General features: G+C 60.0%; 49 protein-coding genes, 2 tRNA genes and 1 riboswitch (1 of these 52 running past the window's edge). Of the genes, 36 read left to right on the forward strand and 15 right to left on the reverse strand.

Going from position 1 to position 57,671, the window contains the following annotated elements:
- Together DU29_RS0112230 and waaA are read left to right on the forward strand one after the other, a co-directional pair.
- On the forward strand, positions 1–421 hold a 421-nt coding region (locus DU29_RS0112230; RefSeq protein WP_028621970.1), incomplete at its 5' end, for a substrate-binding domain-containing protein.
- 11 nt (positions 422–432) lie between these two features.
- Positions 433–1,704, forward strand: coding sequence for a lipid IV(A) 3-deoxy-D-manno-octulosonic acid transferase (gene waaA, locus DU29_RS0112235; RefSeq protein ID WP_028621971.1), 1,272 nt, complete (start codon positions 433–435; stop codon positions 1,702–1,704).
- A gap of 132 nt (positions 1,705–1,836) precedes the next feature.
- On the opposite strand, the gene DU29_RS0112240 is transcribed toward waaA, so the two are convergent.
- Positions 1,837–3,270, reverse strand: a complete 1,434-nt coding sequence (locus DU29_RS0112240) for a TolC family outer membrane protein (RefSeq protein WP_028621972.1) — start codon at positions 3,268–3,270, stop codon at positions 1,837–1,839.
- Between the two features lie 65 nt (positions 3,271–3,335).
- On the opposite strand from DU29_RS0112240, the gene DU29_RS1000000133520 reads away from it, so the two are divergent.
- The 3 genes from DU29_RS1000000133520 (at position 3,336) to cytX (ending at position 7,079) form a co-directional block, all read left to right on the forward strand.
- Positions 3,336–3,464 carry a hypothetical protein gene (locus DU29_RS1000000133520; RefSeq protein WP_268871180.1) on the forward strand — a complete coding sequence of 43 codons (129 nt, stop codon included), beginning with the start codon at positions 3,336–3,338 and terminating at the stop codon, positions 3,462–3,464.
- A gap of 7 nt (positions 3,465–3,471) precedes the next feature.
- Positions 3,472–3,577, forward strand: a riboswitch (TPP riboswitch).
- Between the two features lie 168 nt (positions 3,578–3,745).
- Positions 3,746–5,635, forward strand: a complete 1,890-nt coding sequence (gene thiC, locus DU29_RS0112250; protein WP_028621973.1) for a phosphomethylpyrimidine synthase ThiC — start codon at positions 3,746–3,748, stop codon at positions 5,633–5,635.
- A gap of 151 nt (positions 5,636–5,786) precedes the next feature.
- Positions 5,787–7,079 (forward strand): putative hydroxymethylpyrimidine transporter CytX, encoded by a 1,293-nt coding sequence (cytX, locus tag DU29_RS0112255; protein WP_028621974.1) that lies wholly within the window; start codon positions 5,787–5,789, stop codon positions 7,077–7,079.
- On the opposite strand, the gene DU29_RS0112260 is transcribed toward cytX, so the two are convergent.
- A complete protein-coding gene (locus DU29_RS0112260; RefSeq protein WP_028621975.1) occupies positions 7,048–7,794 on the reverse strand; it encodes an RsiV family protein in 747 nt (248 codons plus the stop codon). The genes cytX and DU29_RS0112260 overlap by 32 nt on opposite strands.
- Positions 7,795–8,008: 214 nt before the next feature.
- Between DU29_RS0112260 and DU29_RS0112265 the strand changes: the two genes are divergently transcribed.
- The 9 genes from DU29_RS0112265 to DU29_RS0112305 all read left to right on the forward strand — a co-directional run bounded on the left by DU29_RS0112265 (position 8,009) and on the right by DU29_RS0112305 (position 17,418).
- On the forward strand, positions 8,009–8,626 hold the full coding sequence (locus DU29_RS0112265; RefSeq protein ID WP_028621976.1) for an NUDIX domain-containing protein: 618 nt from the start codon (positions 8,009–8,011) through the stop codon (positions 8,624–8,626).
- A complete protein-coding gene (locus DU29_RS0112270; protein WP_028621977.1) occupies positions 8,617–9,069 on the forward strand; it encodes a DUF1249 domain-containing protein in 453 nt (150 codons plus the stop codon). The genes DU29_RS0112265 and DU29_RS0112270 overlap by 10 nt, the downstream gene beginning before the upstream one ends.
- Positions 9,070–9,165: 96 nt before the next feature.
- The gene (gene cpdA / locus DU29_RS0112275; protein WP_028621978.1) at positions 9,166–9,981 is read left to right on the forward strand and encodes a 3',5'-cyclic-AMP phosphodiesterase; all 816 of its coding nucleotides are present in this window, start codon (positions 9,166–9,168) and stop codon (positions 9,979–9,981) included.
- 186 nt (positions 9,982–10,167) lie between these two features.
- Complete coding sequence (locus DU29_RS0112280) at positions 10,168–10,776, forward strand: YqiA/YcfP family alpha/beta fold hydrolase (protein ID WP_028621979.1); 609 nt, start codon at positions 10,168–10,170, stop codon at positions 10,774–10,776.
- Positions 10,777–10,829: 53 nt separating this feature from the next.
- Complete coding sequence (gene parE, locus DU29_RS0112285) at positions 10,830–12,737, forward strand: DNA topoisomerase IV subunit B (RefSeq protein ID WP_028621980.1); 1,908 nt, start codon at positions 10,830–10,832, stop codon at positions 12,735–12,737.
- Positions 12,737–13,726, forward strand: coding sequence for an esterase-like activity of phytase family protein (locus tag DU29_RS0112290; protein ID WP_028621981.1), 990 nt, complete (start codon positions 12,737–12,739; stop codon positions 13,724–13,726). The genes parE and DU29_RS0112290 overlap by 1 nt, the downstream gene beginning before the upstream one ends.
- On the forward strand, positions 13,723–14,247 hold the full coding sequence (locus DU29_RS0112295) for a retropepsin-like aspartic protease family protein (protein WP_028621982.1): 525 nt from the start codon (positions 13,723–13,725) through the stop codon (positions 14,245–14,247). The genes DU29_RS0112290 and DU29_RS0112295 overlap by 4 nt, the downstream gene beginning before the upstream one ends.
- A gap of 7 nt (positions 14,248–14,254) precedes the next feature.
- Complete coding sequence (parC, locus tag DU29_RS0112300; RefSeq protein WP_028621983.1) at positions 14,255–16,522, forward strand: DNA topoisomerase IV subunit A; 2,268 nt, start codon at positions 14,255–14,257, stop codon at positions 16,520–16,522.
- Between the two features lie 185 nt (positions 16,523–16,707).
- The gene (locus DU29_RS0112305) at positions 16,708–17,418 is read left to right on the forward strand and encodes a PqiC family protein (protein ID WP_028621984.1); all 711 of its coding nucleotides are present in this window, start codon (positions 16,708–16,710) and stop codon (positions 17,416–17,418) included.
- Positions 17,419–17,665: 247 nt separating this feature from the next.
- Here the strand turns inward: DU29_RS0112305 and DU29_RS0112310 are convergent, their stop codons facing one another.
- Positions 17,666–19,195, reverse strand: a complete 1,530-nt coding sequence (locus DU29_RS0112310) for an AhpA/YtjB family protein (RefSeq protein ID WP_028621985.1) — start codon at positions 19,193–19,195, stop codon at positions 17,666–17,668.
- Between the two features lie 134 nt (positions 19,196–19,329).
- Here DU29_RS0112310 and serB point away from each other — a divergent pair, with 134 nt between their 5' ends.
- Positions 19,330–20,544, forward strand: coding sequence for a phosphoserine phosphatase SerB (serB, locus tag DU29_RS0112315; protein WP_028621986.1), 1,215 nt, complete (start codon positions 19,330–19,332; stop codon positions 20,542–20,544).
- A gap of 157 nt (positions 20,545–20,701) precedes the next feature.
- Here serB and DU29_RS0112320 read toward each other — a convergent pair whose 3' ends face one another.
- The 4 genes from DU29_RS0112320 to DU29_RS0112335 form a co-directional block, all read right to left on the reverse strand.
- Complete coding sequence (locus DU29_RS0112320) at positions 20,702–22,489, reverse strand: hypothetical protein (protein WP_028621987.1); 1,788 nt, start codon at positions 22,487–22,489, stop codon at positions 20,702–20,704.
- Between the two features lie 126 nt (positions 22,490–22,615).
- Positions 22,616–23,476, reverse strand: coding sequence for an archaetidylserine decarboxylase (gene asd / locus DU29_RS0112325; RefSeq protein ID WP_028621988.1), 861 nt, complete (start codon positions 23,474–23,476; stop codon positions 22,616–22,618).
- A 19-nt stretch (positions 23,477–23,495) separates the two neighbouring features.
- Positions 23,496–24,311: a rhodanese-like domain-containing protein gene (locus DU29_RS0112330; RefSeq protein ID WP_028621989.1), complete on the reverse strand. Its 816-nt coding sequence runs from the start codon at positions 24,309–24,311 to the stop codon at positions 23,496–23,498.
- Between the two features lie 42 nt (positions 24,312–24,353).
- Positions 24,354–25,892, reverse strand: a complete 1,539-nt coding sequence (locus tag DU29_RS0112335) for an HDOD domain-containing protein (RefSeq protein ID WP_028621990.1) — start codon at positions 25,890–25,892, stop codon at positions 24,354–24,356.
- 166 nt (positions 25,893–26,058) lie between these two features.
- Between DU29_RS0112335 and motA the strand changes: the two genes are divergently transcribed.
- Both motA and motB read left to right on the forward strand, forming a co-directional pair.
- Positions 26,059–26,910 (forward strand): flagellar motor stator protein MotA, encoded by an 852-nt coding sequence (gene motA, locus DU29_RS0112340; RefSeq protein ID WP_028621991.1) that lies wholly within the window; start codon positions 26,059–26,061, stop codon positions 26,908–26,910.
- Positions 26,911–26,912: 2 nt separating this feature from the next.
- Positions 26,913–27,953, forward strand: coding sequence for a flagellar motor protein MotB (gene motB / locus DU29_RS0112345; protein WP_028621992.1), 1,041 nt, complete (start codon positions 26,913–26,915; stop codon positions 27,951–27,953).
- 392 nt (positions 27,954–28,345) lie between these two features.
- Here motB and DU29_RS0112350 read toward each other — a convergent pair whose 3' ends face one another.
- The 3 genes from DU29_RS0112350 to rsgA form a co-directional block, all read right to left on the reverse strand.
- Positions 28,346–28,825: a toll/interleukin-1 receptor domain-containing protein gene (locus DU29_RS0112350; protein ID WP_028621993.1), complete on the reverse strand. Its 480-nt coding sequence runs from the start codon at positions 28,823–28,825 to the stop codon at positions 28,346–28,348.
- A complete protein-coding gene (locus tag DU29_RS0112355) occupies positions 28,825–29,784 on the reverse strand; it encodes a caspase family protein (RefSeq protein WP_028621994.1) in 960 nt (319 codons plus the stop codon). Before DU29_RS0112355 ends, DU29_RS0112350 begins: the two co-directional genes overlap by 1 nt.
- Positions 29,785–30,068: 284 nt before the next feature.
- Positions 30,069–31,100 carry a small ribosomal subunit biogenesis GTPase RsgA gene (gene rsgA / locus DU29_RS0112360; RefSeq protein WP_028621995.1) on the reverse strand — a complete coding sequence of 344 codons (1,032 nt, stop codon included), beginning with the start codon at positions 31,098–31,100 and terminating at the stop codon, positions 30,069–30,071.
- Positions 31,101–31,207: 107 nt separating this feature from the next.
- Between rsgA and orn the strand changes: the two genes are divergently transcribed.
- Together orn and DU29_RS0112370 are read left to right on the forward strand one after the other, a co-directional pair.
- Positions 31,208–31,750 (forward strand): oligoribonuclease, encoded by a 543-nt coding sequence (gene orn, locus DU29_RS0112365; RefSeq protein WP_028621996.1) that lies wholly within the window; start codon positions 31,208–31,210, stop codon positions 31,748–31,750.
- 225 nt (positions 31,751–31,975) lie between these two features.
- Complete coding sequence (locus DU29_RS0112370; protein ID WP_028621997.1) at positions 31,976–32,587, forward strand: trimeric intracellular cation channel family protein; 612 nt, start codon at positions 31,976–31,978, stop codon at positions 32,585–32,587.
- A gap of 106 nt (positions 32,588–32,693) precedes the next feature.
- Here the strand turns inward: DU29_RS0112370 and queG are convergent, their stop codons facing one another.
- Complete coding sequence (gene queG, locus DU29_RS0112375; protein ID WP_028621998.1) at positions 32,694–33,758, reverse strand: tRNA epoxyqueuosine(34) reductase QueG; 1,065 nt, start codon at positions 33,756–33,758, stop codon at positions 32,694–32,696.
- Positions 33,759–33,821: 63 nt separating this feature from the next.
- Between queG and DU29_RS0112380 the strand changes: the two genes are divergently transcribed.
- From DU29_RS0112380 to DU29_RS0112435, 12 genes are all read left to right on the forward strand, one after another.
- Positions 33,822–35,321, forward strand: coding sequence for a bifunctional ADP-dependent NAD(P)H-hydrate dehydratase/NAD(P)H-hydrate epimerase (locus DU29_RS0112380; protein ID WP_028621999.1), 1,500 nt, complete (start codon positions 33,822–33,824; stop codon positions 35,319–35,321).
- A complete protein-coding gene (gene tsaE, locus DU29_RS0112385) occupies positions 35,309–35,779 on the forward strand; it encodes a tRNA (adenosine(37)-N6)-threonylcarbamoyltransferase complex ATPase subunit type 1 TsaE (protein WP_028622000.1) in 471 nt (156 codons plus the stop codon). Before DU29_RS0112380 ends, tsaE begins: the two co-directional genes overlap by 13 nt.
- Positions 35,780–37,207 (forward strand): N-acetylmuramoyl-L-alanine amidase, encoded by a 1,428-nt coding sequence (locus DU29_RS0112390; protein ID WP_028622001.1) that lies wholly within the window; start codon positions 35,780–35,782, stop codon positions 37,205–37,207.
- Positions 37,204–39,114: a DNA mismatch repair endonuclease MutL gene (mutL, locus tag DU29_RS0112395; RefSeq protein WP_028622002.1), complete on the forward strand. Its 1,911-nt coding sequence runs from the start codon at positions 37,204–37,206 to the stop codon at positions 39,112–39,114. Before DU29_RS0112390 ends, mutL begins: the two co-directional genes overlap by 4 nt.
- Positions 39,114–40,085: a tRNA (adenosine(37)-N6)-dimethylallyltransferase MiaA gene (gene miaA, locus DU29_RS0112400; RefSeq protein ID WP_028622003.1), complete on the forward strand. Its 972-nt coding sequence runs from the start codon at positions 39,114–39,116 to the stop codon at positions 40,083–40,085. Before mutL ends, miaA begins: the two co-directional genes overlap by 1 nt.
- A 94-nt stretch (positions 40,086–40,179) precedes the next feature.
- Positions 40,180–40,440, forward strand: a complete 261-nt coding sequence (hfq, locus tag DU29_RS0112405) for an RNA chaperone Hfq (protein ID WP_007902656.1) — start codon at positions 40,180–40,182, stop codon at positions 40,438–40,440.
- Between the two features lie 12 nt (positions 40,441–40,452).
- Entirely contained in the window at positions 40,453–41,754 is a 1,302-nt protein-coding gene (hflX, locus tag DU29_RS0112410; RefSeq protein ID WP_028622004.1) for a ribosome rescue GTPase HflX, read from the forward strand.
- A gap of 96 nt (positions 41,755–41,850) precedes the next feature.
- Entirely contained in the window at positions 41,851–43,023 is a 1,173-nt protein-coding gene (gene hflK, locus DU29_RS0112415; protein WP_028622005.1) for an FtsH protease activity modulator HflK, read from the forward strand.
- Complete coding sequence (hflC, locus tag DU29_RS0112420) at positions 43,023–43,892, forward strand: protease modulator HflC (protein ID WP_028622006.1); 870 nt, start codon at positions 43,023–43,025, stop codon at positions 43,890–43,892. The genes hflK and hflC overlap by 1 nt, the downstream gene beginning before the upstream one ends.
- Before the next feature lie 311 nt (positions 43,893–44,203).
- A complete protein-coding gene (locus DU29_RS0112425; protein WP_028622007.1) occupies positions 44,204–45,391 on the forward strand; it encodes an ATP phosphoribosyltransferase regulatory subunit in 1,188 nt (395 codons plus the stop codon).
- A 55-nt stretch (positions 45,392–45,446) separates the two neighbouring features.
- A complete protein-coding gene (locus DU29_RS0112430) occupies positions 45,447–46,736 on the forward strand; it encodes an adenylosuccinate synthase (protein ID WP_028622008.1) in 1,290 nt (429 codons plus the stop codon).
- Between the two features lie 150 nt (positions 46,737–46,886).
- Positions 46,887–48,821 carry a methyl-accepting chemotaxis protein gene (locus DU29_RS0112435; protein ID WP_028622009.1) on the forward strand — a complete coding sequence of 645 codons (1,935 nt, stop codon included), beginning with the start codon at positions 46,887–46,889 and terminating at the stop codon, positions 48,819–48,821.
- Between the two features lie 85 nt (positions 48,822–48,906).
- Here DU29_RS0112435 and DU29_RS0112440 read toward each other — a convergent pair whose 3' ends face one another.
- From DU29_RS0112440 to DU29_RS0112455, 4 genes are all read right to left on the reverse strand, one after another.
- Entirely contained in the window at positions 48,907–50,472 is a 1,566-nt protein-coding gene (locus DU29_RS0112440; protein ID WP_028622010.1) for an ABC transporter permease, read from the reverse strand.
- Positions 50,472–51,482 (reverse strand): iron ABC transporter substrate-binding protein, encoded by a 1,011-nt coding sequence (locus DU29_RS0112445; RefSeq protein WP_028622011.1) that lies wholly within the window; start codon positions 51,480–51,482, stop codon positions 50,472–50,474. The genes DU29_RS0112440 and DU29_RS0112445 overlap by 1 nt, the downstream gene beginning before the upstream one ends.
- 326 nt (positions 51,483–51,808) lie before the next feature.
- Positions 51,809–51,895 (reverse strand) — tRNA-Leu (locus tag DU29_RS0112450).
- Between the two features lie 165 nt (positions 51,896–52,060).
- A tRNA-Leu gene (locus DU29_RS0112455) sits at positions 52,061–52,147 on the reverse strand.
- 224 nt (positions 52,148–52,371) lie between these two features.
- Between DU29_RS0112455 and rnr the strand changes: the two genes are divergently transcribed.
- The 5 genes from rnr to DU29_RS0112485 all read left to right on the forward strand — a co-directional run.
- Positions 52,372–55,002 (forward strand): ribonuclease R, encoded by a 2,631-nt coding sequence (gene rnr, locus DU29_RS0112460; protein WP_028622012.1) that lies wholly within the window; start codon positions 52,372–52,374, stop codon positions 55,000–55,002.
- On the forward strand, positions 54,999–55,763 hold the full coding sequence (rlmB, locus tag DU29_RS0112465; RefSeq protein ID WP_028622013.1) for a 23S rRNA (guanosine(2251)-2'-O)-methyltransferase RlmB: 765 nt from the start codon (positions 54,999–55,001) through the stop codon (positions 55,761–55,763). The genes rnr and rlmB overlap by 4 nt, the downstream gene beginning before the upstream one ends.
- Before the next feature lie 314 nt (positions 55,764–56,077).
- On the forward strand, positions 56,078–56,500 hold the full coding sequence (gene rpsF, locus DU29_RS0112475) for a 30S ribosomal protein S6 (RefSeq protein WP_003217491.1): 423 nt from the start codon (positions 56,078–56,080) through the stop codon (positions 56,498–56,500).
- 28 nt (positions 56,501–56,528) lie between these two features.
- Positions 56,529–56,759 (forward strand): 30S ribosomal protein S18, encoded by a 231-nt coding sequence (gene rpsR, locus DU29_RS0112480; RefSeq protein WP_002551829.1) that lies wholly within the window; start codon positions 56,529–56,531, stop codon positions 56,757–56,759.
- Between the two features lie 36 nt (positions 56,760–56,795).
- Positions 56,796–57,671 carry the 5' portion of a hypothetical protein gene (locus DU29_RS0112485; RefSeq protein ID WP_028622014.1) on the forward strand. Its footprint extends 18 nt past the window's final position, so only the first 876 of its 894 coding nucleotides appear in the window; its start codon is at positions 56,796–56,798; its stop codon lies off the right edge, out of view.

The following is a 57,671-nucleotide window of genomic DNA, read 5'->3' on the forward strand; positions in this document are numbered from 1 at the left end:
GGAGCGACGAGTGCTCGGCAGCGTCGAGATGGTCACAGTGTGCGGCGTGGGCCATCCGCTGGCGCAACAGCACAAGGTGGACCGTCAGCAACTGGCGCAACACCGGCAATTGCTGATGTCCACACAGTCCAGCGTCTACCCCGGCAGCGAGCCCGCCAGCCCGCAGGTATGGCGGGCTGACAGTTTTTACGTGATGGCCGAGTGGCTGGTACGTGGCCTCGGTTGGGCGTGGTTGCCACGGCACGTTGTGCAATACCCGGCGTATCAGGGGCAGATGGTCGAACTGGACAGCGAATGGACGCCGCCGGCGCTGATCGTCGAACTGGTGTGGCGCCGCGATGAGCCCTTGGGCCCGGCCGCCCGTTGGCTGGCGGAACGTTTTGCCGTGCACTTGCAGGCGATCGGTGAGAAAAGCCGATAAACTCCGCCGCCATGAATAGAACTCTCTACACCGCGCTGTTTTACCTGGGGCTGCCATTGGTAGCGATTCGGCTGTGGCTGCGAGCGCGCAAAGCTCCGGCGTACGCCAAGCGCGTCGGCGAACGGTTTTCTTTCGGCTTGCCGACGATGCAATCTGGCGGCATCTGGGTGCACGCGGTGTCCGTGGGCGAGAGCATTGCGGCCGCGCCGATGATTCGCGCCTTGCTGCAACGCTATCCGGCGCTGCCCGTTACCGTGACGTGCATGACCCCGACCGGCTCGGAGCGCATCCAGGCACTGTTCGCCAACGAGCCACGCATTCAGCATTGCTACCTGCCGTATGACTTGCCGTGCGCAGCGGCGCGGTTTCTCGATCGGGTCCAGCCGAAACTGGCAGTGATCATGGAAACCGAGCTGTGGCCCAACCATATCCATCAGTGCGCCAAGCGAGGTATTCCGGTGGCGCTGGCCAATGCGCGCTTGTCCGAACGTTCGGCCAAAGGTTATGGGCGCTTCAGAAAGCTGACCGGGCCGATGCTCGCCGAGATGAGCCTGTTTGCCGTGCAAACCGAGGCGGAGGCCCAGCGTTTCCGCCATTTGGGCGCTCGTGCGGAAACTGTCGAAGTCACCGGCTCGATCAAATTCGACCTGACCATCGACCCGCAACTGCTCGAGCGCGCCGCCGTGTTGCGCGGGCAATGGCAGGCGCAGGAGCGCCCGGTGTGGATCGCCGCGAGTACCCACGATGGCGAAGACGAAGTGGTACTGGCGGCTCATCGGCGGTTGTCGGCGGATCATCCCGATGCGTTGCTGATTCTGGTACCGCGTCATCCCGAGCGTTTCAACGCCGTGTTCGAGTTGTGCCAGCAACAGGGTTTCGCCACGGTGCGTCGATCCTCCAGCGAGGCCGTGACTGCCAGCACGTCGGTGATGCTGGGCGATACCATGGGCGAGTTGCTGTTTCTCTATGCCTTGGCTGATACAGCATTCGTCGGCGGAAGCCTTGTGGCCAACGGCGGGCATAACCTGCTGGAGCCGGCGGCACTGGCCAAACCGGTGCTGAGCGGCCCGCACCTGTTCAACTTCCTCGAAATCGCAGCGCAGTTGCGCAGCGCCGGAGCATTACAGGAAGTGGACGATGCCGAAAGCTTGGCGCTGGCGGTGCAGCGGCTGTTCGAACTGCCGCGCGATGCGCAGCGGATGGCGGAGGCGGGGTTGCAGGTGATGCGTCGTAATCAGGGCGCGTTGCAGCGATTGCTGGATGGGTTAGGGCGTTTGATCTGAAACACTGTGGCGAGGGGATTTATCCCCGTGGGCTGCGTAGCGGCCCCGAATGTTTACGACGTCTTCGCCGCCGAACGGGGCGGTGCGACGTTCGCTAAATCCCCTCGCCACAGAATGTATTCCATTCGGAGGTTAAGGCCGGGCCTTGAGTTGTTCGGCCGCAGCCTTGGCCAGATCCGGCGGGAGGAAATCCTTGTCCGGATTGTAGTCAGCCTTGAGATAACGCTTCAGGTCCTCCAGATCCCCCGGGTTCAACGTGCCGGCCGCTTGCTTCAGGCGCAGGTTGTCGAGGATGTAGTCGTAACGGGTGTTGTTGTAGTTGCGCACCGAGGTGTACAGCTGACGCTGGGCATCCAGCACGTCGACGATGTTGCGCGTCCCCACCTGATAACCGATCTCGGTCGCTTCCACCGCGCTCTGGTTGGAGATGATCGACTGTTTGCGCGCCTGCACCTGTTCCACATCGGTATTCACCGCGCGGTGCAGGTTGCGAGTGTTCTCCACCACTTGCCGACGCAGACCTTCGCGCTGTTGCTCGGTCTGATTCAAGCGCGCATAAGACTCACGCACCTGTGAGCTGGTCAGGCCGCCACTGTAGATCGGAATATTCAGCTGCAACGCCAGGGTGCGCTGCTCGACCGGGCCACCGTAAGCCTGGCCGAACGCGTTGGGGTTGCTGAAACCGAAGGAATCGTTGTCGCCCTTTTCGTAGCGCGCTACCGCATCCACGGTCGGCGCATGCCCGGCCTTGCGCTGCTTGAGGGTTTCTTCGGCGGCGCTGACGGCGTAGTTGCTGGCCAGCAGGTTGAGGTTCTGGCGGGCGGCGGTGTCGACCCACGACTTGGCGTCATTCGGCGCCGGCGGCAAAATCGGCAAGGTGTGGACGATGCCTTGGATCGAGTTGTACTGACGGTTGGTCAGGGTGATCAACGCTTCGAACGCGTCATCCACCTGACGCTGCGCGACAATCCGGTTGGCCCGCGCGGTGTCGTAGCTGGCCTGGGATTGCAGCACATCGGTCTTGTCCGACAGGCCGACGTCAAAGCGCTCGTTGGACTGATCGAGCTGACGCTTGAACGCGGCTTCTTCGGCTTTGGTCGACGCCAGGTTGTCCTGACTGCGCAGCACGTTGAAATAGCTTTCCGCGCTTTGCAGAATCAGGTTTTGCTCGGTCGCCGACAGTTGCAGCGCGGCCTGCTCGTTGACGTCCTTGGCCGCCTGATACTGGAACCAGCGATCAGCGCGAAACAGTGGCTGGGAAAGCGTTGCCTGATAAGAATTGGCGCTGCGGCTGGCCACGGCTGACGGCTGGTTGATGTCGGTGCGCACATCGGCGATCTGGCCACCACCGGACAGGTTCGGCAGCAGCCCGGCCCGCGCCTGGGGCACGACTTCCTTCTGCGCGCCGTATTGCGCGCGGGCAGCGGCGAGGTCGGCGTTGTTGTCTACCGCTTCCTGATAAACGCTGACCAGATCGGTATAGGTGGATAAGGGCGCTTCGGCAGCCCAGGCCATTCCATTGGAAGCACAAGACACGGCAAGGGCCAGTGAAAGTTTGCGCAGCATGCGGCCATCCCTAAAAATTACACTGATGATTCGCGCCGGTTCGCAGCGCGACGTTGTCGATTCTGATGCGCAGCTTCAATCTGCTGCGCGGCGTAGCGAGTGTAGTTGCGCACACGTTCGGCAACAATCCTGTAATTGCGCCATTCATCACGGTGTTCGCTGCGGTGTTGGCGTTCTTTGTCAGTTGTGTCTAGACTGGCCGGGTTCTTGTCGGGGTGCCTTGCTATGAGGCTGAGATCGAATAATTTCGGATCCCGTTGAACCTGATCAGGTTAACGCCTGCGTAGGGAACAAGATTTCTCGTCACCCGGCGAGTCCTCTTGTGCTTCGTCCGGGATGTTGTTCGACAATCGAACAGCCCTCGAGCACTGAGCACAGCACCAACAGCGTTTTTGCAGCTGATTGGTCGCGTCCATTCGTTACAGGTTCGCTCCGACAAAAATCCACTGCCTGGATGCTGTCTGGAGAGCCCGTGATGACGATAAAACTAAAAAACACAACGAACCTGAGTGACTCGGCGCAAGTCGATCAACAGTCTGTTCAGCCGTTTACCCGCTCGCAAAAAATCTACGTTCAGGGCTCGCGTCCGGACATCCTCGTGCCAATGCGCGAAATCAGCCTTGATGTCACGCCGACCGACTTCGGCGGCGAGATCAACGCGCCTGTCGTTGTGTACGACACCTCGGGCCCGTACACCGATCCCAACGTCATCATCGACGTGCGCAAAGGCCTCGGCGATGTGCGTTCGCCTTGGATCGAATCCCGTGGCGACACCGAGCGCCTGCCGGGCCTGAGCTCCAACTTCGGCCAGGAACGCCTTGCCGATGCCGAACTGACCAAGCTGCGTTTCGCCCACGTCAATAACCCGCGCCGCGCCAAGGCCGGGGCCAACGTCAGCCAGATGCATTACGCGCGCAAAGGCATCATCACCGCCGAGATGGAATACGTCGCCATCCGCGAGAACATGAAGCTTGAGGTTGCTCGCGCCGCGGGCTTGCTGGATCAGCAACACGCCGGCCACAGCTTCGGCGCCAGCGTGCCGAAGATCATCACCCCCGAATTCGTTCGTGACGAAATCGCCCGCGGTCGCGCGATCATTCCGGCCAACATCAACCACACCGAACTGGAACCGATGATCATCGGCCGTAACTTCCTGGTGAAGATCAACGGCAACATCGGCAACAGCGCCCTGGGTTCGTCCATCGAAGAAGAAGTGGCGAAACTGACCTGGGGCATTCGCTGGGGGTCGGACACGGTCATGGACTTGTCCACCGGCAAACACATTCACGAAACCCGCGAGTGGATCATCCGCAACTCGCCGGTGCCGATCGGTACCGTGCCGATTTACCAGGCGCTGGAAAAAGTTGGCGGTGCTGCCGAGGACCTGACCTGGGAGCTGTTCCGCGACACGCTGATCGAACAGGCCGAGCAGGGCGTCGACTACTTCACCATCCACGCCGGCGTGCTGCTGCGCTACGTGCCGTTGACCGCCAAGCGCGTGACCGGCATCGTTTCCCGTGGCGGTTCGATCATGGCCAAGTGGTGCCTGGCGCATCACAAGGAAAACTTCCTCTATACGCATTTCGAAGACATCTGCGAAATCATGAAGGCCTACGACGTCAGCTTCTCGCTGGGCGATGGCCTGCGTCCGGGTTCTATTGCCGACGCCAACGATGCTGCGCAATTCGGTGAGCTGGAAACCCTAGGTGAGCTGACCAAGATCGCCTGGAAGCACGACGTGCAATGCATGATCGAAGGCCCGGGCCACGTGCCGATGCAGTTGATCAAAGAGAACATGGACAAGCAACTCGAGTGCTGCGACGAGGCGCCGTTCTATACCCTCGGCCCGCTGACCACCGACATTGCGCCGGGCTACGACCACATTACGTCCGGTATCGGTGCGGCGATGATCGGCTGGTTCGGTTGCGCGATGCTTTGTTACGTCACCCCGAAGGAACACTTGGGCCTGCCGAACAAGGATGACGTGAAGACCGGGATCATCACTTACAAGATCGCCGCGCACGCTGCGGATCTCGCCAAAGGTCATCCGGGCGCGCAGATTCGTGACAATGCCCTGAGCAAGGCGCGCTTCGAATTTCGCTGGGAAGATCAATTCAACCTGGGGCTGGACCCGGATACGGCGCGTTCGTATCACGATGAAACCCTGCCGAAGGATTCGGCCAAGGTCGCGCATTTCTGCTCGATGTGCGGGCCGAAATTCTGCTCGATGAAGATCACCCAGGAAGTCCGCGAGTATGCGGCCAACCAACGGATCGAAACCGTCGACGCCGAAGTCGCCCAGGGACTGGCGGACCAGGCCGAGCGGTTCAAGCAGGAAGGCAGTCAGCTGTACAAGAAGGTTTGATCTGACCTGAAAGGATGGGGCCTGCACAGGCCCCATCGCCAGCAGGCTGGCTCCCACAGTGGATTTGTGGCGTTCACAAGTCCCCTGTGGGAGCCAGCCTGCTGGCGATAGCGATCAAAAGAACAACAAATGTCCCTCTGAGATAACACCCTTGAGCATTCAACCCAGCACTTATTCCCCCGACATCGCCGTGCCTGCCAACAAGCGTGTGTTCGGCGGTCGCGATCTTTTTACCCTGTGGTTCTCCCTCGGCATCGGCCTGATGGTGCTGCAGACCGGCGCACTGCTCGCACCAGGTCTGGGCCTGTCCGGTTCGCTGCTGGCGATTTTCCTCGGCACGTTGGTTGGTGTTCTGCTGCTCGCCGCCGTCGGCGTGATCGGCAGTGACACCGGCTTGTCCTCGATGGCTGCCCTCAAGCTCAGCCTCGGCAAACATGGCGCAAGCCTGCCGGCGGTGCTGAATTTGCTGCAACTGATCGGTTGGGGCTCGTTTGAAATCATCGTCATGCGCGACGCCGCCACGCTGCTCGGCGCTCGTGCGTTCAGCGAAGGCGGCCTGCTTGCGAATCCACTGCTGTGGACCGTGTTTTTTGGTGGCCTGGCGACCTTGCTGGCCGTCAGCGGTCCGCTAACCTTTGTTCGGCAGATCCTGCGCAAGTGGGGCATCTGGCTGCTGCTGGCGGCGTGCATCTGGTTGACTTGGAATCTGTTCGCCAAAGCTGATCTGGCGGCATTGTGGGCACAGGCCGGTGACGGCTCGATGCCGTTCGCGGTGGGTTTCGACATCGCGATCGCCATGCCGCTGTCGTGGTTACCGCTGATTGCCGACTATTCGCGTTTTGGCAAGCGAGCGACAAACGTTTTCGGCGGCACTGCGATCGGCTTCTTTATCGGTAATTTCTGGCTGATGAGCCTCGGCGTCGCCTACACCCTGGCGTTCGCGCCGAGCGGTGAAGTGAATGCGTTGCTGTTGGCGCTGGCCGGTGCCGGTCTGGGCATTCCACTGTTGCTGATTCTGCTTGATGAGTCGGAAAACGCCTTCGCCGATATTCACTCGGCGGCGGTGTCCAGCGGGATTCTGCTGCGCTTGAAAGTCGAGCACCTGGCACTGGCCATCGGTGTGATCTGCACCTTGATCGCCTTGCTGGCACCGTTGGCCCAGTATCAAAACTTTCTGCTGTTGATCGGCTCGGTGTTCGCGCCGCTGTTCGGTGTGGTGCTGGTGGATCACTTCATCCTGCGCAAACGCAGTGCCCAGGTCGCGTCAGCCGCATTGCGCTGGCCGGCGCTGCTTGCCTGGCTGGGCGGGGTGAGCACGTATCATTTGCTGGCGAATCTGTATCCGGACATTGGCGCAACCCTGCCAGCGTTGATCGTGGCAGGGCTGCTGCAGCTGGTGCTCGGTCGAGCCTTCAGCTACGGCCGGGAAACAGCTCGGGTTTGAGGATGCCGTTCAGGCGCGGATAAGGGATCTTCAATTCGACGTGACCCAGCGCATACGGTGCGATGGTGCTGGTTTCGTACTTGAGGATCACGCCGCCGTAGGTCAGCGCCACGTTCGGGGTTTTCTGGAATTGCCACTGCTTGAGGAATTCCGGTTCCTGATCGAGCTTGGTGCTGATCAACCAGCTGTTGTGCGCCACTTGCGCCGCTTTCCAGAATGCTTCTTCCTGGCCCGGCAGCAACATGTCCGACAGCGTCAGCACTTTATGCTGCTGGCGCGAATAGTTGATGAAACTGCGACCCGGCGTGCCATGCGCACCGCCGGTGTCCAGGTAGCTGGAAAACTCGATGATCACCAAGCCGTCATGCTGCTCGCGTACTTTCGCTTGCAGGTAGCTGCTGTTGCGTGGGCCTGCATTGCGCAGGAACTCGTCGCGATAGGCGGCCAGGGTAGGCGCCACCGGTGCGTCGGGGGCAGTGCGGGTCATTTGCAGCAGGCGTTTTTCAACGATGCCGTCCAGTTGCGGTTCGCCGGGAAAACGCAGCGTGTCGATGTTCACCAGCGGACAATCCTGACTGGCGCAGCCGGGTTTCAGTTGTTCGGAAGCATCGCGGGTGGTCTCCAGCGGCGCCCGATAGTTGGGCTGGAACAAACTCTGGCAGGCGCCCAGGGTCAGGGCGATTGCAGCCACGGAGGCGATTTTAAAAAGCGACATGGGCGTCCTTCATAAAACAGGGAAAGGCGAAAAGTTACCCGCTTCGACTGCCAGCGAGGGAATCAGTTCGCCACTAAGCTCATTAGAGTTGCTTTCGCCCTCACCGTCTATCCCGCTGGCTGGAAAGGGGCTGCATCAAAGGTCGCGAGCGCGTTAGGATGGCGCGAAGTCGAGGCTGGAGCTTCGCAACGGATTTGTTTAAACGAGGATTGTCATGACTGATTTTGCCAACGCCATTCCGTCCGCCGTCGAGATCGTCCGGCGCGAAAAGTGCTACGAGGGTTTTTACAAGCTCGATCGCGTGCACTTGCGCCACGAATTGTTCGCTGGCGGCATGAGTCGCGAAATCAATCGGGAAGTGTTTGTCCGCCACGACGCCGTGTGTGTGCTGCCGTACGACCCGCAGCGCGACGAAGTGGTGCTGATCGAGCAGTTTCGCGTGGGCGCCATGGGCAAGACGGATAACCCGTGGCTGATTGAGCTGGTCGCCGGTCTGATCGACAAGGATGAAGTGCCGGAAGAAGTTGCTCACCGCGAGGCGCAGGAGGAAGCTGGGCTGGTATTCGGGGCGCTGTGGCCGATGACCAAATATTTTCCATCGCCGGGCGGCAGCAATGAATTCGTGCATTTGTACCTGGGGCGTTGCGAGACAACCGGGGCTGGCGGCCTGCATGGGCTGGAGGAAGAAGCGGAAGATATTCGCGTGACGGTGTGGGCTTTCGAAGATGCCCTGCAAGCCGTGCGCGACGGACGTATTGCCAACGCGGCCAGCATCATCGCCTTGCAATGGTTGGCGTTGAACCGCGCTGAAGTGAGGGGGTTATGGTCGTAAACAAGCTGCGCGATCGCTATCGGGTTGACCTTGTAAGCCTGCAAGCCTCCTGCGAGGCCAACTACGCACGCCTCATGCGACTGCTGCCGGACATGCGCAGCGAGCCGGCGGCACGGCGCATTGCCGTGACCCACGGTGATCAGATGCTGGGCGTGCTTGCCCTCGAAGTGCTGCAGGTCTGCCCGTACACCACCACCCTGCAAGTGCGCCAGGAACACAGCCTGCCGTGGCTGCCGGTGCCGCAACTGGAAGTTCAGGTCTATCACGACGCCTGCATGGCCGAAGTGGTCAGTGCCGAGCATGCACGACGTTTCCGCGGCATCTATCCTTACCCGAACGCCGCGATGCACCAGCCGGACGAGAAAGCCCAGCTGAACCTGTTCCTCGGCGAGTGGTTAAGCCATTGTCTCGCGCTGGGGCATGAGTACGAAGTCGTACGCTAAGTGTGAACTGCGTCAGGTTCATGCGTTCCTCTTTTGATCATCCCCCAGCATAATCGCGGCATTCATCCATCCCGTGACCAGCCCTGGGAGAACGCCTTGCCGAGCGTATCGACATTGACCACCGCCGATTCGGCGCTGCTGGTGCAGCTCACCGACAGCCATTTGTTTGCCGAAGCGGACGGTACGTTGCTGGGCATGAAAACCCGCGAGAGCCTGCAACAGGTGATCGAACTGGTCAGGCAGCAGCAGCCGCAGATCGACCTGATCGTCGCCAGCGGCGATATTTCCCAGGATGGCACGCTGGAGTCCTATCAGCAGTTTCGCGATCTGACCCGCCAGCTTGATGCGCCGGCCCGCTGGATTCCGGGCAACCACGATGAACCACAGATCATGGCCGAGGCTGCGGTGCAAACAGCGTTGCTGGAGCCGGTGGTGGACGTCGGCAACTGGCGCGTGACCTTGCTCGATTCAGCGGTGCCGGGCTCGGTGCCGGGGTTTTTGCAGGACGAACAGTTGCAACTGCTGGCCTGCTCGCTGAGCGAGGCACCGGAGCGCCATCATCTGGTGTGTTTTCACCATAACCCAGTCCCCATCGGGTGTCCGTGGATGGCGGCGATCGGCTTGCGCAATCCCGAAGCGTTGTTTGCCGTAATCGATCGTTTTCCGCAGGCGCGCGCGGTGCTTTGGGGGCATGTGCATCAGGAATTCGACGAGATTCGTAACGGCGTGCGTCTGATGGCTTCACCGTCGACCTGCATTCAGTTCGAACCGGGCAGTGAAGATTTCAAGGTGGGGACGCAGGCGCCGGGGTATCGGTGGTTGCGGCTATTGCCCGATGGCCAAATTGAAACCGGGGTAGAGCGGGTAATCGGGTTTGAGTTCGATGTTGATTACGGCTCGAACGGCTACTGAATATCTGCGGTGCTGCCATCGCCAGCAGGCTGGCTCCCACATTGAATCTGCGTGGTGCACAGAACCCTGTGGGAGCCAGCCTGCTGGCGATGGCGTCCGCTCGGACGACATCAATGCCACGGATATCCCCGATCCCCCCAACACCTGTAAACTCCGCCTTCTTTACCCAAGGCACAGGGAGCTCAGATGTCCGGTTCGATCCTTTATATTCACGGTTTCAACAGCGCGCCTTCGTCGAAGAAGGCCTGTCAGTTGATCGACGTGATGGGCCGTCTGGGCTTGGGTGATCATTTGCGTGTGCCGGCGCTGCATCACCATCCGCGCGAGGCCATCGGTCAGCTCGAAGAGGCGATTTTGCAGCTGGGGCGGCCATTGCTGGTCGGCAGCTCACTCGGCGGCTACTATGCGACTCACCTGGCCGAGCGCCATGGCCTCAAGGCTCTGTTGATCAACCCTGCCGTCAGCCCGCACCGGATGTTCGATGGGTACCTGGGCACGCAGAAAAACCTGTACACCGAAGAAACCTGGGAATTGACCCATGACCACGTTGCGGCACTGGCCGAACTGGAAGTGCCGGCTCCCCAGGACCCGCAGCGCTTTCAGGTGTGGTTGCAGACCGGCGACGAAACGCTCGATTATCGCCTCGCCCAGCAGTATTACCGAGCCTGTGCCCTGCGCATCCAGGCCGGTGGCGATCACAGTTTTCAGGGCTTTGCCGCGCAACTCCCGGCAATGCTGAGTTTTGCCGGCATCGGCGCAGATGTGTATCAGTCGATCGATTTCACTGCACTGTGAGTCCGCCTGCTTTGACAGACCTTTTTTTCTACAGACACTGACGACGAGACCCTATGGCCACTCCCAGCGCTAGCTCTTATAACGCCGACGCCATCGAAGTCCTCTCGGGCCTCGACCCGGTGCGCAAACGCCCCGGCATGTACACCGACACCAGTCGGCCGAACCACCTCGCCCAGGAAGTGATCGACAACAGTGTCGACGAAGCTCTGGCGGGTCACGCCTCCTCGGTGCAGGTCATCCTGCACGCCGATCACTCTCTGGAAGTCAGCGATGACGGCCGTGGCATGCCGGTGGACATTCACCCGGAAGAGGGCGTTTCCGGCGTCGAACTGATCCTCACCAAGCTGCATGCGGGTGGCAAGTTTTCCAACAAGAACTACCAGTTCTCCGGCGGTCTGCACGGGGTAGGTATTTCCGTGGTCAACGCCTTGTCGACCGAAGTGCGGGTGCGCGTCAAGCGTGACGGCAACGAATACCAGATGACGTTTGCTGACGGTTACAAGAAGACCGAGCTGGAAGTGGTCGGGACCGTTGGCAAGCGCAACACCGGTACCAGCGTATTCTTTGCCCCTGATCCAAAATATTTCGATTCGCCGAAGTTCTCTATCAGCCGCCTCAAGCATGTGCTCAAGGCCAAGGCCGTTCTGTGCCCGGGCCTGCTGGTCAGTTTTGAAGACAAAGGCACCGGCGAGAAAGTCGAATGGCATTACGAAGATGGCCTGCGCTCGTACCTGGTTGACGCCGTCAGCGAGTTTGAACGCCTGCCGAATGAGCCGTTCTGCGGCAGTCTGGCCGGTAACAAGGAAGCGGTGGACTGGGCGCTGTTGTGGTTGCCGGAAGGCGGCGACAGCGTGCAGGAAAGCTACGTCAACCTGATCCCGACGGCGCAGGGCGGTACCCACGTCAACGGTTTGCGTCAGGGCCTGCTCGATGCCATGCGCGAATTCTGTGAATACCGCAGCCTGCTGCCGCGCGGCGTGAAGCTGGCGCCGGAAGACGTCTGGGAACGCATCGCCTTCGTCCTGTCGATGAAAATGCAGGAGCCGCAATTCTCCGGCCAGACCAAGGAGCGACTGTCGTCCCGTGAAGCGGCGGCGTTTGTCTCCGGCGTGGTCAAGGACGCGTTCAGCCTGTGGCTCAACGCTCACCCTGAAACCGGCATGTTGCTGGCAGAGTTGGCGATCAATAACGCCGGCCGCCGTCTGAAGGCCAGCAAAAAAGTCGAACGCAAGCGGATCACGGCGGGGCCGGCCTTGCCGGGCAAACTTGCCGACTGTGCCGGGCAGGACCCGATGCGATCCGAGCTGTTCCTGGTGGAAGGTGATTCCGCCGGCGGTTCGGCCAAGCAGGCGCGGGACAAAGAGTTTCAAGCGATCCTGCCCTTGCGCGGCAAGATTCTGAACACCTGGGAAGTGGACGGCAGCGAAGTGCTGGCCAGCCAGGAAGTGCACAACATCGCCGTGGCCATCGGCGTTGATCCGGGCGCAGCAGACTTGAGCCAGCTGCGTTACGGCAAGATCTGCATCCTCGCCGACGCCGACTCCGATGGTCTGCACATTGCGACGCTGCTCTGCGCCTTGTTCGTCCAGCATTTCCGTCCGTTGGTGGATGCCGGTCACGTCTACGTTGCAATGCCGCCGCTGTACCGTATCGACCTCGGCAAAGAAATTTACTACGCCCTGGATGAAGCAGAGCGCGATGGCATCCTCGATCGCCTGGTCGCCGAGAAAAAACGCGGCAAGGTGCAAGTGACCCGATTCAAGGGTCTGGGTGAAATGAACCCGCCGCAACTGCGCGAAACCACCATGGACCCGAACACCCGGCGCTTGGTGCAACTGACGCTCGGTGACGCTTATGAAGCCACCGCAGAAATGATGGACATGCTGCTGGCGAAGAAACGCGCCGGTGATCGCAAGACCTGGCTCGAATCCAAGGGCAACCTGGCTGAGGTTCTTGGCTGATGCGGGTTGGCTTTGCCCTGGCCTGTGCGTTGCTTCTGAGTTCGCTGTCGGCGTTGGCCGCACCGGCTCCACAGTTGCGCCTGGTGTCCGAGCACCCGGTGGACGGCATGCACGGCGGCAACCTGTCCGGGCTGGCGCAGTGTGGCAAGGATTTGTGGACCGTGTCGGACCGCGACGACGGGCAGATATACCGCCTCGATACCCGCCTGAGCACCTGGCAAGCGAAAACCGTGCACATCGATGCACCGCCGGTGCCAGACAGCGGTTTGCCCTGGGGTTTGCGTTCGCGCACCTGGGTTGCGTCTTTCGTGCGCGGTGGTGACCTGGATTTCGAAGGCATCACCTGCGACAGCATTGGCACCCGTTACATCGTCAGTGAGTCGCATGCCGCTGTGTTGCAGGTGCCGCTGTTCGGCCCGGCGTCATGGCTGAAGATTTCGCCGATGCTGGTTCGCGAAGCGCGCGCCAGTGGTCTGTTGCTGAACTTCAACTCGTTGTTCGAGGGCCTGGCGGTCAATCCGGCCGGCGATCATCTGTGGCTGGCGGCCGAGCGTGAACGGCGCGGTTTGCTGCTGCTCAAGCGCAAGCAAACTGTCTGGGATTGCGACGGCGGCTGCGTGCTGCTCAGCGAAGCCGGCAAGGAAATGCAACCGCCGCAATTCAGCAAGACCAAAGCCGTGTCGCGAGATTTCTCTGATCTGTCCCTGTTCAACGGCAAGTTGTTCACTCTTGAGCGCTTCGACCTGGAGATCTGCCGTCGCGATGCGAAAACCGCCAAGGTCGAACGCTGCTGGTCATTTGCCGATGAAGCGATGCTGCCGAATCGGCGCTATCCCCAACCCTACGGGCTGACTGAAGCGTTGGTGATCGACGCCGATGGCGCATGGGTCGGCATCGACAACAATTTCACCCCCCGCGCCGATGGCGAGCAGCGCCCGGTTGTCTGGCGTTTCGCCGCGCCGGAAGGTGGCTGGAGTGCCAAGCCATGAGTCAGCAGACGCCAGGCAAACGCATCGGCCGCGTGCTGATGGTGCTGGCGTGGTGCGCGGCGCTGTTTCTGGCCACACGTTTTTTCGGTCAGTGGGAGCAGCGCCAGCAGAATCCCAATGCGGTGGTCAGCTCGGAGCAGGGCGAAGGTTTCATCGAGGTGAAACTGGTCGGCAACAGTCAGGGGCATTTCGTCGCCGGCGGCCAGATCAACGGTCAGCCAGTGGATTTCATGCTGGATACCGGGGCAACCGATGTCGCCATTCCCGGCAGCCTGGCCGAACGGCTGAAGCTGGAGAAAGGTTTCGCCGTGACCCTGAGCACCGCCAGTGGCCGAACCGAGGGCTATCGAACCCGTATCCAGCGTTTGCAACTGGGCAACATTGTCCTGCGCGATATTCGCGGACTTGTCGTGCCAGGCCTTGAAGGCAATCAGGTGCTGCTCGGCATGAGCGCACTGAACCAACTTGAATTTACCCAGCGCGGTGGCACCATGCTGCTGCGCCAGACAACGAACCGATGAGGCCCGCATGAGCGACATCCTTGCAGACAGCTTAGACGGCATTGAACGCCGATCGCTGGCTGACTTCACCGAAAGTGCCTACCTCAACTATTCCATGTACGTGATCATGGACCGTGCCTTGCCGCATATCGGCGACGGCCTGAAACCGGTACAGCGGCGCATCATTTACGCCATGAGCGAGCTGGGCCTGGACGCCGACTCCAAGCACAAGAAATCGGCGCGGACCGTCGGTGACGTGCTCGGCAAGTTTCACCCGCACGGCGACTCCGCCTGCTACGAAGCCATGGTCCTGATGGCCCAGCCGTTCAGCTACCGCTACACGCTGGTCGACGGTCAGGGCAACTGGGGTGCGCCGGATGATCCGAAATCCTTCGCCGCCATGCGTTACACCGAAGCACGCCTGTCGCGATATTCCGAAGTGCTGCTCAGCGAGCTGGGCCAGGGCACGGCGGACTGGGGCCCGAACTTCGATGGCACCCTCGACGAGCCGTTGGTGTTGCCCGCGCGTTTGCCTAACATCCTGCTCAACGGCACCACCGGCATTGCCGTCGGCATGGCCACCGATGTGCCGCCGCACAACCTGCGCGAAGTGGCGACCGCTTGCGTTCGCTTGCTCGACGAGCCCAAAGCCACGGTTGAGCAACTCTGCGAGCATATCCAGGGCCCGGATTATCCGACCGAAGCGGAAATCATCACGCCGCGCGCCGATCTGCTGAAAATTTACGAAACCGGGCGTGGCTCGGTGCGTATGCGCGCCGTGTATCACGTTGAAGATGGCGACATTATTGTCACCGCGCTGCCACATCAGGTTTCCGGCGCCAAGGTGCTCGAGCAGATCGCAGCCATGATGCAGGCCAAGCCGTCCAAGGCGCCGCAGATTGCCGACTTGCGTGATGAATCCGATCACGAAAACCCATGCCGCATCGTGATCATCCCGGGTGCACGGAAAAACTTCGACCACGACGCGCTGATGCAGCACCTGTTCGCCAGCACCGAGCTGGAGTCGAGCTACCGGGTCAACATCAACATCATTGGCCTGGACGGCAAGCCGCAGTTGAAAAACCTGCGTGCATTGTTGGTGGAATGGCTGGAATTCCGCGTGCGGACCGTGCGTCGCCGCCTGCAATTCCGCCTCGACAAGGTCGAGCGTCGCCTGCACCTGTTGGACGGTTTGTTGATTGCATACCTCAACCTGGATGAAGTGATCCACATCATCCGTACCGAGGAGCATCCCAAAGCCGCATTGATCGCGCGTTTCGCCCTCAGCGAAATCCAGGCCGACTACATTCTCGACACCCGTTTGCGCCAGTTGGCGCGACTGGAAGAGATGAAGTTGCGTGCCGAGCAGGATGAACTGCTCAAGGAGCAAGCCAAGCTGCAAGCCCTGCTGGGCAGCGAAGCCAAGCTGAAAAAACTGGTGCGCACCGAGTTGATCAAGGACGCGGAAACCTACGGTGATGACCGCCGTTCGCCTATCGTCGAGCGTGCGGAAGCCAAGGCCCTGACCGAGCACGACCTGCTGCCGAACGAGAAAGTGACGGTCGTGCTGTCGGAAAAAGGCTGGGTTCGCTCCGCCAAAGGGCATGACATCGATGCCACCGGGCTTTCATACAAGGCCGGGGACGGTTTCAAAGCACTGGCGCCCGGGCGTTCCAACCAGTTCGCGGTATTTATAGACTCCACCGGGCGCAGTTATTCTGTACCGTCGCACACGTTGCCTTCGGCCCGTGGCCAGGGCGAACCGTTGACCGGCCGTCTGACGCCGCCGCCGGGCGCAAGTTTCGAGTGCGTGCTGATGCCGGAAGACGATTCGCTGTATGTTATCGCCTCCGATGCCGGTTACGGGTTTGTAGTCAAGGGTGAAGACTTCCAGGCGAAAAACAAGGCCGGCAAGGCCCTGTTGAGTCTGCCGAACAATTCCAAGGTTATCCTGCCGCGCCCGGTGACCGATCGCGAGAACAACTGGTTGGCCTCGGTCACGACCGAAGGTCGCCTGTTGATCTTCAAGATCAGCGATCTGCCACAATTGGGTAAGGGCAAGGGCAACAAGATCATCGGAATTTCCGGTGAACGCGTGGCCAGCCGCGAAGAATACGTCACCGACATCGCGGTTTTACCGGAAGGCGCCACCTTGGTGCTGCAGGCGGGTAAACGTACCTTGTCGCTTAAAGCGGACGACCTTGAACATTACAAAGGCGAGCGAGGCCGTCGCGGTAACAAATTGCCACGTGGCTTCCAGCGAGTGGATGCACTGCTCGTCGAAAACCTCAATTAGCCGAGAGCGCTCTCCTAGAGCACCCGATCTGCGAAATAACGCTTGGATCGATGCTTTGGCGCTGGAGTCGGGAGACATATTCACGGATGATATGTCCTTTCCAGCGCCGGCGTGGCCGAGCGTTCTTCATATTTATTGAGTATTTTCACTGTGGTCAGCCTTGTGGCGGCCACCGGGATGGGACGATGACTGCTCTGCGCCTTCCTTTTATTTTGATGCTCGCCGGCGTTCTTGGCCTGGCGGGTTGCAGCGTACATCAGCCGGTGTCGCTGTATCAGCTGGATAGCGGTAGTCCGACGCCGCCTGCGCAAAGCAAAGGTATGGCGGTTTTGCTGGGTCCGGTCACTGTTGCTGATTATCTGCAGCGCGAAACCCTGCTGCAGCGTCAGGCGGATGGCAGCCTGCAGGCCGCCACCGACGGACGCTGGGCTGGCAGCCTGTCTGCCGACATCGATCAACTGTTGCTGCGCCAGGTCGCGGGGCATCTGGACAGTCAGCGCGTGGTGCTGTCGCCGGCAACCGCTGGCTTCACTCCGGATGTTCAGGTTCTGTTGAGTATTACTCGTCTGGATTCAGGTGAGTCGCAGCCGGCGATCCTTGATGCACAATGGCGTTTGATCGATCGTCGCGGCAAAGTGCGCGATAACCGCATCGTTCACCTGCAGGAAGAACATGCGGGCGGCACGGCTGCTCAGGTTCAGGCACAAGGTTTGTTGCTGCAGCGTCTGGCAGAGCAGTTGGCAGTAGCGCTCAAGCCACTGGCCAACCAGCCACCGATTGCCGAAACCCGCAAACCCGCTGCCAAACCTGCAGCGCCGGCGGCAGAAAAGGACAAGCAGCCGAAGATTCCAATGGCATCGCCGATTCGTACGGACATGGAAGTGTTCAGGTTCTAACGTTATCGGATGTAAAACAAAGCCCGCAGTGATGCGGGCTTTGTTGTTTCTGTGCGATAGATGTTCATCGTGTGTGCTGGCCTCATCGCTGGCAAGCCAGCTCCTACAGGTCCTGTGTAGAACGCTACATCGCGTGAACAACGCAACACTGTAGGAGCTGGCTTGCCAGCGATTGCGGCGGTACTGGCGACAATGAAGCCCGCAGACAATCACTTGTCTGCGGGCTTCTTCACATCAGGGCTTTGGCTTAAGCGCGGCGCTCGTGCATCCGCGCCAATTGTCGTTCCAGCATCGATGGGTACGGCTCCATCAAGCGCTCTACGCAGCAAGCACCTTCAGGGCTGGCGATCGGGCGGATCCGCGCGCGTTGGCGGATCAGCGGGTCGTCATTGATCTTGCGTTCCACCAGCAGCAGGTTACGGCTGTGTTGCGACAGGGCCAAGGCATCCTGGGCCGGTTCGGTCAGCAGCAGGTCGATCTGGCTCAGGCCGAACAACTCGTCACCCAAGGTCAAACCCAACTGCAATTGCAGGGTAATGCCGCTGTCAGCGACTTCGATCTGCAACTGATGGCCCAGCGCCCGCAGCAGTTCACCGCAGCAAATTGCATTGGTCAGGTAATCGTCGCCGCTGTTTTCGCTGTGGAACAGCATCAGCGTGCTGCCATCGTTGAGCGTGTGCAATTCACTCTCGTACAACGAGGCAGCCTGATCGAGACAATCACGATAACGTTTGAGCAGTTCTTCCAGGCGAGCGCGCGGCAAACGACGCAGCTGATCCTGAGCGCCCAGTTGCACGGCAAGCACGGCACTGTGTTGCGGCACATTCGATGGCTGCGGTTTCACCAGCGGTTTTGGCGCACTGTCGACGGACACGTCACGCAGATCGGCGAAAGGGTCTTCGTCGTCATCGTCATCTTCAACGGTGCTGACGACGCGCTTGGGTGCAGGTTTCAACGCCGCTACCGGACGACTCTCGTCAAAGCTCGGATCGCGCAGGTTGCGCACTTCGAAGGCCGAATCGGCGTCTTCGTCGTCCTCGACATCGTCATACTCAGGCTCTGGCTCGGGTTCCGGCTCGACCGGTTCCGGCGCGTAGTTGGCGTGCAGCTGGCGAGCCAGGTCACCGATTTCGTCCTGACGCCCGGTGCCTGGAGTGTATTCGTCGATGTTGCGCAGCCAGACACGCAATTGCATCAGCGGTGTGGTCAGGTTGCGACCCAGACGCAAGCTCAAGGCCAGCGCCAGTGCGAGCAGAATGGCGCTGAGGATGCCCATGCTCTGCAGGCTGATGGTCATCGGCTGCTGGAACTGATCCATGTCCAGACTGATGCGTAGCTGCCCGGCGGTTACGTCCTGAAAAGTGATCTTGCTCTGATACATGCCCTCGGCTTCGCCCAACAGGCTGTGCTTGGGGCGCTGACCGGCTTCGGCGAGGATGCGGTTATCCGGGCTATAGATGGCCGCGTGGGCCACCAGCTTGTTTTTGGTCAGGTTGTTGAGCAGCACGTTGAGGCTGAGGATGTCGTTGGACACCAACAGCTCGGTCGCCGAAGTGGCGGTCTGCGTGGTCAGGCTTTCGCCCAGCGCATCGGCCTGTTCGTGCATGGCCTGCTTGAACTGCAAACCCATCACACAGGCATAGATCACCAGGGCCAGAGCGACCAGGATCACGTTATGGCTGGCGATGCGCAATGCAATCGGTACACGGCGATGACGCAGTGCACGGAAGATCAGCAGAAAGAAGTTATCGGTTTTTACTGGCGTGGGCCGGTTCACTTGAGCTCGGCTCTTTGTCCGTGAAGTTGACGCGCAGTATAGCGACAGGCCCAGTACCGGCAAAGCGTTGACGGTGCCCGATGGTCACTGAAAGTGGGTAGAATGCGGTTTTTTTCCACCTGCGGGGGTGCGCCTTGCGCGAAATCGTCCTGATAAACATCACGGGAGTCGACCGTCCGGGTCTGACTGCGGCCATTACTGGTGTTCTGGCCCAGGGTGGTGTGAACATTCTCGACATCGGTCAGGCGGTGATCCACGACACCCTGTCGTTCGGCATCCTGGTTGAAATTCCCGATACCGATCAAGGCAAGTCGGTGCTCAAGGACATTCTGTTCAAGGGCTATGAGCTCGATCAGCAGGTGCGTTTCACGCCGGTGTCCGAAGAGGATTACCAGCAGTGGGTCGGCAATCAGGGCAAGAAGCGCCACATCGTCACCCTGTTGACGCGCAAAGTGACGGCCGAGCAATTGCAGCGCGTGAGTTCGATCACCGCCAAGTATGGCCTGAACATCGATCACATCGATCGTTTGTCCGGGCGTATGCCGCTGGACACCCCGGCCGACAAGGGCAAGGGTTGCATCGAGTTTTCCGTGCGCGGCGAAGCGGCGGACGCCCAGGCACTGCGCGCCGAATTTCTCAGCGTCGCGCAGGAATTGAACGTCGACATCGCATTTCAGGAAGATTCATTGTTCCGCCGCAACCGGCGTCTGGCGGTGTTCGACATGGACTCGACGCTGATCGAAGCCGAGGTCATCGACGAACTGGCGAAAGCGGCCGGTGTGGGGGAGCAGGTTTCTGCCATCACCGAGCGGGCCATGGCCGGCGAGCTGGATTTTCGTGCCAGTTTCAAGGAGCGTCTTGCGCTTTTGCAGGGGCTGGACGTCAGCGTGCTGGACTCCATCGGCGCTTCGCTGCGCCTGACTGAAGGTGCCGAAACCCTGTTCGCCGAGCTCAAGCGGCTGGGCTACAAAACTGCGATCCTGTCGGGTGGTTTCACTTATTTTGCCAAGCAATTGCAGGCCAAACTGGGCATCGATTACGTGTTCGCCAACGAGCTGGAAGTGGTCGACGGCAAGGTCACCGGCGTCGCGGTCGAGCCGATTGTCGATGCGCAGCGCAAGGCTGATTTGTTGAAAGAGCTGGCGCACAAGGAAGGCTTGCGGCTGGAGCAGACCATTGCGGTCGGCGACGGCGCCAACGATTTGCCGATGCTGGCGATTGCCGGGCTGGGCGTGGCATTTCGCGCCAAGCCGCTGGTGAAGCAATCGGCGAAGCAGGCGATTTCCACGTTGGGGCTGGATGGGGTGTTGTATTTGCTGGGCTTTCGGGATCGGGACGGGCAGCTTTGAACTCCAGGTCGCTTGATCCGGCCTCTTCGTCGGAACGCCGCCCGGAGCAAGCCCGCTCCCACAGGGTTCTGCCGTGTGAGGCCGATAGCGTGCACACCAGAGATCCTGTGGGAGCGAGCCTGCTCGCGAATAGCATCACCGCAGGCTCGGGCTCACCTCAGAGCGTCTTCCACAACGAATCAAAATCTTCTTCCGCACTGACCACGCCGCCACTCGCGGCGTTTTCGTTTCTGGCGGTCTCCAGCGAGCGATAGGCGAACTGGTTGAAGCTGTTGGTGCTCGCCACCCGCCTGTCCAGTCCGGCGCGGCGCTCTTCACCGTTGGTGTTGATCACAACCTTGTTGCCTTCCTCAAACGGCAGTCGCGGCGCCAGTAGCGTCGCGGGCAGGTCGATCGCACTGATCGCCGGCAATAACAGCCCCCGCAGATACTGACTGTGATCGTCGCGCGTGCGCACCAGTTGCAGCCCGCAGGGTTCAGCGTAGGGCGCGACTTGCTCGATGCCCATTTGCGTGCCGCCACCACGGACCTGACGAATCCAGCGCACCACGGCAATGCTCCAGCCTTGCCCGGCGGAATCCTCAATGCCAACCATTTCCCCGGCTTGCAACTCGGCAGGTACTGCGCCGGGCCATGCCAGGCAATAACCGCCAGGGCTATGATTGACTATCGGAAGCACGTAGGTCGGGAATTGCCGATTGCGGTCGGCCGCATCATGGCTGTCATCATTCTGCAGCTGCGAGTATTCGATTTCTTCGTAAGGCAATAAAGCATCTGCGGTGCCGAGGGGCGCAGCATCGAAGGCCTGGCTCCATTGATCCTTTTCCCGACTGTTCGGCGATGTCGCGGCGAACTGCGCAGGACGGGATACGGGGTTTTTCAGGATGTCGCTGAAGGAGCGTTGGCCACCCAAGTAGAAATGCAGCGCGCTCATGCCCACGCATACATTCAACGTGCCTTGACTGGCTGTGCGCTGAAAGCTGCGCTCGGCCGCCTGGCCCCAAGCTGCGTGCAGGTGCTGCAATGTGTCCGTACTCAAGCCTGCTGGCACCGGCAGCGGCGTGATGCTGTCGGTTTTCTGCAAGTAGGCTTCGATGGCCGCGACCAGCGGCTGCGGATCAATACCAAGCAATGTCTCCTGCTGCTCGGCGCGAAACTTTGTTCGGTAGCGCGGCCCGATATCGAGGTCCGGGGCGACAGCGAACAGGCCGGCGGCGGGTTTGTCCGGTTGCAGCTTGAGCCACTGACTCCACGGTTCCAGCACTTCTGCCAGCCGCGCAATCTGGTTCTGGCGCAACTGATTGCAGCGCCCAGCGCCCAGCAGCAGTGCTGCCACATAAGTCTGTTCGACGCTCAGTTGATGCGTCTGGCTGGCCAGCTCATCCCGCACGCTGACATGCTGAAGGCGATGAGTGCAGGCAATCCGATAAAGCTGATGCAGGTCCAGCCACAAACCTTCCGGTACCGGGGAATACAGCTGGGAAGCGCGGATCAGCGGGCCGTTGAGGCAGTGAATCGCCCTTTGCAGCGCTTGCATCAGCAAGGCTGCACGGTCCTTGCTGAAGCGTGGGGCAATGCGCACAACGATCTGTTTATAGCCAATCGCCAGGTGACTCTGCAGCGCCTGGCACAGGTTGGCGATCTTGCGCGAACGGTCGTCGAGCACAATCGCCTGGTGCAGGAAATGCCGCTCCAGATGCTTGCAGACGTAATACACCTCGGGCCGCAGCAATTCGAGCATTTGCAAGCGGTTGTCGCTGGGCGTCAGCAATTGGTTGAGTTCGCTCAAGCCCTGGTAAAGCAGGCGAGCGGTCTCGCCGATGTTGGCTTTGGGCAGGTTGGCGATCCAGCGTTTCAGATCGCGCGGCGTGGCTTCGCAGAACGACAGACGCGTTTGCGTCGGGATCGGCGCTCGGAGCAGGAGATGGGGAATTGTGTCATTCATGCCGAAAACCATAGCAGAATCGGAACGGTAGGAGCTGTCGCAGGCTGCGATCTTTCGCATTTAAAGCGAAGATCAAACGATCACAGCCTGCAGCACCCCCTACATGGGACCGCATCGGCGGTGAAATCAAGCGTGCGGCAGGCCCAGACCCTGACCCATCTGGACCGGCGAACCGGCTGCCAGCTCTTGTGCCCATTTCACCTGATCCGGGCCGAACAGTACGACCGCCGTCGAACCGAGTTTGAAGCGACCCAACTCTGCACCTTTTTCCAGGTGGATCGGCGCACGAGCGGCTTCGTCATAGCGGAAGGTTTTCAATTCGCGTTTTGGTGGTGTAACCAGACCCGCCCACACGGTCTCGATCGACGCCACAATCATTGCGCCGACCAGCACAACGGCCATCGGTCCACGCTCGGTGTCGAAAATGCACGCGACACGCTCGTTGCGGGCGAACAGTTCCGGCACGTTTTCGGCGGTGGTCTGGTTGACCGAGAAGATCCGGCCCGGAATGTAGACCATTTCGCGCAGGGTGCCGGCGAGCGGCATGTGCACGCGGTGGTAGTCCTTCGGCGACAGGTAGATGGTCGCAAAGTCGCCGCCCATGAACGGCGCCGCGTTGGCCGCATCGCCACCGAGCAGTTCCAGCACGCTGAAGCTGTGGCCCTTGGCCTGGAACACGCGACCGTGCTCGATCGGGCCGAGCTGGCTGACCGCGCCATCGGCCGGGCTGAGAATCGCGCCTGGCGTTGGGTCCAGCGGACGCGCGCCGTCTTTCAGGGCGCGGGTGAAAAATGCGTTGAAATGCTCGTAGGCGGTCAGGTCTTCGACCAGCGCCTGCGACATGTCCACCTGATAACGCTTGGCGAACCACGCGGTGAAGGCATTCTTGAACCAGCGCACGCGGCATTCGGCAATGCAGCCGGCCAATCGCGAAAGCAGGTGATGGGGCAGCAGGTATTGGCTGAGGATAAACAAACGCTTCTTCATGAACTGTCCTTTAAAAACCTTAAATCTCTACAGGGGTGTCGGGATGGTTGCCCCATTCGCCCCACGAGCCGGCGTAGCCTTTGACCCGCGGATACCCGAGGGATTTGGCCACCAGATAAGTGAAGCCAGAGCGATGATGGGTCTGGCAGTGGGTAATGATTTCTTTGTCTTTGCTGATCCCGAGTTGGTCGAGGATCTGCGGCATGTCGGTGCGAATGCGCAGTTGGCGCGCCTGATCCATGCCGGCGGTCCACTCGAAATTGACCGCGCCGGGAATGTGCCCTGCCTTGGCGGCGAGGACTTTTTCACCGGAATATTCCAGCGGCCCGCGAGCATCCCACACGGCCAGGTCGGCAGCGCCAAGACGGCTTTGCAGGTATTCGCGAGTGGCGGTGGGTTCGTCGTGCAGGGTCAGGCTCACTGGGCCACCGGCCGGGGCAGGCACTTCGGTCGACAGTGGCAAGCCTTCCGCCAGCCACGAGAGCAGGCCGCCATCCACATAATGGTAATTTTTGTGGCCGATGACATCCAGCAGCCAGATGAACCGGCCCGCCCAACCGCCGCCTTCGTCGTCATAGACCACGTAGACCGCGTCCTTATGGTGGCCCAGCTCACCGAACAGCGCTTCGAGAGCGGCCGGCGGAGGCATCAGGCCGGGCGCCGGCAACTGGCCGAGCTGCGTGCGTTTGGGATCAACAAAACGCGCGCCGGGAATATGTCCTTCGGCATAGCGGGCGCTGCTGGTCAGGTCGACCAGAATCAGCTCGCGGGCGTCGAGGCGGGCGAGCAGGTCGCTCGGCTCGATCACCAGGGCCAAGCCAGAGAAGTCAGACATGTGAGGTCTCCAGAGCACAAAAGTGGGGATTGTAACGCAGGGTCATTGGCCCCGGTGGCTAAAGCTGTGCAAGGCCTTCTCGATGCACTGCGCGGTTTTGCCGAAGGCCTGCACGGTAATCTCGCAGAACGGCCCGCCGCCCTGATCAGCCACCACGATCATGATCACGCGGCCATTGTTGACCAGTGAGCGCATCAGCAAGTGTTCGCCGGCAAACGCCGAGCGCAGGCCGGCGGGCATCAGCGCGGAAAATTGCGCGGTGTTGTCCGGGGTCAGACGTACCTGCGCCTGTTGCGAAAGCAGACGTTGCAACACCTTGCTCTGGCTCACTACAAAATTCAGGTTAGCGGCGTCTTTTGGCAAACCGGCGATCTGGTGCACACGCAAATTGGCGTGCGTGCGGTCGGCCATCAAAATCATCACTCGACGCATGCCGCAGGCCACCAAGGCATCGCGGGCTGAGGAGGTCAGGTGCATGGCGTTGGTGAAACGACTCGGCTCGACCAACAGCTCGGCACATTGTTTGCGCCACTGCGCCAGGTCGACAGAGCTCGGCGCCGCAGCGGGCCGCATGCCGGGATGTACGCGATGGGTGCCTGTCGGCCAGAGCAGGGCAACGGCCGGGTGCCAGAGATCAGCCATCGCATGTTGACGCGCGCTGTTGGCGGCTTGTTGATGCAACTGCTGAAGAACATCGTCCATCGGCACTTGCAGGTAGAGACTGGTCAGGTATTGCCAGCGCTCACTGTGGGGGCTGTCCCATGCCTGTTGCGCCGACAGGGCCAGGCCATTGGCCAGCAATACGGTATTGGCCGGTTGATTGAGCCAGCGCCGCAGGGTCGGGTCGTCGTCGAGGCGGTTCTGCTGGCGCAGCGGATGGTCGCTGTCACGCGCAATGCGCAGCACTTTGACCAATTCACGCTGCTCGCTGAGCAACAGCCGATAACCCTGCTGCACCCAGATCGGCAAGTGCCAGGCGTCTACCAGTGCCTGACAAATCGCCAGCAGACGCACGCCGAACAGCTGTTGCTCGACCTTGCGCGCCGATTCACCTTTATGAATGACCCGCAGTTCCCATTCTTCAAGCAGCTTGGGGTGAGTCAGCGCCATCGGCCACAGCGGCGAAAGAAACAGCAGACTGCCCCAGTGAATGTCCTGCCACAACCGCGCCAGGCGGGCGGCAAAAAAACCATTGGCTTGCTGAGTCGCGTGCTGGCTGATCAATTGCAGTTGGCGAAGGGCGATCGGGATTTCTGATTGAGGCTGGGCCGGCAGGCGTGCGAGCAGTTCTTCAGTGCGCTTGAGGCCGAGCCTATTGATCGCCACTTCAAGATTTTCCGCCGGCTCGGTCATGCTGCCATGCGTGTGCCGATTGGCTTCACGAATCACGCTCAACGCAAGGGCAGGGCTCTCCTGCATCAGGTCGGCGATATCGCGCAGCGAACTGCGATGGTCGCCAATGGCCTTGCAAACACGGTCGTGGCTGGCTTGCGGAACCGGCAGGCGGACGCCGTCGAGCAGCTTGATCCAGCCTTCGAGTGTGCTCGGTTTCGGCGTTGTAACGTTCGTTTCATTAGCCATGGTTGGACGCAATCTTCGTCTGCTTTACCGATACCCGGAGTGGGCCAAATTGGCTTTTCGCCTGAACGGGCTATAGTCTGGCGCAGTTTTGCCGATAAGGAGAAGAAGAGATTTTTCAGCTTCCGAATATGACCTTGAACCCGACTCAGTAAGTGCTCCCCTACCTATGGCTAAAATAATCGGCATCATCGTCGTATTCGCGAGTGTGCTTGGCGGATACGTGCTCTCCCACGGCAAGATTGCCGCCCTGGTCCAGCCCTTCGAAGTGCTGATCATCGGTGGTGCGGCCCTTGGTGCATTCCTGCAGGCCAACCCCAGCTACATGACCATGCACGTGCTCAAGAAATCCTTGAGCATGTTCGGCTCGCGATTCAACCACGCCTTTTACCTCGAAGTGTTGGGACTGGTTTACGAGATCCTCAACAAAAGCCGCCGCGAAGGCATGATGGCGATCGAAGGCGACATTGAAGATGCCTCGGCTAGCCCGATTTTCGCCAAGTACCCGTCAGTGCTCAAAGATGAGCGCATGACCTCTTTCGTTTGCGATTACCTGCGCATCATGTCATCCGGCAACATGGCCCCGCATGAGCTGGAAGGCCTGTTCGACATGGAGCTCTACAGCCTCAAGGAAGACCTCGAACATCCGTCTCATGCGGTAAACGGTATTGCCGATGCCCTGCCGGGGTTCGGTATCGTTGCGGCGGTATTGGGCATCGTGGTCACCATGGCCTCCTTGGGCGAAGGCGACCAGGCCGCCATCGGCATGCACGTGGGTGCAGCGCTGGTGGGCACCTTCTTCGGTATCCTCGCGGCGTACGGTTTTTTCGGTCCGCTGGCCACTTCCCTGGCGCACGATGCCAAGGAAGAGTTGAACATCTACGAAGCCATCAAGGCCTCGCTGGTCGCGTCGGCCTCCGGCATGCCGCCGTCATTGGCGGTGGAATTCGGTCGCAAGGTTCTGTACCCGGCACACCGTCCTAGCTTCGCCGAGCTGGAACAAGCGGTGCGCGGTCGTTAAAAATGGAAAATAACCAGCCGATAATCATCAAGCGCATCAAGCGCATCGCCGGTGGGCATCACGGGGGCGCCTGGAAAATCGCCTTCGCGGATTTTGCGACGGCGATGATGGCGTTCTTCCTGGTGCTGTGGCTGCTGTCTACCGCGACGCCGGAACAGAAGATCGCCATCGCCGGTTACTTCAAAGACCCTGTCGGCTTTTCCGAAAGTGGCACGCCGTACATCATCGACCTGGGTGGCTCGCCGACGCTGGCACCCGAGAACACGCTCAATCCTGAAGTGCAATCGCAGCCTCAGCCGGACAAGGTTACCGTCGACACCGAGCAGGTCGAGGGCATGGCCGAAATGGTCGAGAAGGAACGTCTCGAGTTGCTGCTGCAAGAGTTGCAGAACAAGGTTGACGAGAATCCTCAGCTGCAGAAATTCAAGGATCAGATCCTGTTCGAGATCACGCCGAACGGTTTGCGCATTCAGATCATGGACGCAGAGAACCGGCCGATGTTCGACTCGGGCAGTGCGCGTTTGAAACCGTATTTTGAAGACATTCTGCTGGCCATGGCCGACACCATCAAAGCGGTGCCGAACAAGATCAGTATCAGCGGCCACACCGATGCCAAACCGTACACCGGTACCGGTGATTTCGGTAACTGGGAACTGTCGGCCAACCGTGCCAACGCTGCTCGCCGCGCATTGCTGGCCGGCAGTTATCCGGAGTCGCAAGTGGCGCGCGTGGTGGGTTATGCGTCGTCGGCGCTGTTTGATCGGGAAAGCCCGTTCAATCCGGTCAATCGTCGTATCGACATCGTTGTGCTGACCAGAAAAGCACAGGCCGCCATCGAAGGTGCGCAAGGTGCCGACCCAACGCCGATTCCGGGGCAGGGCGCGCCTGGTGAGGCGCCGGGTACGCCAGCTACATCGGCGCCACCGGTTGACCCGAATGCCTTGCCCGAAGATCAGCAACCGGTGCCGGCGCATGAACTTCGCGAGCGGTTGAATCTGTTTGATGATATTGCGCCCAAGCCGGTTGAGCCGGCGCAGCCTTAAGGTTGGGGTTTGATTTGTGGGCCACCTGATTGTCGCGAGCGCTGCTCCAACTGTAGGAGCAAGCTTGCTCGCGAAGGCGGCGTGTCAGGCGAGATGTTCAGTCGGGAAACACCCGATCAACTGTAGGAGCTGGCTTGCCAGCGATGGCTCCGTGTCAGGCAACGGTTGTTTTGAGGGTGTACGTATCCGTTGTTGGGGTAGTGGCGGATATCGGTTCCGCCGGCCGTACACAAAAACCTGCAGGAACCAGCTCCTACAGTTGATCGGGGTGATGCCGTATATGCGTGCCGCCTGACACACCGTTATCGCTGGCAAGCCAGCTCCTACAGGTTCAGTGGTCAGCCATGGGTAAGGCTGTCCTCCGACCCAGATCCATCACCCGTATAAAAACGTCAGAACCCCCACCGAATCCGGTTTTTGAGCTTGTCGTGAAACGCATCGGCATCACGCTTGTAAACACTGCGAATCGACTCAAACGACTCCATTCCCGACCGGCTCGAAAGCGTCTCCTCCCGATAAGCATCAATAAAGAAATTGATATCCGCCTCACCACTCAGCGTCGGCCACTTGTCGAGGTACAGCGGCAAGTCGCTATGGCCAATCTTGAAAGAGCAAATCCTGCGGTTGCTGATCGTAGCCTCACCAATTTCGAACGGCACCCACCACGATTGCGCTGTCTCCCTGGAAACCACCGCAAGCAAATGCGTGCACTCGGTGATGTTGCGAGTGATCACCGCCGTGATGTCATCCGTTTCCTGCGACTCGGTATCCAGCACGTCGAGGTACGTCTTGATGTTCGCCCGCATCAGGCGATCGTTAATGGTCATCGCGTGTTCGCGATCGGTGTGGCGGTAGCTGATAAACACTGGCATCAGAAGTGTCCCTTGATTGCAAGTTCGCGGTAATAGGCGCCGAGCGCGGTGAGGCGGCAGCCGGTGGATTGCATGGCGGCGAAATACATGTGCTCGGCGTCGACCGGTTCGATCAGGCTGTGGCGGTTGCACTTTTGCAGCTGACTGAAGATTTCTCCGTTGTCGGGGTCGAAATCGGTCGCCGTCGGTTCGTAGCTCGGGTCGAGCGGGTAGACGAAGCCAGGGTCGGGAAACCAGTCCTTGAGCTTGCGCAGGGTTTCTTCGGGGATCAGCGGCGTGACTTCGCGCAATGGCACAAATTGCGACACATTGGTCTTGAACACGGGGCGCTGCTCCCACGCACCCAGCGCATTGTCGACGAACGAATAGACGCTGCCGGGCGTGACCTTGCCCAACACATTGGCGGCTCCGCCATGCAGCGCCTGCAGTAGCAAATCGGTGAATACGCCGTGGCCTCTGCCTTCCATCGCCAACTGGTCTTTTTTGCAGGCAGTGAGAATGGTCAAGCCTTCGCTGATGACACTGCTGCCACCGCGCAAACCGCGCATGGCCGCGGCGGCACCGGCCTGGCAGCAATCGAGAATGATGATTTTGTTCTTGATGTGAGTGGCATCCTCCGCCCATTTCAAGACATCGCTTATGCGAATGCCTTCGACACCCTGACCGAAGTCCTGAGGAATCAGCAGGCCTTCATCAATGCTGGTATCAAACTGACCGTGCCCGGCGAAATACAGCAGCGCCACATCGCAATCGCCGGAGAACAGGCTTTGGATCTGCTCCTTCAAATACAGGTGAGTGAGATTTTCCTCCGCCGACGTCAGCACTTTATTGTTGAAATTCGGCCGACCGTTGGCGTGGCGTTCCAGCACCGACGCCATGGCCATCGCGTCGTTGGTGCAGCCACTCAGTGGTGACACCTGCGTGTAATGGTTGATGCCGATGAACAGTCCTTTGCGCATGGTTACACCACCATGTGCAGGCGAATGGCGCCGAAGACGCTGTTGTGATTGATGAGCAACTGATAGGTCTGCATGGGTATCCCTCGGTCTCGCCAAGTGCGAACAGGGACTGAATGTATGCAGTTGAACGACCGTCACAAGGCTTTGGCGAAGAAAGAGAGTCGCCCTACAAGCAGGCGTGCGGAAGCCCTACAGAAATTTCTGACGTTGAATTGATGGGGGATTTGCAGGGTGCAGCAAGCGGCCCCCCGCCCCGTCAGTGTCGGGGCTGGGAGTGCGACTGTTTAATAGCTGCTTTCAGGCAAGCTGGCGATGATCGAGCGATAGCTGTTCATCCGTTGCTGCTGCACGCGGCCTTCTTCCAGTGCCTTGAGCAGGGCGCAACCGGGTTCGCGGTCGTGCTTGCAGTCACGGAAGCGGCAGGTGCCGATCAAGTCGTTGAACTCGATGAAGCCCGCTTCGACATCGGCGCGGCTGACATGGCCAAGACCGAATTCGCGAATGCCCGGGGAGTCGATCAACTCGCCGCCACCGGGGAAGTGGAACAAACGCGCGGTCGTCGTCGTGTGAGTGCCCTGGCCGGACAGCTCGGACAGCGGGCCGACGCGGGTTTCGACTTCCGGTAGCAGGCTGTTGACCAGCGACGACTTGCCGACGCCGGACTGACCGACGAACACGCTGATACGTCCGTCCAGTTGTTCCTGCAGTTGCTCCATGCCATTGCCGTGGTGCGCCGAGACTTCCAGTACCGGATAACCCAGCGTGCGATAGACCGCCAACAGTGCGTTCAACGCCGGGGCGTTTTGCTCGTCGATCAGGTCGAATTTGTTCAGCAGCAGCAGCGGCCGAATACCGGCGTGCTCGGCCGCGACCAGATATCGATCGATCAGGTTGGCGTGCGGTTCAGGCAGGGGCGCGAAGACGATGACGATCATGTCGACGTTGGCTGCCACAGGCTTGAGCTGGCCACGGCTGTCCGGGCGGCAGAGCTCGGTTTTACGCGGCAGTTGCGCCACGATCACACCGATGCCCTGGTTGCCGGCACGCCAGACCACCTGATCGCCGGTCACCAGCGCAGGCAGGTTGGCGCGCAAATGGCAGCGGAATACCTCGCCAGCCAGCTCGCCTTCGAGCGCTTCGACTTCGACCTGGACACCAAAGTGCGCGATCACCAGGCCGGTCTGTTCCGGACCCAGGTCGCCGCCCTCAAGTGCCTCGACTGCCGAGGACTCGCGTTTGGCGGCGCGGGCAGCGCGCTCGCCCTGAATCTTTTCGATGCGCCAGTTTTGACGACGATTGAGTTGGCGTTTGGCCATGGGTGTTCCGTATCAAGAATGCAGCGATTAGGTAAAACGGCCGCGAGTTTAGCACGCCCGGCCACCGGCCTAGGTTAAACTGCGCAGCATTGCCTAGGAGCCGACACATGCAAAACCCGCAGAATCTGATCTGGATCGACCTGGAAATGACCGGTCTGAACCCTGATACCGACGTCATCATCGAGATGGCCACCATTGTCACCGACAGTGACCTGAACACCCTCGCCGAAGGTCCGGTGATTGCCATTCACCACAGCGACGAAATCCTCGCCGGCATGGATGAATGGAATACCCGCCAACATGGTGGTTCGGGCCTGACCCAACGTGTGCGCGACAGCCGCATCAGCATGGCCGAGGCCGAGGCCGAAACCATCGCTTTCCTGGAGAAGTGGGTGCCGAAGGGCAAGTCGCCGATCTGCGGCAACAGCATCTGCCAGGACCGTCGCTTCCTCTATACGCATATGAAATCGCTGGAAAGCTATTTCCACTACCGCAATCTCGACGTTTCGACCTTGAAAGAGCTCGCCGCTCGCTGGGCGCCGAGCGTGCGCGACAGTTTCCAGAAGGGCAGCACGCACCTGGCACTGGACGACATCCGTGAATCGATCGCTGAGCTGCAGCATTACCGCAAGCATTTCATCAAGTTCTAAAAGCTGGGATATCGAGCTGTAGGAGCCGGCTTGCTGGCGATGGGCCTTTGAGGACGCTATCGCCAGCAAGCCGGCTCCTACAGGACCTCTGGTGTACCTGTGGCAAGTGGTGCGGCATTGCGACTTGCCCGTGATGCCGGCGACGCGGTCCAGCGTCAAGATTGCCCTCTTTTGGTGCCGCAACTTAATGGCTAGACTGCGCGCCTTCCCGCAAGGACCGCCACCATGTTGCTGATGCTTTACCTGATCGCCATCACCGCCGAAGCCATGACCGGTGCCCTCTCTGCCGGGCGTCGCGGCATGGACTGGTTTGGTGTGGTGCTGATCGCCTGCATCACGGCGCTCGGTGGCGGGTCAGTGCGTGACGTACTGCTCGGCCACTACCCGCTGACCTGGGTCAAACACCCGGAATACCTGGTGCTGACGTCCATCGCAGCGATGTTCACCGTGTTCGCCGCACGCTGGATGCGTCACCTGCGCACGCTGTTCCTTGTGCTCGACGCCGTGGGACTGGTGGCATTCACCTTGATCGGCTGCATGACCGCACTGGAAATGGGCCACGGCATGCTGGTGGCGTCGGTCAGCGGCGTCATCACGGGTGTTTTCGGCGGGATCCTCCGCGACATTTTCTGCAACGACATTCCGCTAATCTTCCGCCGCGAACTCTACGCCAGCGTCTCGTTTGCGGCAGCATGGTGTTACATGCTGTGTCTCTATCTGCAGTTGCCGGGCGAGCAGGCCATTCTGGTCACGCTGTTCGGTGGTTTCCTGCTGCGCCTGCTGGCGATCCGTTTCCACTGGGAAATGCCCAAATTCGTTTACAACGACGAAACCTGACCCCGGCTCGTTCCCAGTAGCAGCTGCCGCAGGCTGCGTCCGGCTGCGCAGCAGCCGTTACTGTCAACGCGAGTCCTTCGGCCTCGAACGCAGCCTTCGGCAGCTGCTACGCGAGGCCGTGTTGCTTAAGGGCCCACTCGACGTGTTCCCGGACCAATTCAGAGGGATAGTCGCGCCGCGCCTTGAGCGCTTCCAGCACCGGAATGCTCGACGGCGCATTGCCCAAGCCCACCGCCAGATTGCGCAGCCAGCGCTCATAGCCCGCGCGCCGCAACGGCGAGCCTTCGGTGCTGCTCAAAAACTTCTCTTCATCCCACATGAATAATTGCGCCAGCCCGGCATTGTCCAGATTGTGCCGTGGCTTGAAGTCGCTTTCCCCGGAGGGGCGGGCGAAGCGGTTCCATGGGCACACGATCTGGCAATCGTCGCAACCGAACACGCGATTGCCGATCAAGGGTCGCAGCTCTTCAGGAATCGCGCTTTTCAGTTCGATGGTCAGGTAGGAGATGCAGCGTCGGGCGTCCAGCACGTAGGGGCCGACGAAGGCGTTGGTCGGGCAGATATCCAGGCACGCGGTGCAGCGGCCGCAATGTTCGCTGGTGTGCGGCGGATCAACCGGCAGCGGCAGATCGACGAACAGTTCGGCAAGGAAGAAATAACTGCCGGCCTTGCGATTCAACACCAACGTGTTTTTGCCAATCCATCCCAGCCCGGCCTGCTCGGCGATGGCTTTTTCCAATACCGGCGCGCTGTCGACGAACGCGCGATAGCCGAAAGGCCCGATCACGGCTTGAATCTTTTCTGCCAGTTGTTGCACGCGTTTACGGATCAATTTGTGGTAATCGCGGCCCAAGGCATAACGCGAGACGTAGGCTTTTTCCGGTTCTGCCAGGCGTTTGGCCATTTCGGTATCGCCCGGCAGGTAGTCCATGCGCAGGGAAACCACGCGCAATGTGCCCGGCACCAGTTCTTCCGGGTGCGAGCGTTTGCTGCCGTGGGCGCCCATGTAGTCCATTTCGCCGTGGTAGCCGGCGTCGAGCCAGCGCTGCAAATGCTGCTCATGCTCGACAAGGTCGAGGCCACTGATGCCGACTTGCTGAAAGCCCAGCTCGCGGCCCCAGTCCTTGACGGATTGGGCGAGGGCGGGCAGGTCTGCGGTAATAGCGGGCATGAGGCGAGAGAAACCGGAGCTGAGGTGCGTATAATTCTGCCAGACATCGGAGCCCGAAGACGCATGCTGCACACTAAAGATGATTTACCCGACGCGCTGTACAGCGCCGCGCAAGTGCGCGCCATCGATGCGAGCCTGATTGCGGCCGGCACGCCGGGCTTCGAATTGATGCAGCGTGCCGCGCGCGCGACCTGGCGCGCGCTGGTGCGTCAGTGGCCGACGGCGAACGAATTGAGCGTGGTCGCCGGCCATGGCAACAATGCCGGTGATGGTTATCTGGTGGCGCTTCTGGCGCAGCGGGCCGGTTGGCAAGTGCGCGTGCTGGCGGCGGGTGAGCCGCAGCGTTTGCAAGGCGATGCGGCGCGGGCCCACGCTGAAGCTGTCGCTGAAGGTGTCGACGTTAAGGCCTGGACCGCGCACGCCGAACTGCGCGGAATTGTGCTGGATGCATTGCTCGGCACCGGTGTGAGAGGTGAGGTTCGGGAGCCGTACGCCAGCGTGATCGCAGCAATCAATGCCAGCGGTTTGGCGGTGGCGGCGGTGGATATTCCCTCGGGCCTGTGCGCCGACTCGGGTCGCCTGCTCGGCGCCGCGGTTCGGGCAGATTTGACCGTGACCTTCATCGGCTTGAAAGTTGGCCTGTTCACCGGCGATGCGGCTGATGTGGTCGGCGAACTGGTCTTCAATGATCTGCAAACCGCACCGGAACTGCTGAACGGGATCGACATCAGTGCTCGGCGCCTCAACCCCGGCAATTTGCCTCGTCTGCTGGCACGCGCTTCAACGGCTCACAAGGGTCAGTTCGGTCACGTATTGCTGATTGGCGGTGATCGTGGCTTCGGCGGCGCCATCCTGCTGAGCGCGCAAAGCGCCTTGCGCAGTGGCGCGGGCATGGTTTCTGTCGCCACTCGCACCGAACACGTGCCCGCCGCGTTGGCCAGAATTCCCGAAGCCATGGTGCTCGGCACTGCCTCGGCCAATCAGTTGATTGGTTTGCTTGAAAAAGTATCGATTTTGGTCGTCGGCCCGGGTCTGGGCCAAGCGGCCTGGGGACGCAGTCTGCTGTCGGCGGCGGCCAATACGCCGCTGCCGCAGGTCTGGGACGCCGATGCGTTGAATTTATTGTCTGAACAAGCCGCGAGTCTGCCCAAAGATTGCGTGATCACACCGCATCCGGGCGAAGCGGCGCGGTTGCTGGGAGTATCGACGGCCGACGTGCAGGCCGACCGCCCGGGCGCCGCTCATGCTTTGAGCAAAAAATATGCAGCGGTGGTGGTCTTGAAAGGCGCCGGCAGCCTGATTGCCAGTCCCGATGGGCGTCTGGCAGTGTGTCATCAAGGGCATCCCGCCATGGCCACCGCCGGTTTGGGCGATGTTCTCGCCGGGCTGATCGGCGCGCTGCGCGCTCAGGGCATGACTGCATTCGAGGCGGCGTGCCTAGGCGTCTGGCTGCATGCCAATGCCGGCGCGCAGGAAGGTATATCGGGCCGTGGGCTGGCGGCCAGTGATCTGATTCCAGCCATTCGTCAGTTGTTGGAGGAGCAAGCACCGTGTCTGAAGTAACCCTGTACCTGGCTGATGAAGAAGCGATGACCGCGTTCGGCGCCCGCATCGCAAAAACCACGGAGGGGCATGGTCTGATTTTTCTGGAAGGGGATCTGGGTGCGGGGAAAACCACGCTGTCCCGGGGCATTATCCGTGGGTTGGGGCATGTGGGTGCGGTAAAAAGTCCGACGTTCACGCTGGTCGAGCCTTACGAGATCGGCGACATCCGCGCCTTCCATTTCGACCTTTATCGACTGGTCGATCCTGAAGAACTCGAGTACCTCGGTATTCGTGACTACTTCGAAGATGACGCACTATGCTTGATCGAATGGCCCCAGAAGGGTGCAGGCTTTTTGCCAAAGCCCGACCTGACCATTACCATTAGCACGCATGACAGCGGTCGCTCGCTGAAAATTTTGTCCCAAGGCTCGCGCGGCGAGTCCTGGTGTGCCGCTTTGGCATTGGAATCCAATTAAATGATGGGGTCTGGTATGCGCTTTCGCGCGATGGTAGCTGCCGTAGGGTTGTTGTTTTTGGCGGTGACCGTCGATGCTGTGGCCGAGACGAAGGTCAACAGTGTTCGTCTGTGGCGGGCGCCGGACAACACACGACTGGTGTTTGACCTGACAGGGCCGGTGCAGCACAGCGTCTTCACCCTGACATCCCCGGATCGACTGGTCATCGACATCAATGGCGCCACCCTCGGTGCTCCGCTGAACGTCAACGCCTCGAACACGCCGATTACCGCCATGCGTTCGGCTCAGCGTACGCCGACTGACTTGCGCGTGGTTATCGATCTGAAAAAAGCCGTCACGCCGAAAAGCTTCAGCCTGGCGCCGAACGCGCAGTACGGTAATCGTCTGGTGGTCGACCTGTTCGACAACGCCGCCGATGCCGCGCCGATTCCGGTGCCGACCAATGTCGCCAAAGTCGCTCCGGTGCCGGTCACTCCGATCGATCCGCCGGTCAAACTGCCGCCAGCTCCGGCCGGCAAGCGCGATATCATTGTCGTCATTGATGCCGGTCACGGCGGTGAAGACCCGGGCGCCTCGGGCTCCCGCGGTCAGCGCGAAAAAGATGTGGTGCTGGCCATCGCTCGCGAACTGCAGCGTCAGGTCAACGGCATGAAAGGTTTCCGCGCCGAACTCACACGTACCGGCGACTACTTCATTCCTTTGCGCGGCCGTACTGAAATCGCCCGCAAGAAGGGCGCCGACCTGTTTGTTTCGATTCACGCCGATGCGGCGCCGTCCAAGGCAGCGTTCGGTGCATCGGTGTTTGCCTTGTCTGATCGCGGCGCCACCTCGGAAACAGCCCGTTGGCTGGCCGACAGTGAAAACCGTTCCGACCTGATCGGCGGTGCCGGCAACGTCAGTCTCGACGACAAGGACCGCATGCTCGCGGGCGTGCTGCTCGACCTGTCGATGACCGCGTCCCTGACTTCCAGCCTGAACGTCGGCCAGAAAGTCCTTACCAATATCGGTCGGGTCACGCCGTTGCACAAACAACGCGTAGAGCAGGCGGGCTTCATGGTGCTCAAGTCGCCGGACATCCCGTCGATCCTGGTCGAAACCGGGTTTATTTCCAACGCCAACGAAGCCTCGAAACTGGCGGCTGCGAGCCATCAGCAAGCGCTGGCCCGCTCGATCAGCAGCGGCGTACGTCAGTTCTTCCAGCAGAATCCGCCGCCGGGCACCTACATTTCCTGGCTGCGTGATTCCGGCGGCATCGCCCAAGGTCCACGCGATCATCGGGTCAATCCTGGCGAAACGCTGGCGATGATTGCGGTGCGCTATCAGGTCTCCCCGGCGTCGCTGCGCAGCGCCAATAATCTGAAAAGCGACGATTTGAAAGCGGGTCAACACCTGACCATTCCTGGCACAGAACTGGCGGCCAAGGAATGAATCAAGTGGTAATCAACGGGGCTCGCATCGAGCTGCTCAGCCCGCGACTGGCGAACCAGATTGCGGCGGGCGAAGTGGTCGAGCGTCCGGCTTCGGTGATCAAGGAACTGCTGGAAAACAGCCTCGACTCCGGCGCCAAACGCATCGACGTCGATGTCGAGCAGGGCGGCGTGAAGCTGTTGCGGGTGCGCGACGATGGCAGCGGCATTTCCGCTGATGATTTACCGCTGGCCCTGGCTCGTCACGCCACCAGCAAGATTCGCAACCTGGAAGACCTCGAGCAGGTCATGAGCCTGGGCTTTCGCGGTGAGGCGCTGGCGTCGATCAGCTCTGTCGCCCGTTTGACCTTGACCTCGCGCACCCGCGAAGCGGAGCAGGCCTGGCAGGTCGAAACCGAAGGCCGGGACATGGCGCCCCGCGTGCAGCCCGCCGCGCATCCGGTCGGCACCTCGGTGGAAGTGCGTGACCTGTTCTTCAACACCCCGGCGCGACGCAAGTTTCTCAAAACCGAAAAAACCGAATTTGACCATCTGCAGGAAGTGATCAAACGCCTGGCACTGGCGCGCTTCGATGTGGCGTTTCATTTGCGCCACAACGGCAAGACCATCCTCAGTCTGCACGAAGCTCATGACGACGCCGCCCGCGCCCGGCGTGTCGCGGCGATTTGCGGTTCGGGGTTTCTCGAGCAGGCGCTGCCGATCGAGATCGAACGCAACGGCCTGCATTTGTGGGGCTGGGTCGGTTTGCCGACGTTCAATCGCAGCCAGGCCGACCTGCAATATTTCTTCGTCAATGGCCGTGCGGTGCGCGACAAGTTGGTGGCCCACGCGGTGCGTCAGGCTTACCGCGATGTGCTGTTCAATGGCCGCCATCCGACGTTTGTGCTGTTCTTCGAAGTCGATCCGGCCGGCGTCGACGTCAACGTGCACCCGACCAAGCACGAAGTACGCTTCCGTGACGGGCGCATGGTTCACGATTTTCTTTACGGGACATTGCACCGCGCATTGGGCGATGTGCGCCCGGACGATCATCTGGCCGCGCCTGTTGCGACGGCCATCGTTCGCCCGACCGGCGCCGAGGCGGGTGAGTTCGGTCCGCAGGGCGAGATGCGCCTGGCTGCCAATGCGCTGCTTGAACACCCTCAGGCCCAACCGTCGTTCAATACGGCGGCGGGCTCTGGTGCCGGGGCCGGTTACCAATATCAGTACAAACCACAGGCGCAATCCGGTGTGCCCGTTGCGGAAGCTCAAGCGGCCTACCGAGAGTTTTTCGCTCCGCTGCCCGAAGCCAATGCCGTAGCACTGCCAGCCGGGCAGGACGATATCCCGCCACTGGGCTATGCGCTGGCGCAGCTCAAGGGCATCTATATTCTGTCCGAGAACGCTCAGGGCCTGGTGCTGGTGGACATGCACGCTGCCCACGAGCGGATCATGTACGAGCGCTTGAAAGTCGCGATGGCCAGCGAAGGCCTGAGCGGGCAGCCGCTGCTGGTCCCGGAATCCCTGGCCGTCAGTCAACGTGAAGCCGACTGCGCCGAAGAAAATATTGCATGGTTTCAGCGCCTGGGTTTTGAGTTGCAACGCCTCGGCCCGGAGACACTGGCGATCCGGCAGATCCCTGCGCTGCTTAAGCAGGCCGAAGCCAATCGGCTGGTCAGTGACGTGCTGGCGGACTTGATGGAATACGGCACCAGCGACCGCATTCAGGCTCATCTGAATGAGCTGCTCGGCACTATGGCTTGTCACGGTGCGATTCGGGCGAATCGGCGACTGGCCCTGCCGGAAATGAACGGCCTGCTGCGCGACATGGAAAACACCGAGCGCAGCGGTCAATGCAACCACGGCCGACCGACCTGGACCCAGTTGGGCCTGGACGATCTGGACAAACTGTTCCTGCGCGGCCGTTGATGAACCAGCTCCCTCCTGCGATTTTCCTGATGGGCCCGACCGCAGCGGGCAAGACCGACCTGGCCATCGAACTGACGAAAGTCCTGCCGTGCGAATTGATCAGTGTCGACTCGGCGCTGGTTTACCGGGGCATGGACATCGGCACCGCCAAGCCGTCGAAAGAACTTCTGACCGAATTCCCGCATCGCCTGATCGACATTCTCGATCCGGCAGAGAGTTATTCGGCGGCCGATTTTCGTCGTGATGCCCTTGAAGCGATGGCCCAGGTCACCGCGCGGGGCAGGATTCCGCTGTTGGTGGGCGGCACGATGCTCTATTACAAGGCGTTGCTCGAAGGTCTGGCGGACATGCCGGCCGCCGATGCCGAGGTGCGTGCACAGATCGAAGAAGAAGCCGCGCGCCTTGGTTGGCAAGCCTTGCACCAGCAATTGGCGGCCATCGACCCGGTCTCTGCCGCACGTATTCATCCGAACGATCCGCAGCGTCTCAGTCGGGCCCTGGAAGTTTATCGCGTGAGCGGTCAGAGCATGACCGAGCTGCGGCTCAGACAAAGTGCGCAAAGTACTGAAGCAGCCGCTTCGGGACTGCAACAATTACCCTATACTGTCGCGAACCTGGCCATTGCTCCGGCAGATCGTCAGGTATTGCACGAGCGAATTAAACAAAGATTCACTTTAATGTTGGAACAGGGATTCATTGACGAGGTCGTAGCCCTGCGTGAGCGAAGTGACCTGCATTCAGGGTTGCCGTCTATACGTGCGGTAGGCTACCGACAAGCCTGGGACTACCTGGATGGCAAGCTGACGCAAGCCGAGATGCAGGAGCGTGGAATCATTGCCACGCGCCAATTGGCGAAGCGCCAGTTCACCTGGCTGCGCAGTTGGGCTGACTTGCATTGGCTGGACAGCCTGGATTGCGACAATCTGCCGCGCGCCTTGAAATACCTGGGGACCATCTCCATATTGAGCTGAGTCCTTGCAATTGCCGTCTATCCTTGGGGGTGTGACGGTCACAAGCCATCTGATTACCTATTTTTTATATTGAATCCTTAAAGGAGTGCGGCACATGTCAAAAGGGCATTCGCTACAAGACCCTTACTTGAATACTTTACGTAAAGAGAAAGTGGGGGTTTCCATCTACCTGGTCAACGGGATCAAGCTGCAAGGCACGATCGAGTCGTTCGACCAGTTCGTTATCCTGCTGAAAAACACCGTCAGCCAGATGGTTTACAAACACGCTATCTCTACAGTGGTCCCGGTTCGTCCAATTCGTCTGCCTAGCGCAACCGAATCCGAAGCAGGTGACGCTGAGCCAGGTAACGCCTGATAGGAGTCTCCTTTGTTCTTTGAGCGCCACGGTGGTGGTGAGCGAGTAATCCTCGTTCACTTGGATGGACAGGACCCTGAGGCGCGCGAAGATCCGCAGGAGTTTCAGGAATTGGCTAATTCGGCCGGCGCCGAGACCGTTGCGTTTCTTAACGTGCCGCGTCATCGGCCAACCGCCAAGTTCCTGATCGGCAGCGGCAAGGTCGAGGAATTGCGCGATCTGGTCCATGCCGAAAAGGCAGACCTGGTGATCTTCAATCACGTCCTCACACCTAGTCAGGAACGTAACCTCGAACGAGTTTTCGAGTGTCGCGTGATCGACCGTACCGGTCTGATTCTCGATATTTTTGCCCAACGCGCCCGTACCCATGAAGGCAAGCTCCAGGTCGAACTGGCCCAGCTTGATCACATGAGCACCCGGCTGGTTCGAGGCTGGACTCACCTTGAACGTCAAGGTGGCGGTATCGGCATGCGCGGCCCAGGTGAAACCCAGCTGGAAACCGACCGCCGTTTGCTGCGGGTTCGCCTGCGCCAGATCAAGGGCCGCCTGGAAAAGGTGCGCAGCCAGCGCGAACAGTCGCGACGTGGCCGTACGCGTGCGGATATCCCTACCGTGTCGCTGGTGGGGTATACCAACGCCGGTAAATCCACGCTTTTCAATAACGTGACGAAATCCGACGTGTATGCGGCCGACCAGTTGTTCGCCACGCTGGACCCGACCTTGCGCCGTCTTGAATTAGACGACCTGGGGCCGATTGTCCTGGCCGACACCGTAGGTTTCATTCGTCACTTGCCGCACAAGCTGGTTGAGGCATTTCGATCTACTCTCGAAGAGTCGAGCAACTCCGACCTGCTGCTGCACGTTATCGATGCGGCTGAACCGGATCGCATGTTGCAGATCGAGCAGGTTATGGTGGTGCTGGGCGAGATTGGTGCTCAGGACTTGCCGATCCTCGAGGTCTATAACAAACTCGATTTGCTTGAAGGCGTTGAGCCGCAAATCCAGCGCGACGAAAACGGCAAGCCCCTCAGGGTCTGGCTGTCGGCGCGTGATGGCAGCGGTCTTGAGTTGCTGGAACAAGCCATTGCCGAGTTGCTGGGCAGTGAGTTGTTTATCGGTACCTTGCGCTTGCCGCAACGTTTTGCTCGACTGCGAGCGCAGTTTTTCGAGTTGGGTGCGGTACAGAAAGAAGAACACGACGAAGAAGGCATCTGCCTGCTGGCCGTTCGTTTGCCACGCATCGAGTTGAATCGACTGGTGAGCCGCGAGGGAATGCAGCCGATGGAATTCATCGAGCAACACACTTTGCAATAAAAGCCTGAGAAAGCGGTTGTGCCGTGGTGACAGGCATTCTGTAGCATTGGTCGGCGCGCCGTGGGTGCGTCTTTGCTTTATCAGATGGAGAGCGCTATGGCTTGGAATGAGCCGGGTGGCAACTCGAATAATCAGGATCCTTGGGGTGGCAAGCGCCGCAATAACGGCGACCGCAAGGGACCACCGGATCTCGACGAGGCCTTCCGAAAGCTGCAGGAAAGCCTGAACGGGTTGTTCGGTGGTGGTAAGAAACGTGGTGACGATGGCGGCGGTTCGGGCAGGAGTGGCGGCTTCGGCGGCATTCTCGGCATCGTGCTCGTCGTGCTGGCTGCCGTGTGGCTGTACAGCGCGGTCTATGTCGTCGACGAGCAGGAGCAAGCAGTAGTCCTCCGCTTCGGCAAGTATTACGAAACGGTTGGCCCGGGTCTGAACATCTATTTCCCGCCGATTGATCGCAAGTACATGGAAAACGTCACGCGTGAGCGGGCCTACACCAAGCAGGGTCAAATGCTGACTGAAGACGAGAACATCGTCGAAGTGCCGCTGACTGTGCAGTACAAGATCAGCAACCTGCAGGACTTCGTGCTGAGCGTTGATCAGCCGGAAATCAGTCTGCAGCACGCGACCGAAAGTGCCTTGCGCCATGTGGTGGGTTCTACCGCGATGGATCAGGTGCTGACTGAAGGTCGTGAGTTGATGGCCAGCGAAATCAAGGAGCGTCTGCAACGCTTCATGGATACCTATCGCACCGGTATCACCGTCACTCAGGTCAACGTACAGAGCGCAGCGGCACCGCGTGAAGTGCAGGAAGCTTTCGATGACGTGATTCGCGCCCGTGAAGACGAGCAGCGTTCGCGCAACCAGGCCGAAACCTATGCCAACGGCGTCGTGCCGGAAGCTCGTGGTCAGGCCCAGCGCATCCTCGAGGATGCCAACGGTTACCGCGACGAAACCGTTTCGCGCGCCAAGGGTGAAGCCGATCGCTTTACCAAACTGGTCAGCGAGTATCGCAAGGCCCCTGAAGTCACCCGCGAGCGTCTGTATCTGGACACCATGCAGGAAGTCTTCAGTAACACCAGCAAGGTTCTCGTGACCGGCAACAAGAATGGCCAGAGCAATCTGCTGTACTTGCCGCTGGACAAGATGGTCGAAAGTGGTCGCAACACCAGTGCTCCCGTGAGCGGTGCGGCAGCCACCAGCAATGAAGCGAATGCACGTGCCGCAGCTGAACTGCAACAACAGCCGGCACGTACCAGGGAGAGTCGCTGATGAGCAATAAATCGCTGATCACTCTAATTGTTGTCGTCGTTCTGGCGATCGCAGCCTGGAACTGCTTCTACATCGTGGCTCAGACCGAGCGTGCGGTGCTGCTGCAATTTGGTCGTGTGGTTCAGGCCGATGTTCAGCCGGGCCTGCATGTGAAAGTGCCTTACGTTAACCAGGTGCGTAAGTTCGATGCACGCCTGATGACGCTGGATGCACCTACGCAGCGCTTCCTGACGCTTGAAAAGAAAGCGGTCATGGTCGATGCCTACGCCAAATGGCGCGTGAAAGACGCAGAGCGTTACTACACTGCGACATCCGGTCTCAAGCAGATCGCCGATGAACGCCTGTCGCGTCGTCTCGAATCGGGTCTGCGTGACCAGTTCGGTAAGCGCACGCTTCACGAAGTAGTATCCGGTGAGCGTGATGCGCTGATGACCGATATCACTGCTTCGCTGAACAAGATGGCGGAAAAAGAGCTGGGCATTGAAGTAGTTGATGTTCGGGTCAAGGCCATCGATCTGCCGAAGGAAGTGAACCGTAGCGTGTTCGAGCGCATGAGCTCCGAGCGTGAGCGTGAAGCTCGTGAACACCGTGCCAAGGGTAACGAATTGGCGGAAGGCATTCGTGCTGACGCCGATCGTCAACGCCGTGTACTGCTCGCTGAAGCCTATCGTGAATCTGAAGAGGTTCGCGGTGACGGTGATGCTCAGGCCGCTGCGATCTACTCCAAGGCATATGGTCAGGATCAGGAGTTCTATGGTTTCTACCGTAGCCTGCGTGCTTACCGCGAAAGCTTCGCGAACAAATCCGACGTCATGGTCCTGGACCCAAGCAGCGACTTCTTCCGTTACCTGGAAAAAGCCAAACCTTGATAACTCGGTGACCTGAATCATCCCCGCCTGGCGGCTAAAACCTCGGGCGGGGTGATCCTTTGGAAAAACGAGTGTATGATGCGGCAGCCGGGAAATTCCCGGCTTTTTTGCGTCTGTACGTTTGATTGCTGTTCAGGCAGACGACCGAGTCGAACGACTCGACAGGTTTTTCGAGGAAAGTGGATGGCGAGGCCGATTCAGGCTTTTCGTCATGTTGCTCATGCGCGTGGTTTGCTCATGGACCGATCATTTTCTGCTTCACTCAAGGCTCGCCCAAGGGCTTGCTGCCCGGATCATAGGGGAATGGCGTAATGGCAACGGTAGACCGCTGGCTGCTGCCAGATGGCATCGAAGAAGTACTGCCACCGGAAGCGGCGCGCATTGAAGTAGCGCGCCGTCAGGTGTTGGATCTGTTCCAGAGCTGGGGTTACGAGTTTGTCGTGACTCCCCATATCGAGTACCTCGAATCCCTGCTGACCGGCGCGGGCTCCGATCTCGATTTGCGTACCTTCAAGGTCATCGACCCGCAATCCGGCCGGCAGATGGGCTTTCGTGCAGACATCACGCCGCAGGTTGCACGCATTGATGCGCACACCCTGCGTCGTGAAGGCCCGAGCCGTCTGTGCTACGCCGGCAGTGTGCTGCACGCTCAGCCGCGTGCCTTGTCGTCCTCGCGCAGCCCGATTCAACTGGGCGCAGAGTTGTACGGCGATGCGAGCCCGAGCAGTGATGTGGAAGTCATCAGCCTGATGCTGGCGATGCTGCAGCTGGCCGATGTGCCGGACGTGCACATGGACCTCGGGCATGTCGGCATCTATCGCGGCCTGGCCCGCGCTGCCGGTTTGTCCGGTGAAGTCGAGCAACAGCTGTTCGACGCATTGCAACGCAAGGCCATCGACGAGGTCATTACTTTGACCGAAGGCTTGCCTACAGACCTGTCGGGCATGCTGCGGGCGCTGGTCGATTTGTGTGGCGGGCGTGAAGTGCTGGCCGCCGCGCGTGATCGTTTGGCGAATGCGCCGGCGCCTGTGCTAGCGGCGCTGGACGACCTGCTGGCGATTGCCGAGCGTTTGTCCGTGCGTTTCCCGCAGTTGCCGCTGTACTTCGATCTGGGCGAATTGCGCGGGTATCACTACCACACCGGTGTGGTATTTGCCGTATTCGTCCCGGGTGTTGGCCAGTCCATCGCTCAGGGCGGTCGTTACGACGACATCGGCGCCGACTTTGGTCGCGCCCGTCCGGCAACCGGTTTCTCTACCGATTTGAAAACCCTGGTGACCCTGGGGCGTGCTGATATCGAGTTACCGTCTGGCGGTATCTGGATGCCCGACAGTACGGATGCAGCACTCTGGCAGCAGGTTTGCCAGTTGCGCAGTGAGGGTCAGCGTGTTGTTCAGGCTTTGCCCGGGCAACCTTTGGCCGCCGCCCGTGACGCGGACTGCGACCGGCAATTGATTCAGCAGAACGGGCTGTGGCAAGTATCGCCACTGGCTTCTTGAGTTTTCCTGTCGGCCCGTGGCCGGCACCAAGTTTGCGCGAATGAGGACAAGTGTTATGGGTAAGAATGTCGTAGTCCTGGGCACCCAATGGGGTGATGAGGGCAAAGGCAAGATCGTTGATCTGCTGACCGAACATGCTGCCGCCGTAGTGCGCTACCAAGGTGGCCACAACGCCGGTCACACGCTGGTGATCGACGGCGAAAAAACCGTTCTGCACCTGATTCCGTCGGGCGTGCTGCGCGAAGGCGTGCAGTGCCTGATCGGTAACGGCGTGGTGGTTGCACCCGACGCCCTGCTGCGGGAAATCATCAAGCTGGAAGAAAAAGGCGTACCGGTACGCGAGCGTCTGCGCATCAGTCCGTCCTGCCCGCTGATCCTGTCCTTCCACGTTGCGCTGGACCAGGCCCGTGAAAAGGCCCGTGGCGAGCTGAAGATCGGTACCACCGGTCGTGGCATCGGCCCGGCTTACGAAGACAAGGTTGCACGTCGCGGCCTGCGTGTTGGCGACCTGCTCAACATGCCTCGCTTTGAAGACAAACTGCGTGAACTGGTGGATTACCACAACTTCATGCTGGTGGGTTACTACAAAGAGCCGGCCATCGAGTTTGAAAAGACCCTTGCCGAGTGCAAGGAATACGCTGAGCTGCTGAAGCCGCTGATGCTGGATGTGACGGCCGAGCTGCACGACCTGCGCCGCGCCGGCAAAGACATCATGTTTGAAGGCGCCCAAGGTTCGTTGCTGGACATCGACCACGGTACTTACCCGTACGTGACCAGCTCCAACACCACCGCTGGCGGTGTTGCTACCGGTTCGGGCGTTGGCCCGATGTTCCTGGACTACATCCTGGGCATCACCAAGGCTTACACCACGCGTGTAGGCTCGGGTCCATTCCCGACTGAACTGTTCGACGACGTCGGTGCGCACCTTGCCAAGCAAGGTCATGAGTTCGGTGCGACCACCGGCCGGGCTCGTCGTTGCGGCTGGTTTGACGCCGTTATCCTGCGTCGCGCTATCGATGTGAACAGCATCTCGGGCATCTGCCTGACCAAGCTGGATGTACTCGACGGTCTGGAAGCCATCAATATCTGCATCGGCTACAAAGATGCAGAAGGTCAGGATGTTGCCCCGACTGACGCTGACAGCTACGTCGGTCTGCAGCCGGTTTACGAAGAAGTGCCGGGCTGGACCGAATCGACCGTGGGTGCCAAAACCCTGGAAGAGCTGCCAGCCAATGCACGCGCCTACATCAAACGAGTCGAAGAGCTGATCGGTGCGCCGATTGACATTATTTCGACGGGCCCGGACCGCAACGAAACCATCGTTCTGCGTCATCCGTTCGCGTAATAAGCTATTGATGTAAAACACAAAGGGCCCTTGATTGGGCCCTTTGTCGTATCTGCCCTCGGGACGGCATGACCTTTGCTGTGATGTTGAATAAAAGCATCGCTACCAGCGTGCCATCAATTTAATGGCGCCAAAGCCGAGGGATTCCACGTGTCAGCCGTTCTCTCATTGTTACAAAGCCGTTTGTTGCGGCCCGTCTTCGTTACGCTTGGTATCGCTCTTTTGGTGCAGGTGCTGGTAGCGGTCGCTCTGACCCGGAGCACGGTGACTGCACTGGAAGCCGATCTGGCTGTGCAACTCGGTGCCGATAGTCAAAAGCTGTCCGGCGAACTTGAGCAGGCGGGGCGCGAAGTCACCTCGAGCCTGGACGCACTCTCGACCAGTACCCGGCAGCGCCTCACGGCCGGTTTGTCTTCGCGTCTGGAGGACGAACAGGCTCAACTGCGTGCGACGCTGGAAAAAGGCCTGAAGGATTCCGCCAACGATATGGCGCAGCTGCTGGCCTCGGTCGCGCCCCGCGCCATGTGGGACAGCGACGTGCCCACCCTGTCCGAATTTGCCCGCCGGGCGCAGCGCAATCCCAACGTGTTATTCGTGGTTTACGACGACGCTACCGGCCAGCATCTGACCCGTTACCTGAACCGGGAAAACCCGATCAACAAGGCGCTCCTGGAAAAGGGCCAGGGCGAACGAGCGCTGGACAAAGTGCTCGATGCAGCCAAAAACGATCCCTCGGTTTATTACCTCGAAGCCTCGATCAATCCTAACGGTGTAGAGATCGGCAAAGTGTTGATGGGCGTTTCCACCGCTTCCGTGGAAGCCGATCTGGCGGCGCTGGACAAGCGCTTCTCGGCATTGATCGCCAGCAGTGATCAGCTGGTCGGGGACAGCCTCAAGGGGGCTGCCGCTGACAGCGCCACCGCGATGCGTGCGCGTCTGACCTCAGCGCAAGCCACAGCCTCCGAAATGCAGGCGAATACCAACGACACCGTTCAGGAAGCGGCAATGACCTTGCGCTGGCGTATCGGCATGGGCCTGGCGCTGGTCGGCTTGGGCGTGCTGCTGTTGCTGGCCGTTGTGCTCGGCCGTCGCGTGGTCAATCGCCTGAAAATGCTGATCGCTGCGATGGATGATTTGGCCGCAGGCGAAGGCGACTTGACCAAGCGCGTGCAGATCAACAGCAAGGATGAAATCGGCGACATGGCCTCGGCGGTCAATCGCTTTGTGGATAAGTTGCAGCCGATCGTGCGTGAGGCGGGCGATGTGGCTCAGCGTACCGGCGTTGAAATCGGCGCCATGACCTTGCGCAACGCCGGAGCCGATGCGGCGGCCGGCATGCAGCGCGACGAGGTGGCGGAAAGTCTGCGCGCCCTGTCGCAGATGGCAGACGAGGCGCAGTCCGAGAGTCACGCCATGCAGGCGGCTTTGCAGCAGGTCGTGGACATTCGCTCCGCCACTGATGAAAACACACGGACGTCGGCGAAGGTCGGCAGCCTCATCGAAGCGCTGGCCGGGCAGGTCGATACCGGCGCGCAAGTAATTGAGCGACTGGCGCAGCAGAGTGAACAGATTGAAGTGGTGCTGACGGTGATTCACGGAATCGCCGAGCAGACTAACCTGCTGGCGCTGAACGCGGCCATCGAAGCTGCACGCGCCGGCGAGACTGGCCGTGGATTCGCGGTGGTGGCGGATGAAGTGCGGGCGTTGGCAAGCAAGACGCAAAGCTCCACCGGCGACATCCAGGCGCACATTGTCGCCTTGCAGCAAGGCGCGCGTGAGGCCGTGGCAGCGATCGGTCAGGCCGGGCGCCAGGCGAATGAAGGTTTGCTGGTGTTGCGTGACAGTGCGCGATTGCAGCAATCGGTGCAGGCGTCGGTCGAGCAGGTGCATGCCGCGATTGGTCTGGCGACGCAGGCAGCCGCGCATCAGGCGCAAGGCGCGCAAGCGGTTCGTGGTCGGGTCGAGACCATTCATGCGCAGGCAGAAAAGGCAGCTCAGGCGGTGGTGGAAACCACAGCCAGCGGCAAGGTACTGGATGGATTGGCGGCGCAGTTGAAGGCGAGTCTGGGGCAGTTCAGGGCTTAAGTTCAAAAGATCGCAGCCTGCGGAAGCTCCTACGCAAACGCATATTTGCGTGTAGGAGCTGCCGCAGGCTGCGATCTTTGCTTCATCAGCGGCTCAGATGCATCCGCGTCGTCAGCAGATATACCGGTAACCCCGACACCAGAATCAACAACGCCGCATAAGGCGCCGCTGCCGCAAACTCAACATTCGCGGTATGCGCCCACACCTCTGTCGCCAGCGTATTCAGCCCGGTCGGACTCAGCAGCAGTGTCGCCGTCAGTTCCTTCATCGCATCCAGAAACACCAGCGCAAAGGCCGCGCCCAATGCCGGGAAAATGATCGGTAGCGTCACCCGACAAAATGCCGTGAAGGACGACGCCCCCAGCGTGCGCGCTGCTTCTTCAAGTTGCGGCGCTGCCTTGTTCAGTGCCGTGCGGATCGGTGCCTGGGCCAGGGGTAAAAACAGTAGTGCATAGGCGATCAGCAACAAGGCCGAGGTCTGGTACAGCACCGGCACGTAGTGCAGGGCGAAATACACCAGCGTCAGCGCAATGACCAGCCCGGGCAGCGCATGCAGCAGGTACGGCAGTCGTTCGGCCCAGATCGCCAGTTGACCTTTGTGGCGCACCACCAGTAATCCAACCGGGACGGCGAGCACCAGACACAGCGCTGCGCCGCCCAACGACAAGGCCAGAGACGACAGCAGCGCTTCGCTGATCGCCGCCACCGGGAACGCAGCGGAGGAACCTACCGCCAGCCAGTACGCCAGCATCCCCAGCGGAATGCCGCTGCCGACGATTGATAGCGTCAGACAATAAAGCTGTCCGGCGGTTGCCCAGGGCCCGAGCTGCACCTGCGCAGCCTGCCGTGCCGCGCCTTGACCGGTGCGCACATGCCGACCCTTGCCGCGAACGCGCAGCTCACACCACAGCAACATCAGGCACAGCGCGAGCAGCACCGCCGAAAGCATCGCCGCATTGGCGTTGCTGAATTCCAGTTCGAACTGCTGATAAATTGCCGTGGTGAAAGTCTGCAGGCCAATGATCGATAGCGCGCCGAACTCCACCAGCATGTGCAGCGCAATCAGCAGTGAGCCTGCCAGCAACGACGGCCAGAGCAGCGGCAAGGTCACGCGGAAAAACACGCCCCAGCGATTCTGTCCCAGTGTCCGTGCAGATTCTTCCAGCGAGGGATCAAGATTGCGCAAGGTCGCCGCGACCGGCAGAAAGATCAGCGGATACTTGGACAGGGTCATCACCAGAATCGCTCCACCCAGGCCCTCAAAGCTCGCGCTCAGGGACACCCAAGTGAAACTGCTGACAAACGCCGGTACCGCAAACGGCAAGCACAGAATCACGCCCCAGACCCGCCGCCCCGGTAAATTGCTGCGCTCCAGCAACCAGGCTAGCGACAGGCCGATCACGCCGCAGGCAACCGTCACGCCGACCATCAATGCCAAGGTGTTGCGCAACAAACCGAACACATACGGTCGCCACAGCAAATGCACGGCCTCAGCCCAGCCTGCTTGCCAGGTTTTCAATCCGACGTAAGCGAGCGGCAACAGGCTCAGAACAACCAGCAGCAGAACCGGCAGCAGCAACCAGATCGAAGGGCGTTTGCGCCGTGGCACGTAACCCCCGCGTGAGGCGGGGGCGGATAACGATGCGCTCATCAGTTCAGGCCAACGTCACGTTCCAGGTCGAGGGCTTCTTCGGCATTGCCGAGGTCGGCAGGTGTGACTTTCGGCGCTTCGAGTTCGCTGAACGGCTTGAGCCCGCGATCCGATTCCATGCCTTTGTGCAGCGGGTATTCGGCGGTGGTCTGGGTGATCACGCGCTGACCTTCTTCGCTGGCCATGTAGGCAAGGAATTGCTGGGCTTCTTTGGGATGCTTGCTGGATTTCAGCACGGCAGCGCTGGAGACAGTGATCAGCCCGCCAACGTCACCGCCGGTGAAGTAATGCAGTTTCGAGTCGAGCTGACCTTTTTCACGCTGCAGGGCGAACCAGTAGTAATTATTCACCAGCACGGTGGCGACTTCGCCGTTTTCCACAGCCTTGAGAGCGACCATGTTATTGCTGTAGGTCTTGCCGAATGCGCGCAGGCCAGTCAGCCATTCTTCAGCGGCATCCATACCGTGCACTTTGATGATCGCCACGGCTTGTTCCTGGAACGCGCCGCTGGTGGGCACGAAGCCGACCTTGCCTTGCCATTTGGGGTCGGAGAATTCCATCACCGATTTCGGCAGGTCTTTCTCGTCGATCAGCTTTGGATTGAACGCAACCACGCGAACGCGCGCGGTGATGCCGATCCAGGTGCCATTGCCGGCGACGTAGTCTTTTGGCAGCACGGCGAGAGTGTCAGCGTCGGTCCGGGCGAGCAGGCCTTGTTCGCCGAGCTTGTTCAGCGGCGGCGATTCTTCGGTGTAAATGACGTCGGCGGGGGAGCGATCGCCTTCTTCGACGACCTGACTGGCGAGCTGATTGCTGCTGCCTTTGCGCACATTGACGTGAATGCCTGTTTTGGCTTCGAAAGCCTTGGCAACCGCGTCGCCGACTTCCTTGTGTTGGCCGTTGTAGAGTGTCAGGGAAACCGGATCAGCCGCATGGGTGAGGGGAGTGGCGATGGCCAGGCCGAGCAGGGTAATGGTCAGGCCACGGCGCAGGGTATTTCGAAACATCATTCGCAGGGTTCCTCACTGTCGCATTGTAAAACTTTGAAACAATGATAAACGATATTGTTTCTCAAGTGCGTTTGCCTAGTTTGGGAGAAGGGTGATCGACTGTGGCGAGGGGATTTATCCCCGTTGGGCTGCGAAGCGGCCCTCAGAGTCAATGTTTCGCGTGTGCTTATCTAGTGACTGCAGCGCAGTCTGACGGGGATAAATCCCCTCGCCACAACAAGAGCCGCCAGGCTCAGTAAGTTATTGGACTTCTATATACCCAGAAACGCAAAAACCCGCTTTCGCGGGTTTCTGTGAAACTCAAGATCGAAACCTTGAATTTGAATTGGTGCCCAGAAGAAGACTCGAACTTCCACGACCTTGCGGTCACCAGCACCTGAAGCTGGCGTGTCTACCAATTTCACCATCTGGGCATAATCTTCAGCGTTACCGCTGTTGATGTGGCGCACTATACGGAGCGCGTTTTGATCTGTAAACCCCTGATTTGGTTTTAATAAATCAGCGTTGCAGAATGCAAAAACCCGCTTTCGCGGGTTTTTGTGCAAGCTTTGAAATTGATCTAATCTCAAGCTCGAAATTGGTGCCCAGAAGAAGACTCGAACTTCCACGACCTTGCGGTCACCAGCACCTGAAGCTGGCGTGTCTACCAATTTCACCATCTGGGCAGTATCAACAACGTCTCCGTCGTTGATGGCGCGCACTATACGGAGCGTCTTTTTAACTGTAAACCCCCGTCGCGCAAAAAACCTTGTAAATTTTACCAGCGGTCTGGAAATCAGCTTTCAGGTGGTGATAAAAGGCTTTAGACAGGCGCTCACAGCCTGAAATTTCCCGTTTCATTACGCCTATGCCAAACTAACCCACATATAGACAAGGTGAAAACTCTCTAATGGCCGATTGGCAGTCCCTCGATCCCGAGGCCGCTCGTGAAGCGGAAAAATATGATAACCCTATTCCTAGCCGCGAACTGATCCTTCAGCACCTTGCTGATCGGGGTTCGCCTGCTAACCGCGAGCAACTGGTCGAAGAGTTTGGTCTGACCACAGAAGACCAGGTCGAGGCCCTGCGCCGCCGCCTGCGCGCCATGGAGCGCGACGCTCAACTCATCTATACCCGTCGTGGTACGTATGCGCCGGTGGACAAGCTCGACCTGATCCTCGGTCGCATCAGCGGTCACCGTGATGGCTTCGGCTTCCTGGTGCCGGACGACGGCAGCGACGATCTGTTCATGAGCCCGGCGCAGATGCGTCTGGTGTTCGACGGCGACCGTGCCTTGGCCCGCGTTTCCGGTCTGGACCGTCGCGGTCGCCGCGAAGGCATGATCGTCGAAGTGGTTTCCCGCGCTCACGAGACTATCGTGGGTCGTTATTTCGAAGAGGGCGGTATCGGTTTCGTGGTCGCGGACAATCCGAAGATCCAGCAGGAAGTGCTGGTCACGCCGGGTCGCAATGCCAGCGCCAAGATCGGTCAGTTCGTCGAAGTGAAGATCACTCACTGGCCGACTCCGCGCTTCCAGCCGCAAGGCGACGTGGTTGAAGTTGTGGGCAACTACATGGCACCGGGCATGGAAATCGATGTCGCCCTTCGCGCCTACGATATTCCTCACGTCTGGCCTGAGGCGGTCCTCAAAGAAGCTGCCAAGCTCAAGCCGGAAGTCGAAGAAAAAGACAAAGAGAAGCGCATCGACTTGCGTCATCTGCCGTTCGTGACCATCGACGGTGAAGATGCGCGCGACTTCGATGACGCCGTCTACTGCGAGGCCAAGCCGGGCAAGCTGCGTCTGTTCTCTGGTGGCTGGAAGTTGTACGTGGCGATTGCCGACGTCTCCAGCTACGTGAAGATCGGTTCTGCGCTGGACAACGAATCCCAGGTTCGCGGCAACTCGGTGTACTTCCCCGAGCGCGTAATCCCGATGTTGCCGGAGCAGCTCTCCAACGGCTTGTGCTCGCTGAATCCGCACGTCGATCGCCTGGCCATGGTGTGCGAGATGACCATCTCGAAAACCGGCGAGATGACGGATTACTGCTTCTACGAAGCGGTGATTCACTCCCACGCTCGTCTGACCTACAACAAGGTCAGCGCGATGCTGGAGACGCCGAAACTCACCGAGGCGCGTCAGCTTCGCGGCGAGTACAACGACGTTCTGCCGCACCTCAAGCAGCTTTACGCACTGTACAAAGTGTTGTTGGGCGCTCGTCACGTGCGTGGTGCGATCGATTTCGAAACGCAGGAAACCCGGATCATCTTCGGCACCGAGCGCAAGATCGCCGAAATCCGTCCGACTGTTCGTAATGATGCGCACAAACTTATTGAGGAATGCATGCTGGCGGCCAACGTGGCCACTGCTGAATTCCTGAAAAAGCACGAAATTCCGGCGTTGTATCGTGTCCACAACGGCCCACCGCCGGAGCGTCTGGAAAAACTGCGCGCCTTCCTCGGCGAGCTCGGTCTGTCCCTGCACAAAGGCAAGGACGGCCCGTCGCCGAAGGATTACCAGGCACTGCTGGCCAGCATCAAGGACCGTCCGGATTTCCATCTGATCCAGACCGTCATGCTGCGCTCGTTGAGTCAGGCGGTGTACAGCGCTGACAATCAGGGCCACTTCGGCCTGAATTACGAAGCCTATACCCACTTCACTTCGCCGATCCGTCGCTATCCGGACTTGCTCACGCACCGGGCGATCCGCAGCGTGATCCATTCGAAACAGGATACGCCGCACGTTCGCCGTGCCGGTGCGATGACCATTCCGAAGGCGCGTATCTATCCGTACGACGAAGCGGCGCTGGAGCAACTCGGCGAGCAGTGCTCGATGAGCGAACGTCGTGCTGACGAAGCGACCCGTGACGTCGTCAACTGGCTCAAGTGCGAGTTCATGAAAGACCGCGTGGGCGAGTCGTTCCCGGGCGTGATCACTGCCGTGACCGGGTTTGGCCTGTTCGTCGAGCTGACCGACATCTACGTCGAAGGCCTGGTGCACGTCACTGCGCTGCCGGGTGATTACTACCACTTCGACCCTGTGCATCACCGCCTCGCCGGTGAACGTACCGGTCGCAGCTTCCGCCTTGGCGACACCGTTGAAGTGCGCGTGATGCGCGTCGACCTCGACGAGCGCAAGATCGACTTCGAGATGGCTGAAAAAACCATCAGCGCGCCGATTGGCCGCAAGAAGCGCGGCACTGAAAAAACCGAGCCTGCCGGCAAATCCGCCGGTAAGACTGCAGCAGAACCGGCCCCGGCAAAAACCGGTCGTCGGCCAGCAAAGGAGAAGGCGGTAGAGGCCTATCGCCCAAGCGATGCGGCAGCCAAAAACGCCGAGCTGCGCAAGAGCCGTGAATTGAAACAGGCTTTATTGTCTGAAGCGAAAAGCGGTGGTAAAGCGGCGTCTGAGGGAAAGACCGGACGGTCGGCGCCTGACAAGGCTCCCGGCAGCAAGCCAGGCAAACACCGTAAAGGCCCGCCAAAAGCGGGTTCGGCTCCAGCCAAGAGCGGTGGGGCACGTAAACCTAAGGCCAAATCATGAGTCTGGAAAAAATCTACGGCGTGCATGCGGTAGAAGCGTTGTTGCGTCACCACCCGAAACGCGTCAAGCAGATCTGGCTGGCCGAAGGTCGCAGTGATCCGCGCGTTCAGACGTTGATCGAGCTGGCAAGCCAGAACCGTGTGGCCGTTGGCAATGCCGAACGTCGTGAACTCGACGCGTGGGTTGAGGGCGTGCACCAAGGCGTGGTTGCGGACGTGAGTCCAAGCCAGGTCTGGGGCGAAGCGATGCTCGACGAGCTGCTCGATCGCACCGAAGGCGCACCCCTGCTGCTGGTGCTCGACGGCGTGACCGATCCGCACAACCTCGGCGCTTGCCTGCGCTCGGCCGATGCCGCCGGTGCGCTGGCGGTGATCGTGCCCAAGGACAAATCAGCCACGCTGACCCCAACGGTACGGAAAGTCGCCTGCGGCGCCGCGGAAGTGATTCCGTTGGTGGCCGTCACCAACCTGGCGCGTACCCTGGAAAAACTCAAGCAGCGTGGTTTGTGGGTTGTCGGTACGGCGGGGGAGGCCGAACAAAGTCTGTACCAGCAAGACATGACCGGGCCGACCATTCTGATCATGGGTGCGGAAGGCAGCGGCATGCGTCGTTTGACTCGCGATCTGTGCGATTACCTGGTGCATCTGCCGATGACGGGCAGCGTCAGCAGTCTCAACGTATCCGTGGCGACTGGCGTTTGCCTGTTCGAAGCCCAGCGTCAGCGTAGCGTCAAGGTGAGCGGAACCAGCAAGAAGTCTTGAGTCAGTTGTAATTTCTGTGGGAGCGAGCCTGCTCGCGAAAGCGGAGCAACATTCAGTATCAATGTTGAATGTTATGCCCACTTCGCGAGCAGGCTCGCTCCCACAGAGGTTTGTGTCAGGGCAAATAGTGCGCTGTGAATCAACTGTTCAAATAATCACCAATTGCCTTGCGCCTCTCCCGCCCCTTCTCTACAATTGCGCCCCTTGCTGTGACGGCAGGCACGCATGTGTCTATCGCAAGCAAGTCCATTAGTGTCATTCACTCCTTGTCTGACCGCTTTTGAGCGGCAGGCTACAACCCGTAAGGAGCATTCATGCGTCATTACGAAATCATCTTTTTGGTCCACCCGGATCAAAGCGAGCAAGTCGGCGGCATGGTTGAGCGTTACACCAAGCTGATCGAAGAAGACGGCGGCAAAATCCACCGTCTGGAAGATTGGGGCCGTCGTCAACTGGCCTACGCAATCAACAATGTTCACAAGGCTCACTACGTGATGCTGAACGTTGAATGCACTGGCAAGGCCCTGGCCGAGCTGGAAGACAACTTCCGCTACAACGATGCAGTGATCCGTAACCTGGTCATCCGTCGCGAAGAAGCCGTCACCGGCCAATCCGAGATGCTCAAGGCTGAAGAAAACCGCAGTGAGCGCCGTGAGCGTCGCGACCGTCCTGAGCACGAAGGCGCTGAAAGCGCTGATAGTGATGACAGCGACAACAGCGATAACGCTGACGAGTAATCCACGGACCTTTTGAGGAGCCTATTACATGGCACGTTTCTTCCGTCGTCGTAAATTCTGCCGCTTCACCGCTGAAGACGTGAAGGAGATCGATTACAAAGATCTCAACACTCTGAAAGCTTATGTATCCGAGACCGGCAAAATCGTTCCAAGCCGCATCACCGGTACCAAAGCTCGTTATCAGCGTCAGCTGGCCACCGCTATCAAGCGCGCCCGCTTCCTGGCCCTGCTGGCCTACACCGACAGCCACGGCCGCTGAGACCGGGCAGTCGACACGTAGCAAAGGATTGAATGCATGCGAGCCATAGCTGAGTTCATCATGCGCGGCCGCATGCAGGCCACTCTCGTAGTGGCTGGATGCGCGGCATTGCCGTTGTTGTATTGGTTGGGTGCTGCCGCAGGATGCTTCGTGCTCCTGCGGCGCGGATTGAAGGACGCGTCAAGCGTTCTTGTTATGGGACTGCTGCCGGCCTTGGTCTGGTGGCTTTACGCCGATGACCCTCGTTCACTTCTGGTGATGTTGGGGTCTTGGAGCCTTGCGTTGGTTTTGCGCGCAAGTGAGTCCTGGAACCGCGTGCTGCTGGTCAGCATAGCGATGGGAGTGGTGTTTTCGTTGGTGCTGGGGACGGTTTTCGCTCCCCAAATCGAGATGCTGGCGCAGGCTTTGATAAAAGTCATGCCGTCGCTACTCGGTGATGTCTACCAAAAGTTGTCGGTAGATGAGCAAGCGCATTTTGCGTCCTTGATTGCACCGGTCCTGACCGGCCTGATTGCGGCCTTGTTGCAAATCGTCAGTGTGCTGAGCCTGATTGTCGGGCGCTACTGGCAGGCGTTGTTGTACAACCCGGGCGGTTTTGGTCGCGAGTTTCGCGCCATCCGCTTCCCGCTTCTACCAGCGATGTTGCTGCTGGCGTGCATGCTTCTGGGGCCGAACATCGGTCCCCAGATGGCCATGTTGACGCCGTTGTGCAGCGTACCGTTGGTGATCGCCGGGCTGGCCCTGATTCATGGGCTGGTGGCGCAGAAGCGACTGGCCAGGTTCTGGCTGGTTGGGTTGTACGTCACGCTGTTGCTGTTCATGCAGCTGATCTATCCGTTGCTGGTGGTCTTGGCCATCGTCGACAGCCTGATTGATTTTCGCGGTCGTTCGGCACCGAAAGATGCCGATAGC

The organism is Pseudomonas sp. Ant30-3, from assembly GCF_000690905.1.
In the GTDB taxonomy this organism is placed as follows: domain Bacteria; phylum Pseudomonadota; class Gammaproteobacteria; order Pseudomonadales; family Pseudomonadaceae; genus Aquipseudomonas.

Coding starts and splice junctions, on each gene's coding strand:
- waaA (WP_028621971.1), top strand. CDS start 433: ATGAATAGAACTCTCTACACCGCGCTGTTTTACCTGGGGCTGCCATTG.
- DU29_RS0112240 (WP_028621972.1), bottom strand. CDS start 3,270: ATGCTGCGCAAACTTTCACTGGCCCTTGCCGTGTCTTGTGCTTCCAAT.
- DU29_RS1000000133520 (WP_268871180.1), top strand. CDS start 3,336: ATGCGCAGCTTCAATCTGCTGCGCGGCGTAGCGAGTGTAGTTGCGCAC.
- thiC (WP_028621973.1), top strand. CDS start 3,746: ATGACGATAAAACTAAAAAACACAACGAACCTGAGTGACTCGGCGCAA.
- DU29_RS0112260 (WP_028621975.1), bottom strand. CDS start 7,794: ATGTCGCTTTTTAAAATCGCCTCCGTGGCTGCAATCGCCCTGACCCTG.
- DU29_RS0112265 (WP_028621976.1), top strand. CDS start 8,009: ATGACTGATTTTGCCAACGCCATTCCGTCCGCCGTCGAGATCGTCCGG.
- DU29_RS0112270 (WP_028621977.1), top strand. CDS start 8,617: ATGGTCGTAAACAAGCTGCGCGATCGCTATCGGGTTGACCTTGTAAGC.
- DU29_RS0112280 (WP_028621979.1), top strand. CDS start 10,168: ATGTCCGGTTCGATCCTTTATATTCACGGTTTCAACAGCGCGCCTTCG.
- parE (WP_028621980.1), top strand. CDS start 10,830: ATGGCCACTCCCAGCGCTAGCTCTTATAACGCCGACGCCATCGAAGTC.
- DU29_RS0112290 (WP_028621981.1), top strand. CDS start 12,737: ATGCGGGTTGGCTTTGCCCTGGCCTGTGCGTTGCTTCTGAGTTCGCTG.
- DU29_RS0112295 (WP_028621982.1), top strand. CDS start 13,723: ATGAGTCAGCAGACGCCAGGCAAACGCATCGGCCGCGTGCTGATGGTG.
- parC (WP_028621983.1), top strand. CDS start 14,255: ATGAGCGACATCCTTGCAGACAGCTTAGACGGCATTGAACGCCGATCG.
- DU29_RS0112305 (WP_028621984.1), top strand. CDS start 16,708: ATGACTGCTCTGCGCCTTCCTTTTATTTTGATGCTCGCCGGCGTTCTT.
- DU29_RS0112320 (WP_028621987.1), bottom strand. CDS start 22,489: ATGAATGACACAATTCCCCATCTCCTGCTCCGAGCGCCGATCCCGACG.
- asd (WP_028621988.1), bottom strand. CDS start 23,476: ATGAAGAAGCGTTTGTTTATCCTCAGCCAATACCTGCTGCCCCATCAC.
- DU29_RS0112330 (WP_028621989.1), bottom strand. CDS start 24,311: ATGTCTGACTTCTCTGGCTTGGCCCTGGTGATCGAGCCGAGCGACCTG.
- DU29_RS0112335 (WP_028621990.1), bottom strand. CDS start 25,892: ATGGCTAATGAAACGAACGTTACAACGCCGAAACCGAGCACACTCGAA.
- motA (WP_028621991.1), top strand. CDS start 26,059: ATGGCTAAAATAATCGGCATCATCGTCGTATTCGCGAGTGTGCTTGGC.
- motB (WP_028621992.1), top strand. CDS start 26,913: ATGGAAAATAACCAGCCGATAATCATCAAGCGCATCAAGCGCATCGCC.
- DU29_RS0112350 (WP_028621993.1), bottom strand. CDS start 28,825: ATGCCAGTGTTTATCAGCTACCGCCACACCGATCGCGAACACGCGATG.
- DU29_RS0112355 (WP_028621994.1), bottom strand. CDS start 29,784: ATGCGCAAAGGACTGTTCATCGGCATCAACCATTACACGCAGGTGTCA.
- rsgA (WP_028621995.1), bottom strand. CDS start 31,100: ATGGCCAAACGCCAACTCAATCGTCGTCAAAACTGGCGCATCGAAAAG.
- orn (WP_028621996.1), top strand. CDS start 31,208: ATGCAAAACCCGCAGAATCTGATCTGGATCGACCTGGAAATGACCGGT.
- DU29_RS0112370 (WP_028621997.1), top strand. CDS start 31,976: ATGTTGCTGATGCTTTACCTGATCGCCATCACCGCCGAAGCCATGACC.
- queG (WP_028621998.1), bottom strand. CDS start 33,758: ATGCCCGCTATTACCGCAGACCTGCCCGCCCTCGCCCAATCCGTCAAG.
- DU29_RS0112380 (WP_028621999.1), top strand. CDS start 33,822: ATGCTGCACACTAAAGATGATTTACCCGACGCGCTGTACAGCGCCGCG.
- DU29_RS0112390 (WP_028622001.1), top strand. CDS start 35,780: ATGATGGGGTCTGGTATGCGCTTTCGCGCGATGGTAGCTGCCGTAGGG.
- mutL (WP_028622002.1), top strand. CDS start 37,204: ATGAATCAAGTGGTAATCAACGGGGCTCGCATCGAGCTGCTCAGCCCG.
- miaA (WP_028622003.1), top strand. CDS start 39,114: ATGAACCAGCTCCCTCCTGCGATTTTCCTGATGGGCCCGACCGCAGCG.
- hfq (WP_007902656.1), top strand. CDS start 40,180: ATGTCAAAAGGGCATTCGCTACAAGACCCTTACTTGAATACTTTACGT.
- hflK (WP_028622005.1), top strand. CDS start 41,851: ATGGCTTGGAATGAGCCGGGTGGCAACTCGAATAATCAGGATCCTTGG.
- hflC (WP_028622006.1), top strand. CDS start 43,023: ATGAGCAATAAATCGCTGATCACTCTAATTGTTGTCGTCGTTCTGGCG.
- DU29_RS0112425 (WP_028622007.1), top strand. CDS start 44,204: ATGGCAACGGTAGACCGCTGGCTGCTGCCAGATGGCATCGAAGAAGTA.
- DU29_RS0112430 (WP_028622008.1), top strand. CDS start 45,447: ATGGGTAAGAATGTCGTAGTCCTGGGCACCCAATGGGGTGATGAGGGC.
- DU29_RS0112440 (WP_028622010.1), bottom strand. CDS start 50,472: ATGAGCGCATCGTTATCCGCCCCCGCCTCACGCGGGGGTTACGTGCCA.
- DU29_RS0112445 (WP_028622011.1), bottom strand. CDS start 51,482: ATGATGTTTCGAAATACCCTGCGCCGTGGCCTGACCATTACCCTGCTC.
- rnr (WP_028622012.1), top strand. CDS start 52,372: ATGGCCGATTGGCAGTCCCTCGATCCCGAGGCCGCTCGTGAAGCGGAA.
- rlmB (WP_028622013.1), top strand. CDS start 54,999: ATGAGTCTGGAAAAAATCTACGGCGTGCATGCGGTAGAAGCGTTGTTG.
- rpsF (WP_003217491.1), top strand. CDS start 56,078: ATGCGTCATTACGAAATCATCTTTTTGGTCCACCCGGATCAAAGCGAG.
- rpsR (WP_002551829.1), top strand. CDS start 56,529: ATGGCACGTTTCTTCCGTCGTCGTAAATTCTGCCGCTTCACCGCTGAA.